Genomic DNA, 44868 nt, shown 5'->3' with positions numbered 1-44868 from the left:
GGTTACACTCTGTCACGAACGGCCTCCGTGCCTCGGCATGATTGCGTTGGAGCAAACCCTATCATACCAGGTTCGAAGGCCTTCCTTATGCGCGAATCAACGTCAACTCATGAAATATCCGGGTTAGAGCGTTTCACGTTCCACCCCCAAGCTGCGATGCGTCCTGTTCGACTTCGCTGCTTCCGCCGGATTTGCTCGACAAGAACCCCGGCGGGATCGGCGTGCCGCATTCCGGGCAGACGCCGGAGGTGTTGCCGGTGAGGTCGTAGCGGCATTTGCGGCAATGGCCGGGGGGAATCCGCCGGCGGCGGATTTCGAGGGCGACGGGGAGCAGGAGGGGGAGGAGGCCGACTGCCAGGACAAACCAGACAGGGGCGTACACCGATCGACTGGAGTACGGCACCGTATTTCCGGGGCCTAAATGAAGCAGACCATCGCCGCGTTCGAATCCCCATCGAGGTAGACCATCCACGAGCTTGCCGTCCTTTGAATAGGCAAGATACCAACGTCGTCCTGACGGCATCCGATCATATAGCGGTTCCACAGCGTCTACCGGCAAGGATCTTTGAAAACAGGCTAATAATCGGCCGCTCGCAGCCTGAACTTCGAATTCACCAACGCCTGATATGTATGCGCCGGTTATAATGAAACCAGTGTGGGCGGCAACAAACAAGCTGGCAGTGATCAATGCAAGAGACAGGCTGGCCGTCCAAGTGACTATCGATAGCGCTGTCCGCAGCTTCGATGGTTTCACGTTCCACCCCCGTGCTGCGTAGCGTCCCGTTCGACTCCCCCGCTTCCGTCGGATTCGCCTAACGAAGGCTCCGGCGGGATCGGCGTGCCGCATTCCGGGCAGATACCGGAGGTGTTGCCGGTGAGGTCGTAGCGGCATTTGCGGCAGTGCCCTGGCGGAATCCGGCAGCGGCGGATTTCGGAGGCGACGAGGAGCAGCAGGGGGGTTACTCCGGCCGCGAGCAGGAACCAGGAGGGGACGTGGAGCAACAGCCGGGTGATGGGCACGATTCTACCGCCCCGCGTCGTCACGGTGCGTCTGCCGCAATCGAGTTCCCACCGCCGAGCGTGATTCCCGAATCTGTTCAACTTGCTGAACGAGACGTAGTGGCGTCGCTGCTTGTCCCGCGGCGGCTTGGCCCAGAAGAAGCCCAGGGCATCCACGGGCTCGGCCCGGGAGAGGAGCAGGATGAACAGGCCGTCCTCGGCGCCGGCGTGAGCTTCGCCGAGGCTATCGATGAAGACGCCGGTCGCGAGCGACCCCGCGTGCGAGGTGACGAACAGGGCGGCGGTAACAACGGCCAGGAGAATGGACGCGGTCCAAGCCAGCAAACGAAGGGCAAGTCGCACATTCGGCGAAGGCATCTCGCTCGATATTGTAGGCCTGATGTGCGTCTCGCGTTAAGGGTCGGCTCTGCATCGAGGGAATCAAGCCAGGTTCCCGGTTCCGAATGGTATTCCCGAGACCGTTCCAGTGTTTGATAGAATGCTACTGCAACAGCATTTCCACCCAGCTTCGGAGGTCGTCGATCCAGGCTCCCAGCGCTGAGAGTTCGAGCGCGACGACGGTGAAACCCCCCAGCAGGAATGAGAGGATCGAGGCGCAGTAGATCATTGGACAAATCCCCCCTTGGCGGCGTGCATTGGCTTTGCAAGCGGCGCCGCTTCGTGCGCGTGGAACGAATGCTCGAACGACCAGTGCGGCCACCGGTCGTCCTGAGTTCTATTCCGTTTCCAGGTGTCCCGGCTACTTGCGCTTCTTCCCCGACTTCTTGCCCTTCTTTTTGCTCGACTTGCTCGTCTTGGTCGAAGCCTTGGCGGTCTTTCCCATCACCGTTTCGCGGGGTTTGGAGTTGCTCTTGAGGAGCGTGGGGCCTTTGAGCTTCTTGCCGCGGGCACCCCGGCCGGCGGCTTTTCGCTCGGCCTCCTGGGCGATGGTCGCCTGGGCCGCGGCCAGCCGGGCGATGGGCACGCGGAACGGGCTGCATGAAACGTAGTCCAGTTCGACTTGCTCGCAGAATCCGATGGAGGCGGGGTCTCCGCCGTGCTCGCCGCAGATGCCCAGCTTGATCTTCGTTCGCGTCTCCCGGCCTTGCTCGCAGGCCAGGAAGACGAGCACGCCCACGCCGTCGGTGTCCAGCGACTGGAAGGGGTCGGCGTGGAAGATGCCGGCTTTATTCTCGTCCACATAGTAGGGGAGGAACCGTCCCGCGTCGTCGCGGGAGAGCCCCATGGTCATCTGGGTGAGGTCGTTGGTGCCGAAGGAGAAGAACTCGGCGGTCTCGGCCAGTTCGTCCGAGACCAGCGCCGCCCGCGGCGTTTCGATCATCGTGCCCACCAGGTAATTGAGCTTCACGCCGGCTTCGTCGAGCACGCCGTCCGCGACGGTCCGCGTACGCTCGGCGAGCAGAGCCAGTTCCTTCGGATCGATCGTCAGCGGGATCATGATCTCCGGCAGGACGCTGATGCCGCGCTGCTGGCAGTTGACCGCGGCCTCCATGATCGCGCGGACCTGCATCTCGAGGATTTCGGGATAGGTGATGCACAGTCGGCACCCGCGGTGGCCGAGCATGGGGTTGGCCTCGTGGAGTTGCTCCACGCGGCGGCGGATGTCGTCCACGGTGACGAGTTGCCCGAGAAGCCTGTTGCGGAGGTTGTTGTCCCACTCCGGTACCGCGTCGAGGCGTTCCTGGATCGGGGCATTGATGTCATCGACGACGGCCTGCTGGCCTTCCGGGTTGTCGTGCTGCGGGAGGAACTCGTGCAGCGGCGGATCGAGCAGGCGGACGGTTACCGGCTTGCCGTCCATGGCCGTGAAGATGCCTTCGAAGTCGGTCCGCTGGAAGGGAAGGAGTTTGTCGAGGGCGGCGCGGCGAGCGGATTCGCTGTCGGCCAGGATCATCTCGCGCATGGCGCGGATGCGCTGCGGCTGGGACGCGTCGAAGAACATGTGCTCGGTGCGGCAGAGCCCGATGCCCTCGGCGCCGAGCTCGACGGCGCGGGAGGCGTCCTGCGGCGTGTCGGCGTTGGTCCGCACTTTCAGGCGGCGGCGGCGGTCACACCACTCCATGAGCGTGTTGTATTCCGGCGGCGCCTGGGGCTGAACGAGGTTGATCTCGCCGTGGTAGACGCGGCCGGTGCCGCCGTCGAGCGTGACGAAGTCGCCCTCGCGGATCACCCGGCCGTTGACCGACATCTGCCGCGTGTTGTAGTCGATGTTGAGGTTGTCGCAGCCGACGATGCAGCACTTGCCCCACCCGCGGGCAACGACCGCGGCGTGCGAGGTCTTCCCGCCCGTGGCCGTGAGAATGCCCGAGGATACGTGCATGCCGCCGACGTCCTCCGGTGACGTTTCCTTGCGGACGAGGACGACTCTCTCCTGGCGTTCGGCGCGGGCTTCGGCTTCTTCGGCGCTGAACGCCACGCGACCCACGGCCGCGCCGGGCACGGCGCCGATGCCCTCGGCCATGAACCGCGATTCCAGCTCGTGGATCGGCGTGTCAGGGTCGAGCACGGGGTAGAAGAGCCGCTCAATGTCGGCGGCCGTGATCCGTCGGATGGCGTCGTCCTTGGTGATGATGGGCTTGGACGCGGCGGTGGCGTAGCGCTTGGGCAGATATTTCTTGCGGACGAGCTTGCGCGCCGCGGCGGCAGTGAGCAGCGGCTTGGTGGCCTGGTCGACGGCGATCTTGAAGGCCGCCTGCGGCGAACGCTTGCCGGTGCGGCACTGGAGCATGTAGAGCGTGCCGCGCTCGATGGTGAATTCGAGGTCCTGCATTTCCTTGTAGTGAACCTCGAGCATGACACGGACGGCTTCGAGCTGTTCGTAGACATCGGGCATGCGCGTTTCCAGCTCGGCCAGCTTGAGCGGCGTGCGTACGCCGGCGACCACGTCCTCGCCCTGGGCGTTGATGAGCATGTCGCCGTAGAAGTCGGGAGCGCCCGTGCTGGGATCCCGCGTGAAGCAGACACCGGTTCCGCTGTCCTCGCCCATATTGCCGAAGACCATCTGGCAGACGTTGACGGCCGTTCCGGTCAGGCCGGTGATCTTCTCCACGCGGCGATAGGTCACGGCCTTTTCCGCCATCCAACTGTCGAACACGGCGTCGATGGCTCCGCGAAGCTGCTCGAACGGGTCCTGGGGGAAGTCGTCGTCGGTGTGATTGCGGAAGATCTCTTTAAAGCGCTCGACAAGTTCTTCGAGCTCGTGCTCGTCGACGTCGGTGTCCACGACCTTCTCATGCGGGGCGCGGCCCAGTCGCGGGCGGGTGCGAAGGTTCTTGATCTCGTCGAAGGCGTTGTCGAAGTGTTCGCGCTTCACACCGCGAGCCGTGGAGCCATACATCATGATGAACCGGCGATAGGCATCGAGGGCGAAGCGTCGACTGCCGGAGACCTTGGCCAGTCCTTCGACGGAGCGATCGTTCAGACCGAGGTTGAGGATCGTCTCCATCATGCCGGGCATGGAGCGCGCGGCGCCGGATCGAACGGAGACCAGCAGGGGATTCTTCGCGTCACCCAGCTTGCGCTTGGCGGATTTCTCGAGATTCTTGAGATTGGCGCGGACTTCCTTTTCGAGTCCGGTCGGCCAGCTCTTACCGGCGGCGCTGTAGGCCGCGCAGGCCTCGGTGGTGATGGTGAATCCGCCGGGGACGGGCAGGCCGATGCGGGTCATCTCCGCCAGTCCCGCGCCCTTGCCGCCGAGCACCTCGCGCATGTCGCCGGTGCCGTCGGCCTTGCCGTTTCCGAAAAAGTAAACCCATTTACGCTTCTTGGTCGTCTTGGCCATGGGGTGTGTCCTTGTCGTAGCGAGAGTTCAATCGGGCCGACAGTGACGCAAGGCGAGGGGTGCAACACACCCCTTTGCCGGCGGAAGTCGGCCTTCTGGTCCGCCGTCCGTGGCGGATTGGGTCCGTCGGAATCCACGCGGACCGCGCCATTTCACAACGAGGTATCGAATATATCCCGCCCGGTGGGGACGTCAAATGGAGACGTTTCGCGGCCGAAACGCCGCCTGACGCTTTGTTAAGGCATTGTTGCATTCAAAAGTGATGCGCTCCGATTCAGCGTAGGATGCGCCGCTCACTGGCCGGCAGGATCTTGGCCGCCAGCATCGGCTCGCGGGCCATCAGGTGAGAGATGTGGTAGTTCAGGATGTCGAACGGGCCGCGATAACGCTCGGTCCGATTCCCGTGCGGGCCTGAAGCGGGACCATCCGGCGATTCCCGCAGGATGGCGAGCGTCGCGGAAGATAACTGGCGTTTCTCCACGTGCCCTGGTTCGCAGTGCCGGCAGATCATGCCGCCCTCGTGGGAGCTGAAGTGGGTGAGGTCGCGCTCCCGGCCGCAGAGCACGCAGGCGTCGAATCGCGGCAGCGAGCCGATCTCGTCGAGCAGCACACGCTGGAAGCCGACAATGATTCCCAGCGTTTCCAGGGCCTCGGACAGTTGAACCCAGGCGGTGATCATCGCGTCGAAGGCCCGCGGATGCGGGTCCCAGTCCTCGGTAAGGTAGGTTGTAATCTCGGCGATGTACTGGGCGCCATAGAGTCTGGGAAGACTCTCGCGAAGACCGGAGAGCGGCCGGGTCTGCTTCCATTCCGTCAGCGTGGACAGGGTGGGGCCGCGATCGGGTCGGGCGGAGCAGACGATGCGCCCGATTTCCAGCAGGTCGATGCCCGTAGCGAAACGCGTCTTGGTGCCCCGCTTGGTGCCCTTGCCGATGGCGCGGAGCTTGCCGTGCTCGCGGGTGAAGAAGACCAGCACCTGCGAGGTTTCCTGGTAGTCGAGCCGGGTGAGGACCACGGCGTCATCGCTGATGGGCGGCATGGCCGTATCGTACGCGGCGTGGTCTCTTCGTGAAAAGAGAGCGCGCCGGCGCGACGCCGCATCCTTTCCACGATTGGGTCGTGCTACTACGATCGAAAGGCAGAAAGAAGGTTGCGATGCTCGTTCACATCCTTTTCGAGAGCATCCCGCTGCTGGTGATCTGCTGGGTCGTGGTCCAGCTCGGGCTGATCGGGCTGTGGTCGTGGCGGCGCTCGCCGGGCACCAAGTACGCGGTGTGGGCGGGGTTCGCGGCTCTTCCATTACTTCTTGTAATTTCGAAGGTTGTCGAAACGCGAGCGGAGAATGCCATCGCGTTCTGTCGATCCCTGGCCGACGCCGCCGAAGTGGCTGATGTGGATTTCATCGCCGCTCGTCTGGCGCCCGATATCGAGATCGGCGGATACGACCACGACGGGATCGTCGCTCGCATTCGCCAGCGGCTCAGTCGAATCGCGGTACAGGACGCGACGCTGCGCGGGTTCGATGTCACCTTTCCGGACGACCATTGTGTCATCGAATTCACCGCGACGGCGATGGTCCGCGATCCCGATCTGACGTACCAATGGCTGAATTCGCGGTGGCGGCTGACGCTGCGGCCCGCCGGCGACTCGTGGCAGATCACCGCCATCGACTCGCTTCCGGTCGGGCCTCTGAATCTCGACGTGCTCGATTGGCTGCGCTGAACTTGAGCGGCTTCGCGGTCGTGTGCCACTGCTCTTGATCCGTGCGACATCGACTCGATCTATTCCCGCCCGTCGGGGAACTCGAAGAATCGGGCCATGACGATCGTGTCCACCAGCGTCCCGTCGGAGCGCATGCCGTCGTCACGGAGCCGGCCTTCTTCCACGAACCCGCATCGAACATACAGGCGATGCGCCCGCGCGTTGTCCGCAAAGACGCGCAGATAGAGCTTGCGAAGGCGGCGATCGCACGCCCACGCGACGATGCCGTCCATCAATGCCTGGCCGATGCCCAGCCCCCAGTAATCACGAAGCACGGTCATGCCCAGTTCGGCGTGATGGCGATAGCGGCGGCGCGGCGATCGCTCCGCTCCGGCCAGGGCGACCAGGCGCCCGCCCACCTCCGCGCCAATCAGTATGCCGTCTTGAAGTTCAGCGCGGACGCGAATGAACTCGCGCTCCTGCTCGACCGTCCAATCAAATTCCCCGGGCATGTAGGCGAGGAACTCCGTTTCGCGGTGTCCCTGGGGGAGCACTTCGAGCACGCGCCCGGCGTCGGCCTCGACGACCTGGCGGATGATGGCGCTCCGTCCGTCGCGAAAAGTGAGCGTTCGCGGCAGCGACAGGTGGTTCCCGGGGCAAGGCTGAGCGTCCGGTGCCATGGGGGAGATTGTAAGCACGGTTTTGCGGGCGGTCATGCAAACTGCGTCAAGATCACCGGGCGCGGGTATAATCGGGTTATGAATCGCGACAACCAAACTGCTGGAAACGGGCTTCCGGAATCACGTCATTCGACGGTCGATCAGCTCGGGCCCGGAACGCCCTCCTCGGCGCTGGCCATTCTCCATGCCGCCGTGGATCGTCAGGCGTCGGACGTGCATTTCGTCCCCGGATTTCCGCCGACGTATCGCGTACACGGCCGGCTCGAACCGGCGGGACCGCAGGCGCTGGCCGCGGAGGAGGTCGGGGCGATGGTCGCGGCCGTGCTCCCGCCGCCGATGCGGGAACGCATGCGCCGCGGCGAGCAGAAGAACTTCGATTGCTCCGTGGCGTTCGAGCACGAGCGTCGCACGGTTCGCTTCCGGGCCAATGCCTTTCTCGCCCGGGGGGATTGGTGCATCTGCCTGCGGCATGTTCCCGAAGAGATTCCGACCTTCGAATGGATGGGTTTCCCAAAGCCGCTGGCGGAGAAGCTCGTTGCCCATCGCAACGGGCTGGTGGTCATCACCGGGGTCACCGGATCGGGAAAATCCACCACGCTGGCGGCGCTGGTTCACCTGTTGAACCAGCAGGGCGGCTCGCGGGTCATCACCGTCGAGGAACCCATCGAGTACGTCCACTGTCCGATCGGATCGACGATCATTACGCAGCGCGAAGTGGGCCGGGACGTGGACTCGTTCTATGACGGGCTCAAGTACGGCCTGCGGCAGGATCCCGACGTCGTGCTCATCGGCGAGATTCGCGATCCGGAGACGGCGCGCATGGCGCTCAGCGCGGCCGAGACGGGCCACCTGATTCTCACCACGCTGCACACCAAGGACGCCAAGGGCGCCATCACGCGCATCGTTGATCTCTTCCCGCACGACGCGCAGGAGGACGTCCGCACGCAGCTCAGCCTGAGCCTGCGGAGCGTGGTGAGTCAGCACCTGCTGCCCTCGGCGCTGCCGGGCGACAAGCGGTCCCTTGCCTTGGAGGTGCTGCACGTGAACGATCCGGTACGCATCGCGATCAAGTTCGGCAAGATCGAATCCATCGAGTCGTCGATTCAAACCGGCAAGCGCGACGGCATGATCACGCTCGACGAGGACCTTCGCCGGCTGGTTCTGGCGGGGAAAGTTGCGCTGCCGACCGCCCGCCGCTTTGCCAAGGATCCCGACACCCTGGGCGGTGCCTGAATGCTGAATTCGGAATGAGAATGTGGCGAGCCGCGAACTTCAGTTCGCGCGGACCTTCGCTTCGATGAGGCAGGCTAATCCTACGACGCAGGCTGAAACCAGCGGCTCGCTACGATCGGGATGAGACTGCGCTAGTCCGCCAGGGTCGGCACGTGGCGGTGGCGGTAGTAGCGGCGAACTTCGCTCCAGAGCTTACGGGCGGGTGTCGGCGCGTGGCCTTGGTCGCGGTTTCGGGCGCCGATCGCATAGAGCAGCGCCCATTGCCGGGCCAGGACCCCGTACGCGCGGTGGATGGGCCACGAAGGATCGTACACGTTGGTTGACTCGGAACTCGCCCCGTTGAGTTCCACGATCTGAAAGCCTTGGCCCGCGCGAAGCGCCTTCACGTTGCCATAGCGCACGTCGAATCGTCCGATGTAGAAGCCTTCCACTTGCCGGGCGATTCCGTCAATTGCATCCTCGAGTTCCGGTGTGATCAGGTGAGAACCGTCACGGAACAGCGTTCCCTGGCAGTGGTTGCCGGAGACCGCCAGAGTGAGTTGCTCTCCGTCGGCAAGCACGCGGTCGGCTTGTCCGTCCAGTCGGGCGAGAAACGTGCGTGCCTGCATGCGCAGTCGGGAATCATGCCAGATCAGATCCCGTGCCGTGGAGTGACCGTTTCCGGTCAATTGCGGGAATACCTTGTCGGTGATGGAGAAGATGCGCCCGCGCGCGTTACCGGGCATTCGGTAATAAAAGATACCGGCTTCGAACGGCCCCGGGTGGTAGCATTGGAGAAGCACGGGCCCTTCGACCTTTGCGAAGTACGCTTCCGCTTCTGCAAGCGAATGCAGCTGCTTCAATCCCGCGCCGCGCTCGCCGACGTCGGGTTTGAGAATCATGGGGAATGTCCACCCATGTTTTTCCATTTCGCCGGCAACCTCGGCCGCGCGCTCGCCAGGGGGGCCGGTGGTAATCAGGGCTGTGGGGACGATCCACTCCGGGGGAAGTCGCCGGAGAATGTCCCATTTCGATTCGCCGACGATGCCGCCGTGCGGCATGGCCGGGTTCGCCGACGTGAAGACGGTCAACCCGCGATGGCGTATCGCAAGCCACGCCAGCCAGGGGAGTAGCGGTATATAGAACAACCAGGTCGGCCAGAACTCCCACCGGTAAATGCGCGAGATTCGGACCCAGAGGCGAAGTCGCCCGCTCTCCGTTGCCAGAAGCGTCAGAAGGCGGACGCCGAGAAAAAGCATGAGCGCCGCGACGACCACCGCCACCCAACCGACCTTGAAGAAACGCTCGAGGGGAGCGACAAGCCGCTCGCCGACCAGGGCTACTCCTCCGACCAATAGCGGCGTCCAGATCAGGGCGGCCGCAGCGGCGACGAGCAGGAATCGATGCGCCTTGCGGCCCAAGGCACCGGCGGCGAGGTACACGGGCATTCGCGCCCCGGGGAAGAAGCGCGCCGCGAAAACCGTCGCCCAGTCGTAGCCCTCGAAGAGCGCCCGCGGGCGATCCGCCCAGTCATGGGGCATCCGCCGCGCCAGCCAGGACCAGCGCCCGGCGAAGTGGCGCCCGGTTCGACCCAGAAACCACAGACCGAAGTCCCCCGCGAGGATGCCGATGTAGCAGCCCAGCAGCCCCGTGAAGACGTCAAGTTTCCCCGCCTGAATAAGCAGTCCCACGTGAATGCACGTGAGATCTTCGGAGAAGAATGTGCCCAGGATGATGGCGAGCAGGTTCATGCGGTAGCAAACGACCGGGGCAGTGTCTGCGTATAGTGTTCGGATGCGCCATCCGGTGCGATTGACTCGTAGCGCATCCGGATTTCCCTCCTGCTAATTTCGACGACCGTCCGGCTTACGGTGCGCGCATCGGGACGCTCCATGTCCACGCTGAGATGCGGCCTGTCCTGCCAGCGGTGGCGGTGAAACTCGTCCTGGGCATCGGCCGGATTCCTCCCGGCGCGGAAGCATGTTACGAACAGCTCGCGTCGCGGCAGGTCCACGACGGCATCACCCAGTCCTGAGGAAGTATACATGATCGGCGAGCGTTCGACGCTCTCCAGAATTGACTCGAGGGCGAGTCCATTGGAACGAACCTGACCCACGGAATTCTCGTCGATCAGCAGCAATCGAAACGGTGGGAATTCGCCGGGCGACAATCCCTCTCCCTCCTCGAAAGCCGATACCGCAGTCGCGTGGTGCATTAACCGCGGGATGATCGTTCCCCGACTGGCCTTGGGCTGGGGATCCGACCCTGATGCCCAATCCGCCTCCGCCGCTTTCGGGTCCGCGTCGTAGGCATTCAGCAGCACCAGGCACAGACCGCGGTCGTTCACGGCAATCCAGGTACCGTCGGAAACGGGATCAATGGGCATGATGGCCGAGCGATCGCCGTAGCGGCGCATTCGCGGGGGGAGTCCGGCCGGCCGTCTTCGGCTTTCGTCGCGATTGAACGCGATGCGCAGGGTGACATCCGTTGCTTGGACGTCATCCGCCGCGCCCCGTCGACCCCCGACCTGCTGCGGGGCCAATATGGTCAGCGTGCACATGTTGCCGACCGTTGCAGGTGGTGCAGCGTCGCGGGGGCGTAGCCGAATCTTGCGGGGACCTCGATCCCCCGGTAGGCGACCAGCAGCGCGATCATGGCGTTGTGGTGGACGGTGTGGCTGAACACGAAGAGAAGCTCGCGGCCGAAGGTGCTCGACGTATCTGCGGTCTGTCCGTCAGAACGGATCGTACTCCGTACACGAACGGCGCAGTCTGGCCGAGGCGAGGCATCGGCGAGCTGTTTCCGCAAACGAGCGATTTCCTGGCGCGCGGCGTCCCGGCTGCATTCGATGTCGGTGCCGCGCTCGCGCGCGTCGTAGTCCACGGATCCGCGGACCAGGCCGTCCAGCAACGCGCGAATGTGATCGAGATTGTGGCGGATGTGTTCGCCCACGCTTCCGGACTTCACTCGGGCAGGAGGCGAGGTGTAGTCGGCGTCCGTCAGCTCCGACAGCAAGTCATCCAGTTGGGCGAGCACGCCGTCGACGGCCGTCGCAATGTCCGGCACGACGGCGGCATTGACCCCGTTCCGATTCGTCGTTGCCATCACGGATGGATTTCCCCTTTGATCAATTCCGTCGAATTCACCCATGCGCCCCCGAAAGCCGTCGTCTTCCGCCGCGATGGGCGGCGGATGGTATCAGGAGCAACCCTCGACGGTAAGATGCCTTCCATTCGGTCGTCGTTGCGGGATATTCCTGACAGGGGTTTCGCCCCGGAGGGCAGCCGGCCAGGCGTGGATCGCCGCAAAAATTGGTTTGTTCAGGGAATCCATCGCCCCGGTGCTCGGGCTAGGACGGGCGCCGCGTGGCCGACAGTATGGCCTGTATCAGGTCCTCCGGTACGTCGCTTGATGCCGACTGCTCCGGGCATTCATCGCAGGATTTCCGCACGAGTTCCACGGTGTCCGCATAAGTCTTCAGGTAGGCCACGCAGTCGGGGCAGAAGGCCAGATGACGATCGAAAATCTCCCTTTGTTCACGGGCCAGTGCGCCCGCGAAGTAGTCGTCGAGGAAATCGATCAGCTCTCGGCACGTCAATTCGCTCACGCGGAGAGTTCCTCCTCAAATAGCTTGCGCAGCGCCTGCCGCGCCCGATGCAGCCGTGTCTTCACCGCCTCCTCCGAGTCGTCCAGGTGCAGTGCCGTCTCGGCCGTGCTCAATCCTTGGATGTCCCTCAGAATCAGCACGTTACGGTAACTTTCGGGAAGCTCGGCGATTTTTTCATGGACTTTGGTGCGGAATTCGCTCGCACGCAGGAGCTGCTCCGGCGTGCCGCGCCACGCAGGTTGCGTGTTGGACCGATGGCCGTCTTCGACGAACCGGGGAAGCAGGTCTTCCAGGCTCCGCTCCCGGAGGCGCTTTTTCTTGCGGAGCTTCATCAATGCGGCGTTGACCACGATGCGGTGAAGCCAGGTGGAAAGCCGCGATGATCCCTGAAAATCGGGAACGGCCTTGAGAGCCGATACGAAAGCGTCCTGCACGGCGTCAAAGGCGTCGGTCTCATCAGGGAGAAACCGTCCGGCGACGGCCAAGGCACGTTGGATGTTCGCGCGGACGAACTCATCGGCCGCGACGGGATCACCCTCGCGCAGGCGCTCGAGCAGCCGATTTTCAGCCTGCTCGTCAGCCTGCCCGGATGCGCGACTGTTTTTTCCCGACGTCATCCCGAATCCAAACGGACAGAGGACCGCCCGGCCCCTTTCGGCCGGCGCACATCCGTTCAATTCTGGTCGGCGGGAGGAAACAGTGCAAGCGGCGCCGGCCCCACCCGGAACATGCCGAGTCGAGAGGATGCCCGATGTTCCGGCAGGCGTCGTCGCGGATCGCTCAGAGCCCCGCCACGAGCTCCAGGTACTGAAGGACGTGCCGGGTCATGAGGAATCGCTCGGTCACGCGCTCGCGGGCGTTTCGCGCCAGCCGCGCGGCGAGGTCGCTGTCGTCGAGAACCCGGGCAATGGCTGTTGCGAAGGCCTCCAGGTCGCTCGGGTCGGGCAGAAGCAGCCCGTGGACCCCATCCTCGATCTGATCCTGGATCCCGCCGACGGCGCTGGCAATGACGGGCTTTTCCTTCCACATCGCCTCGGTGACCGTCAGTCCGAATCCTTCGCAAAGGCTCTTTTGAATGAGCACCGTCGCATGCCGTTGAAGGGCGTTTACGATGGCGGCGTTCTCCTCGCGGTCGGCCATGGGCAGGCAGGCAATGTGCACGTGGCGCCGCGCTTCGTGCGGCAGATTGCGCCAGGCAACGAAGACTTCGTCGAGCACGCGACCGCCTTCGGGGTCGTCCGCGACGCCCGACACGTTCGGGCCTGCCAAAACCAGCGAGCTGTGATCGCGGGCAAGGTAGTCGGCAAACCCGCGAAGTACGCCGGTGGGGTCTTTCAGACGGTCCCACCGCGATACCTGCACCACGAGACGGCGATCAGCGCGCGGTGCCCGGCCGAGATGAATGACGTCCGCGGCCCGCTCGATGGATGACCAGCTCCCGTCGGTCCGGCGGAAGCGCGGCGGCGCGTCCTCCAGCGGTCCCTCGAGGATACCGGCCGCGACGAGAATGGCCCGGCAGTGGTCGGAGCCCATCGGGCGATTCTTCATGCTGGTCGGATCGATGGACGGGGGAACGATGGTCACGCGGGACCGGTCGATCTGCGGCGGCACGTAGCTGTCGCGCGTGAAAATGAACCGCTTGGCCCCTTGCAGGTAGGGCGCCAGAAACGTCCACGCCTGCTCGGTGTGCTCGTTGCGGCCGTCGAATCCGATGTGCGACCGCCACACGACGGAGGCATCGAGGCGGTGGGCGTGCGGAACCAGACCGGTCGTCTGCGGATCGTGGCAGATGACGACATCGCCGGGCTTGACGAACCGGGCCAGGCCGTCGGCCGCGCGGGCTTGCGTCGCTTCGTAAGCGCGACGTTCGTCGTCTCCGAGCGGACCACCGTCCCCCGCAACACCATGCAGGTTGTTGTGAATGCGCTTGGTTACTTCGAAGAAGTGCGTGTCGCCCTCGAGGACAAGCCAGCGGAACTTCAGGCCCAGAGACTGCGCGTACCCCATCATGGGCAGGAGCATTTCCGCCACACCGCCGCCCTGGGGCGTGGAGTTGATGTGCCAGACGGTCCGATCGCCGATGGCTCGGCGCAGGGAATCGACTTTGGACAAGAATGCGTCGAAGTACGCAGTGCCGATGGCATCCTTGAGAAGTTTCAATTCGACGGGTTGCGTCGCGACCTCTTGCATGTCCTGCTCCTCTTCAGGCTCTTCACGTCGGCGGCGCGATGGTGAACCTTTGAACAACGAAAACGCGGTGCTGAAACTGAACCTGTCCAGCCGGCGGTGCGACCAGGCGGGCTCCCGGGCCCGAATGCGGCATCAACCACTCTTGTAGCTTACGAACCCCACGAGGCGGACGAGCCGGTGATTTTCACGTTGTCCGCTCTCACCGGAATTGCTGAAGCGGATCGGGTGTAGCCCCCATCACGCTGCAGATTCGACTGTGCTGCTCCGGCCCGGTGGAGCCACGGATTATAGGAGCACGCTCGGTGGTCTGGATGAGCTTTCGACAAAAAAACGAGGGAGCCGTTTGGCTCCCTCGCGAAGACCGGCCGATCTGAATCTGCCGCCGGCATTCAAGTTATCGGCAAGCGCGCTTACTCCTTGCGCTGCTTCAGCGGGAAGGCCTCATGAACGCCCTTGGCCTTGGACTCTTCATAGTTGAATCCCTTGAATGTCGGGCTCTTGTCATTGTGGCATTCGGTGCAGGTGTTGGCGTCCGGCTTGACCAAGCCCTTGGCCATCATCTCGGCGTCGGTGTACTCGGCCTTGCTCTTCTTCAATTCCTCGTGGAAACCGATGTACGCGCCGCCGGCGCCGTGGCAGGATTCGCAGCCCACGCCCATCAGATTCTCCATCTCCTTGGCCTTGTCGGCGTTGTCCGCCGCGAACATCTCGAATCCGCCGGGCTTGCCGAAGCCCACGGTATGACAGGCGACACACTTGGCATCCTGTGTGTAATCCTTCGACGGGTCGAGGTTGGCCGCCGATTTGGCCTCGGCATGCTGATTGGGCTTGAGCGTCTCGAACGCCTTCGCGTGGGCGGTGTCCTCCCAGCTCTTGAACTCCTTGATGTGGCACTTCTTGCAGTCCTTGGAGCCCAGGAACTTGGCGTCCTCACCCAGGGTCGGGAGAACCAGCGCCACCTCGCTCGCCGCTACCCCGACTTGCGGGTCCGCAACCGCCGGAGCCACCATGGCCCACTGGGTCGCCACGCCAACCAGACCTACGAACGCAACCATCAACAGGATGACATGAAACTTCTTCATCGATGTAGCCCCTGACTCGCTTGCGCGATCACGATCCATACAACCAGCCGCACAAGGCACGCCCCTGGCGGCATTTCGTCTGAATCAGGTATCCATGCTATGCGCGCGAAACCAAGCTGCAACGTCGGCCCGCGCACTTGCCCGCTCTCATGTTTATCTAGGCAAAGCGCGTTCCGGATTCTGCCCGAGCAGGTGCATCGCGGGAAATTCTGGTAAAATAGGTGTTCCTGGTTGGCAAGAGATGCGACGATTCGATAACAGGGAATATCCGGGGAATATCGGTGGATTGCCAAGTGGCGGCACTTGAGCGGAAAGGCGCACTGAGGACGGACAGGAGTTTCTCAGAAATGAGAAACAAATCCGTCCGTCCCCGTGCGCCTTAATAACGAGTCAATTCGAATTTATGGAGCGGTTTCTCCCGTAGCCGTCACTTGTCGCTTTCCCTGATGCCCATTCCGCTGCGATCCGGGAACGGCGGGCGCTTGACCTTCAACGGCGGATTGCGCTTCAACTCCCCGAGCAGATATTCGATCGCCGCATCGAGCTGGGGATCGCCTCCGCCCACCATCTTGGCCGGATCGTCGATCACTTCAATGTCGGGATCGACGCCGTGCCCCTCAATACCCCACGTGCCGTCCAGCTCGTAGAAGGCGAAGCGTGGAGCCGTGACGCGCCCGCCGTCGATCAGCACGGGATTTCCGGAGATGCCCACCAGGCCTCCCCACGTTCGCGTGCCGATCAGCTTGCCCACGCCGCGATGCCGGAAATAGAATGGGAAATAGTCTCCCCCCGAGCCCGCCAATCCGTTGATGAGCATGCACTTGGGCCCATGGTGCGCGTCCGGAGGCCACGGCGTGTCCTTGCCGTCGCGACGCGCCCAGAAGTTCACCAGCGGGCGATCGAGCAGTTCGACGAAACGCGTGGGAATCTGACCGCCGCCGTTCCAGCGCTCGTCGATAATCAATGCATCACGATCACGCTGTCCATAGAACTGGCGGAATAAATTGTTCTGCCCGTCAACGCCCGTATTCGGAACATAGATATAGCCGATACGGCCGTCGCTCTTTTGCGCAACGTAGGCTCGGTTCGCCTCGATCCAGGCGCGGTAGCGAAGGTCGCCTTCGGATCGGAGGAGGTCGACCACGACCTTGCGGGCGTCGTCGTCCAGCGTGGGCTTGCTGCTGACCGTGAGCGTGACGGTCTTGCCTGCCAGGCCCTGAAACGCCGCCCACGGATCACGTGTCGGATCGACGGGGACGCCATTTACCTCGAGGAGGTAATCACCGACTTTGACGTCAACCCCGGGCTCAGAAAGCGGTCCGCGGGCATCATAGTCCCAGGGCCCGCCCTCGATGATGCGGCTGATGCGGTACGCACCGTCAGCGAACTCGAAGTCGCAGCCGAGCATGCCCACGTTCACGTTGGGCGTTTCTTCATAGTCTCCGCCGCCGCGCACGTAGGCGTGCCCCACGTTGAGCTCCGCGATCATCTCCCCCAGCGCGTAGTCAACGTCCTCGCGCGAGACGCAATCGTCCAGCATGGGCAGGTATTGGTCGTACACGGCCTGCCAGTCCACACCGTGCATATTCGGCGCGTAGAAGAAGTCACGCTCGATCCGCCAGGCCTCGCGGAACATCTGCTTCCATTCCTCGCGGGGATTAACCCGGGCGTTCATGTCGCCCAGTGGGAGGCGGTCGGTGAGCTTCTGGCCCTTGGCGGCGTCGATGATGGCCATCGTGCCGCGTTTGCGCACCAGCAGCTTCTTGCCATCGGCGGATATATCGAACCCGAATACGTCCTCGATGACCGTGTTTTCCTTCTTGTCCTCGTCCTTGAGATCGAAGATGTGCAGAACGTTCTTCTCATCCTGAAGACGGTTGCCGCGCCGCATGTAGAGCAGATCGCCCTTGTGATTGAAGGCGAGGTTGTAGAACGCGCCGCGGTCGACGGGGAGCGGCAGGGCGCGCTGCTCGAATCCATCCAGCTCGATCTCGACAGCGCCGTCCTTATCCGATGTGCCCTTGGCATCGCTGCCCTCATCTTCGCCGGCCTTCTCGCCCCTCATTTTTGTGGCATGGGGGCCTTTCTCCTCGCCCTCGTCTTCCACCAGCATGCGATCCTTCGGCTCGTCGCTTTCCTTGTCGCCGGCCTCCTTGCCGTTTTCCTTCGATTCGTCCTCGCCCTCGTCTTTCTTCTCGGCGTCCTTCTTGCCGTCGCCCTTGATCACTTCTTCGTCGCTCTTGGGCGCCCAGGGCGAACCCACCTTGGCGCGAAGCGGAACCACGAACAGCCGATCGGTCTCCGTATAGACGAACGTCGTTCCCACGTCTTCATATTGGGGACTGCTGAAATCGCGATTGCTGGCGAACGCCAGATAGTCACCCTTCCGGTCGAAGGTGGGCCAGGTATCGTTGAACATGCCGGAGGTAACCTGATGCTTCTCGTCGGCGCCGACGTCGTAGATCCAGATGGCCGACTGGAGATTGTCCCCGCCCTTGGGATAGGCAATCCAGCGCGCGTCGGACGACCAGCTCAGGCGCGGCGCCGCGGCGAATGGCTCGTCGTCGAAATGCCGCGTTTCGTTCTTTTCCAGATCGTGCAGGTACATCGCTCCCGTCTTGTCCTGGAATGCCAGGAACTTGGAGTCGGGCGACCACGTCGGGTTGTAGTAGTAGGGGCCCTGACCGTTGGAAATCTTGCGCGGCTCACCCTTCCCGTCCGCCGCATTCAGGTAGACCTCGTACTCCCCGGTTTCATCCGAGAACCAGGCCATCCACTTCCCGTCCGGACTCCATGCAGGATCGCGCTCGGCCACGCCGGACGTCCTCGTGAGCTGGCGCGGCGAGCCGTGCTTGGCGGGCAGCGACCAGATATCGCCCCGGGCTTCAATCAACGCGCGCTTGCCGGTGGGCGAGATGCTGGCGCTCTGCACGAAGTCATCCGCATCGACGAGCTGCTCGCGCACGGTAGGACGATCGCCGGGAATGGTCACCTCCACCTTCCGCGTCTGCCGCGTGCCCAGATCGAGCAGCATCAGGTCGGGACCGTGCTGAAAAACGATCTCGCCCTTGCCGTCGCCGCCGGGGCCGACCGCAGGCCATTTCACGTCGTAGTCGGCGAAGTCCGTAATCTGTTCGCGCTGACCGGAGACCGTGTCATAGGCCCAGATGTTCAGCCGCGGATGCGGGCCGTCGTCGGATATGTAGTAGAGCGTCTTGCCGTGCCACATGGGCTGCGAGTCCGTTCCCTCCCAGTCCGTGATCTTCTTCGACGTGTGGTTCATCAGGTGAAACAGCCAGATATCCGTGGCCATGCCGCCGCGATAGCGCTTCCACGTTCGGTTGTCGCGCGTGTGCGGCGTGTAGGCCAGCCACTTGCCGTCCGGGCTGATGGTCCCGTTCGCGCCGTACGGAACGGGGAGCCTGGCCGGAAGTCCGCCCTCGGGAGGGACGGTAAACAACTGCATCATCCGCGGCAGGCCCGCCTGCCCGTTGGAGTAAAAGATGATCTCGCCGGTGGGGGACCAGTCGTAGACGATTTCGGTGGCCGCGTGGTGGGTCACCCGCCGCGCGATGCCGCCATCCACCGGAATCGTGTAGATATCCTGATCACCCTCGTAATTGCCCGTGAAGGCAATGGTCTTTCCGTCGGGGCTGAAGCGCGGAAAGACTTCCAATCCTGGCGGACTCGCGAGCGGTTCGGCGGTTCCCCCCTCGCGCGGGACGAGCCACAGGTCGTTTCCATACACGAACACGATCTGTGACGCGCTGACATCCGGGAAGCGCATCATGCCGCCGTGCGGCTGGAATCCGTCGGAATCGGACTGGGCCCGCGCCGGGGCGGTTGCCGCGACGCACAAGGCGGCCACGACCATGGAAAGTAGTCCACGGCAAGCGCGATGAAATCCACTCGGCGCGCCCGTTGGGGCCGTGTTAACGACATCAGTTCGAATTTTCATTCTCGTTTCCCTTCGTTGCATGGGCTGCCGGTGCCGCGCCCGCAGCGATACACCTGGGCGGCTTGAATGCCCTCGGTTCCCCCGTTCGCAAAATCGGCGTCCTCCAATCTAACGGGAAGACCGGTTGAATCCCTTGTTGCTTCTTGTCGAAGCGTGTCGATTGCTGAAGCCCGGCGCCGACGACTCAAGCGGATGCGGGCGTCGCAAGCATACGCTCCGCGCCACGAGGAGCCGGCACGACGCCGGATGGACACGTTTTCGCCGGCACTTCGAGCACTTCGTCGTAGAGAGCCGAAAGCTGTGCCGCGAGGCGGGCAAGACCGAATCGATGTCGGGCCAGTTTGCGTCCGGCCTGACCGAGGGCATTTCGAAATTCGACGTCTTCAAGGAGGCGGCGCATGGCAGCGGCCAGTTGCCGGGGTCGATGCGGCTCGATCAGCAATCCGTTGCGTCCGTCTTCGAACACTTCCGGCAGCGCGCCCACGCGCGTCGCGATCACCGGCCGTCCCGCCGCCAGCGCTTCGAGAACTGCAACGGGCAGCCCCTCGTGATGACTGGGTTGCACGTACACATCGGCCCACTCGAGCAGATCGGCTTTACGATCGCCGGCAACCGTCCCGACGTAGCGAACGCAGCCACTCAGGCCGAGATGGGCAATCTTGCGTTGGAGTACGGCCACATCGCCGGCGGTGCCTTCCGGACCCGCAAGCACGAGTTCGAATTCGCGACCCGCGCCGCGAAGCTCGTAAGCCGCACTGAGCAGGTCGTCCACGCCCTTCCAGAGATCCATGCGCGCAAGCAGCAGGAATCGACAAGACGCTGACTCATTCTGCGGCCGAGGCAACGCCGGTCGGTGCTCGGCAACGGCGTTCTCTATGGCGACGACGCGCGCTTGCGGGGCGAGCCGTTGCAACTCCGCCATCCAGGATTTCGAGAGTGCGATAACCCGCGTCGCGGCGGTAAGCGCCCGGCGGATCATCATGCGGCCGACCGGCCCGGCGGAACGAGCATAGGAATCGAAGGCCGCGCCGTGCACGTGCAAAGCAGTCGGGATCCCCATTCGGTGCGCGGCGCGAAGATCGAAGGCCGTGCGGTGAAAGGAGAAGCCGCTGCACGTGTGCAGGTGGACGATCGCGGGACGCAAGGTCCGCAGCGTGTTTCGAAAGTCCGAAAGGGCCCCCAGGTGTCGCCTCAGCCGTCCGACAATGGTCTCGCGGCGAGTCGAGGCAGTCGTGGGATAAAGGACGCAGCGGTAGGCGTCGCCGAAGTCGAGCTCCAGCATCTGCCGAACGACCGTGGCCATCCCGCCGGTGGAGCACTCAGGATCGGGGCCGACGACGAGAATCGTTCGCGATCGGCCTGGTGAAGATGTTGACATGCCCGTTTCCAGCATTGAGAGAGCGGTTTCAGCCGGCGCTTCTCAGCACGCGCGAAGGGCGCCTGTGCCCGCTTCTCGCTGGGTAGGTCGGATAATATCGGGGATGACTTGAACGTAAGGCGGTCTGGCGGCCGAGGACACCGCCTGCGGCGGCGCGCCGCGCACATGCATCGGGATGTCCTGACCCTCTCTCTTACGCCCTCTTGCGTTTCAGCGCCGCCGTATTCTTGCCGGCGGTTTCCTTGGCCGCAGATGCGGATGCCGTGACCTTGGCCACGGGCGCTTCTTTCGTCGCCGATTTGTCGTCGGACGCGGCACCCTTGGCTCCGGCAGGCGGCACTTGGCGCTTGGCGACCACGGCCGCGTGGATCTCCTCAAACAGGTCGCGGTTGTCCAAGAGGAACTGCTTGGCGTTCTCGCGTCCTTGTCCGAGGCGGATGTCCTTGTATCCGAACCAGGCGCCGCTCTTGCTCACGATGCCGTCGACGATGGCCAGATCGATCAGGTCACCCTCGCGACTGATGCCGCCGTCGAACATGATGTCGAACTCCGCCTCGCGGAACGGTGCCGCCACCTTGTTCTTGACCACCTTCGCCCGGACGCGGTTGCCCATGGCCACGTCACCCTCCTTGATGGAGGCGATGCGGCGGATGTCCAGCCGGACGGAGGAGTAGAACTTCAGCGCCCGGCCTCCGGGCGTCGTCTCCGGGTTGCCGAACATCACGCCGATGTTGGTCCGCAACTGGTTGATGAAGATGACAATGGTCTTCGACTTGCCGATCGCCGCGGTGAGCTTGCGCAACGCCTGACTCATAAGCCGCGCCTGGAGCGCAACGTGCGCGTCGCCCATGTCGCCCTCGATCTCGGCCTTGGGGATCAGCGCCGCCACGGAGTCCACCACGATCACGTCCACCGAGCCGCTGCGTACGAGCATCTCGGTGATCTCCAGCGCCTCCTCGCCAGACTCCGGCTGGCTGACGAGCAGCTTCTCCAGGTTGACGCCGCACTTCTTCGCCCAACCGGGGTTGAGGGCATGCTCGGCGTCGACCACCGCGGCGATGCCGCCCAGACGCTGAGCGCTGGCCGCAACGTGCAGGGCAAGCGTCGTCTTGCCCGACGACTCGGGTCCGAACATCTCGATGATGCGCCCGCGAGGCAGCCCGCGCCCGCCCAACGCCAGATCGAGCGACAACGCTCCCGTGGGCACGCCTTCCACCTCGGCGTCCATCTTGTCGAGCTGCATGATGGCGCCCTTGCCGAAGGCCTGCTCGATTTGCTTGAGCGCCCGGCCGAGGGCTTCTTCTCGGCGTGCCTGAACTTCCTCACTGATCGCGGTCTTCATATTCGTTCTCACGTTGGATCTTGGCGCCCGCCTCCGAGAGCGGCGCGGCTGACAATGGCGTAAGTTGGTCCCTTGGGCGAAAGCACGGAAGACATCAATGTGAGCGTATCAATCGACTGCGCCACCGGCTCGAGCGTCGCAGCGTCGACGGCGCTTCGAAGCCGCCCGCCGGATGAATCGTCCTTCACCCGGCCGATGGTCACGTGCGGCGTGAATGGGCGATCCTCGCGCGGGAATCCCAAGACTTCCATTTCCGATTCCACGCACCCGGCGCAGGCCTGGAATTCGCCCGTTTCGTCGTTCGCGCCCGCCCAGACAATGCGAACCGGTCCGCGCGGCGGGAAGCATCCGGTCGTTTCAAAGGTCGCTGAAAAGGACTCCATGCCCTGGGCGGTTCGCTCCAATGCCGTACAGACCTTCGGCACGTCGGCGTCGGGGACGTCTCCCAGGAATTTCACGGTCACGTGAAGTTGCTCCGCCGGCGTCCAGCGAACCATGCTCCAGTCCCGCTTCATTCGACCTTGCAGCGCGGCCAGTCGCTGCCGCACGGCCGATGTCAATTCAATGGCTACAAAAAGGCGCATGCACCAACGACCCGGCTCGAAACGACTCAGTCGATACGCAACATCCGCACGTATTCATCCACGCGGGCGTCAATCTCCTCGCGCTTCAGGCGCTCGGTCCGCCGCGTGGAGAAATCCTCGATCTGGAACGACGATGCCACCGTGCCGCGAACGATGGCCCGCTTGAGACTCCCCAGGTTCTCCATTCCGGCATGCGCCAGATACCCCATGAATCCGCCGGCGAAGCTGTCGCCTGCGCCGGTGGGATCACGCACCACGCGCGCCGGGTACGCGGGCAGGCCCACCGCCTGTTCCCGCGTGACCAGCAGGGCCCCGTGCTCGCCCTTCTTGATAATGACGAAGCGCGGCCCGAGCTCCAGAATGGTGTCCGCCGCCAGAAGCAGATTCATCTTCTCCGTCAGCATGCGCGCCTCGCCGTCGTTGAGAATGACGCCGTGGACCCGGCGAAGCGTCTCGATCAGCGAATCCCGCTCGGTCTTGATCCACAGGTTCATGGTGTCGCAGACGACAAGGCGGGGACCGGTGAGCTGGCCGAGCAACTCGCGCTGCGAAGTCGGATGGGTCGCCGCAAGGAACGCGTAGTCGCTGTCCACGAAAGGCGCGGGTACCTTGGGCGCGGCTTCGGCGAGGACGTTGAGATGTACGTCCACCGTCTCGGCCTCGTTCATGTCCCCGGTATACTTCCCCGTCCACCGGAACGTGCGGCTCTGCTCGCGGACCTCCAGGCCGGAAAGGTCGATGCGCCGCTCTTCCAGAACGCGGCGAAACGCGGGTGGAAAATCTCCCCCCACGACGCCCACCAGGCGCACCGGGCCGTAAAACGCCGCCGCGAGGGCGAAGTTCACGGCGGTGCCGCCGAGGACGTTTTCCGCCTCTCCGTGCGGGGAAATGATGTTATCAATGCCCAAACTGCCGGTGACCAGTAACGACACGCCGTACCTCCCTTTTTCTGGATCCTCTGGCATGATAATCCGTGTTCCTCTGGACCGCAAGCAAAATGTTCGTAAAATGTTCGGATCGTCCCGGAAGGCGGTTCAGGGACGTCGGATTGCGGATCGGCGGCTCCGGCCGGATTACCATGTCCACGCCCGAACTGATCAGCGAGGCCATCATGCCCTTTGCGGGCACGTTCGACGCATCGGCCATGGGGCGCGGCGAACCGGGCCTGCCCGCCGGCTTTTCCTGGCGCGATCGTGACTACGCCATCACGCGCGTCCTCCAGGCGTGGAAGCACTCCTCGCGCGAGGGCAGCACGGCCCAGGGCCAGCTTTACCTCCGCCAGCACCGTTATAAGCTCCTCATGGACGACGGCTCGACGTGGGAAGTCTACTTCGTTCGCCAGACGCCCAAGACCGGCAGCCCGAAGAAGCGCTGGTTCTTGTACACGCGTGACGCCGAGCCGGCGTGAACGAAGCCAGCCTCGTTATTCAAGGATCCTCATCATGCTCAACAAGAATTATCCCTACTACCTCGCCAACAAGCCCGTCCAGGCCAATACCGACCTCGAAGTCCGCAACAAGTACACCAACGAAGTCGCCACGCGGGTGGCCAAGGCTGACGCCAAAACCATCGACACGGCCATCGCCGCGGCGGTCGAGGCCTTCCCGCGTATGCGCAAGTTGCCCGCGTACCATCGCCAGGCCGTGCTCAATCATGTGGTCAAGCGCGTCGAGGAGCGCAAGGACGAACTCGCACGAGCGCTCTGCATCGAAGCGGGCAAGCCCATCCGCGACGCCCGAGGCGAGGTGGCCCGTCTGGCCGATACGTTCCGGGTCGCGGCCGAGGAGTCCGTGCGCATGGGCGGCGAGGTGATGACGCTGGACATCAGCGCCCGCGTCGAGGGCTACGAGGGATTGTGGAAGCGCTTCCCCATCGGTCCGTGCAGCTTCATCTCGCCGTTCAACTTCCCCCTCAACCTCGTGGCCCACAAGGTTGCCCCGGCCATCGCCGTGGGCTGCCCATTCATTCTCAAGCCCGCGAGCTGGACACCGATCGGCGCCATCATCCTCGGTGAGATCCTGGCCGAGACGGACCTGCCGCCCGGTGCGTTCTCGATCCTTCCGTGCTCGCGCGAAGGGGCCGACCTATTCACCACTGACGAACGCCTCAAGCTGCTCAGCTTCACCGGCTCGCCCGACGTCGGCTGGGAACTCAAGGCCAAGGCCGGCAAGAAGAAGGTCGTCCTTGAACTCGGCGGCAACGCGGCCTGCATCGTTGACCAAGACGCCGACATCGACTTCGCGGCCGAGCGCATCATCCTCGGCGCCTTCTACCAGAGTGGCCAGAGCTGCATCAGCGTGCAGCGCATCCTCGCCCACGAAAGCGTTTACCCGCGTCTCGCCGGCCTGCTGAAAGATCGCTGCGCCAAGCTGAAAATGGGCGACCCGCAGGAGGAGGACACGTTCATCGGCCCGATGATCTCCGAAGGCGACGCCAAGCGCATGGAAGAGTGGGTGGATGAGGCGAAGAAGCGCGGGGCCAAGGTCATTTGCGGCGGCAAGCGTCACGGCCTGTTCTACGAGGCGACGCTCTTGGAAAGCGTCCCCCGCGACGCGAAGATCAGTTGCGTGGAGGTCTTCGGCCCGGCCGCCACGCTCGAGCCCTTCACCAGCTTCGCCGAGGCCTGCCGCGTGGTCGATGACAGCGTCTACGGACTCCAGGCGGGTGTCTTCACCAAGAACATCGACCGCGCCTGGTACGCCTACAACGAGCTCGACGTGGGCGGCGTGGTGATCAACGACGTGCCCAGCTTCCGCGTGGACAACATGCCCTACGGCGGGATCAAGGACTCCGGCCTGGGCCGGGAGGGCGTCCGCTTCGCCATGGAGGACATGACGGAAATCAAGATGCTGGTGATGAATAAGGTGGGGCGGTTATAGTAGCCGGAATTGGGAACGGCAAAAACCGGGCGACCCCGGCGTTTCTGGCGAGAACATGGCTATTAACTTGGACAAGCCCCATCGTTGGAAGGCAGACATTGCCGCTTCCGTTGACATGTTCAACGATTGGTTCTTGAAGTTCGCGCCGCAGGCGTATCGCGACAGCAGACGAGGAGCCGTGCGGGACGTGCGAAAGGCGTTTCGCCGGACGGGCGATCTGACAACGATTCGTTCAACGACTATCCTGGAGGCACCTTCAATCTTGCAGGTATTGCGCATGGCGACCTGTCCACCGCTTGCTCGAGATCGCCTCGTGGGCCTCGCTTACACATCCAAGTCTTTCGTCCAGGCACTGGAGTCCGGCCGCATACCGCTCCGAATGAAAGAGGATGAGCGGCGTGACCACGCGGCACGGATTTGCCAGACCATAACCCGAATGATTGACCAGGATGTGGCGGTCTGGCTGGAGAGACGCACGACGGCGAATCCGACTCAACGGTCGCGCGCTGCTACGATTATCGCTGACCGCCTCTGCGGAGCGGTCTCAGACCCCATTATCCGCAACGCCCAGGAAAAACGTCAGCTTGACCGACTTGCCAGCTATTTGACGGCGAAGCAATATAGTCACGTCCAACCCGCTCCCGCCGCGCCGATCACCGCAATGAAATCGGGGACGTTCGGATTTCGCGTAACCGTTCGCGCTGGCACTGCTCGTACTGTCAACATTCCTGTGGATTTCGTGTTCCAACCGCATGAAGCCTCAAATGGACGATTACCCGTCCTGATCGAAGCGAAGTCTGCGGGGGACTTTACCAACGTCAACAAACGTCGCAAGGAAGAGGCAACCAAGATTCGCCAATTGCGCGAAACCTACGGCGATAACGTTCAATACCTTCTGTTTCTTTGCGGGTATTTTGACAGCGGCTATCTTGGGTATGAAGCTGCTGAGGGAATTGATTGGATATGGGAGCATCGCATAGAAGACCTGGATCAACTGGGGCTGTAGCGTGAGTACGGTCGCTCAACAAGAGGATCTCCGCCTTCAGGAGCAGACGGCGTTCGATTCAGGGAGAGAACTTCGCCTCCGGAATCAGCGCGGCCAATACGCTACGCCGACACGACTTGCCCAGGAGATCATGTCCTTTATATGTCCGCGAGTATCAGGCCCGATCCGAAGGTTCCTGGAGCCCGCGCTCGGCACGGGAGCGTTCTATTCGGCTTTCCTGCATTGTTGCGAGAACACATGCTTGGAATACGCCGCCGGATTCGAGGTCGATCAGCAGTTGGCTGCCGTCTCGCATTCCCTGTGGCGAGAACACGATTTGGATGTTCACACTGGAGACTTCTTGCGAGCGGACCCGGCGAGCACGCCGCCCTTCGATCTCGTAGTGACGAATCCGCCTTATGTCAGGCACCACCATCTTTCGACCGATGACAAACGGCGACTCCAAACGGCCGTGCAAGATCGCGTCGGGCTACGCGTAAGCGGCTTGGCTGGGCTCTACGTCTACTTCATCCTGATGGCAGATGCTTGGATGACTGAGGGAGGACTCGGCTGCTGGCTGATACCCGCCGAGTTTCTTGACGTCAATTATGGGCGAGCACTCCGGGAATACCTGGCCAGGCGAGTGCAGCTCCTTCGCGTGCACCGGTTTCACGCTGATGATGTCCAGTTTGATGACGCGCTGGTTTCTTCTTGTGTCGTCTTGTTTCGGCGCAAGCAGCCGTCGCTATGCCACGTTGTCGAGTTCACCCACGGAGGGAGTCTCGCGCTTCCGGGGGAATCTTTGCGAGTGACAGTTGGGCAGCTTGACCCTGGATCAAAATGGGCAAGTTACTTTCGTCCCCGTCAGGACCACAATCCTGATGACCTACGCCTGGGTGACTTGTTTGACATCAAGCGAGGATTGGCAACTGGATCGAATCGGTTCTTCATCATGCCGCGCGAAGTGGCGCGATCCAAAGGCATTCCTGACGAGGCCGTCCGCCCGATACTTCCCAGTCCCCGTGAACTTACGAGTCGAGTCATTGCCAGATCTTGCGACGGCTTTCCTGATCTCCCTCGGCAGCTTGTACTGATAGACTCGAAACTCACCCCGCAAGAGGTCCGTGGTACCTATCCAGAATTCTGGGAATACCTCGAGCAAGGCGCGCGCGAGGGAGTCAGCGTCGGATACCTCGCTAGTCGCAGAACCCCGTGGTACTCCCAGGAAAACAGGCCGGCCGCGAAGATCCTCTGCACGTACATGGGGCGATCGCGATCAGGACGGCCGCCCGTTCGGTTCATTTGGAACGACTCGGATGCGACGGCAGCGAATGTCTACTTGCTTCTATATCCTAAAGTGGCCCTCAGTGCTTGTATTGAAAAGGAGCCGGGAGTACTGAGACAGGTATTTGAATGCCTACAAAAAGTCTCCGGCGATTTGCTGATTGGTCAAGGCCGGGTATACGGCGGGTCATTACACAAACTTGAGCCTCGCGAGCTCGCCTCGGTTCCCGTCCCTGCGCTACGGCAAGTCGTACCGGAATTGTGTGAACATCGGCAACTTGCGTTATTCGACTAGGGGTATCCCTTGCCCCACATTCGCCATCTTCTGACCATCGACGCTCCGCCCGAGGTCGTCTTTCGCGCCGTGACCACGCACGAGGGCCTCGCCGGGTGGTGGACGCGGGAGAATGTGGCCGAGGCCCGTGTCGGGGCGATTCTCGAATTCAAATTCGGCGATCACTACCACAACAAGATGAGGCTCACCCGGCTGGAGGCCGATCGCCGCGTCGAGTGGGAATGCCTGCAAGGGGACAAGGAATGGGTCGGCACGCGTTTCTTCTTCGACCTGCAGGACCAGAACGACAAGACGCTGCTCCGCTTCGGCCACGACGACTGGCGCGAGGTCACCGACTTCTACGCCAACTGCAACACGCATTGGGCCCACTACATGAACAGCCTCAAGGCCTACTGCGAGACCGGCCGGGGCACGCCCTTCGACGGGTGACGACGTAGAGCTTGCCGCCCCCGTTTCGTCATTCCGGCGAAAGCCGGAATCCAGGACGTAGTTGGTGTACTCGGCAGGGCGTGCGGTTCGCACTCCCCAACGAGGCCTTCTTCCCCTCCGTCGCTTCGTACCTCCGTCGCTCCGTGGCTTCCGCCTGATTCCGCATCCCTCACACGGCCACCATCACCCGATAGGCAAGGTCTTCGTCGCGATTCTTCTCCGAAAATCGTACGACACGCACGTCGCGACCCAGCGGACGCCACACGTTCGGGTCGGTCGGACCGAAAAGGGCGACCGTCTTCACCCCCGTCATCGCGGCCACATGCGTCATGCCCGCGTCAAGGCCGATGTACAGGTCGCATCCCGCGACAAGTTCCGCCGCGGCGGGAAGCTCTTCCTCGTAGAGCACCGGTGCGGCCGACGCCAGCTCCCGGTGCCACGATGTTGGCATCCGCTCGCGCTCGTCTGGGCCGATCATCCACGCCACATCGAAGTCGCACTCGCGCAATGCGGCGATCAGGACCTTCCATTGCTCGATGCGGATGCACTTTTTCAGCGACCCACTTCCTGGATGACACAGGGCGACGGGCCGTGACTCGCCCAGCCGCAGTCGACGCCGCAGGTTCACGAACCACCCTTGCCGAGTTTCGGTATCAATGTCGCACAGTGCGGAGGTCGGCGCGGTACCCGCCGATTCAATTCCGACTTGGTGCAGCCACTGCTCCGTGATGTGCTTCCCGGCCAGGGGACCATCGGTTCTTGGGCGAGGGTCAATCCCGTAGATGTTTCCGCGGCAGGCTCGGGCCAGCGGCCTGACCACGGGCTCGGCAGCGCCGCCGAACAGGCTGACGATGGCTTCGAAGCGCGAGATCGCCCGGCGCCGCTCCGACACGCTGCGCTCGTCATCGCGATACAAAAAAGGGGTCAAAACGCCGAGGCGGGCCACCTCGTCGATCGGGTGCACACCCTCCATCCAGACCAGCAGCCCGGACCGCGCCCACATCGCGACATGCTGCACGTTCCAATGCTCTCTCAGCGCGGCCGCGAAGTGAACGGCGAGCACAAAGTCGCCGAGTGCCCCGCCGTGAAGAATGAGTATTGAGGAAGGGTTCATCGCCTCGACGCTGTGTGCCATGCCCACGCCTCGTGGGCATGCGCCTCGGCAGGCTGAAAGGCCTGAAGGGGCACATCCGTTGGCATGTGCCGCGTGTGCGCGCCGATCAACTCGCAAACTGCTTCGCTGACAGATTCAGAAACTCCAGCGCCGTGCCCCACAGCAGCCGGTCCTTCACCGGCGACGAGAGGTCGTCCATCGATTCGATCAGCTTGCCCGGCTCCGCTTCACCGAGCGGGAAGGGGTAATCCGAGCCGAGGGCGACGCGCTCCGCACTGACCAGATTGATCAGGTGCCGCAGCATGTCGGCGTCGTGGGTGAGCGAGTCGACATAGAACCGGCCGAGGTATTCGCGCGGCCCGCGAGGGTTGTCCACGGCGCACAGGTCCGGCCGGCAGTCGAACCCGTGCTGAATGCGCCCGAGAATCCCGGGAAACGACCCCCCGCCGTGGGCGAAGCCGATCCGCAACCTGGGCAGCTTCTCCAGCACCCCGCCGAAGATCAGCGACGACAGGGCGATGGCCGTCTCCGCGGGCATGCCCACCAGCCAGCTCAGCCAGTAGCGGTTCATGCGGTCGTTGGCCAGCACGTCCCACGGGTGCACGAATATGCTCGCCCCAAGTGCCTCCGCCGCTTCGAGCACTTCCACGATTTCGGGTTCATTGAGATTCGAACCGTTGACGTGCGTGCCGATCTGCACGCCGGGGAAGTGCAGTTCCTTCACGCAGCGCTCGAGCTCGCGGATGGAAAGCCGGGAGTCTTGCAGCGGAAGCGTGCCCAGCCCGATGAAACGCTTCGGGAATTCGCGGACGACACCCGCGATGTGGTCGTTGAGCAACTTGGCGAGGTCGGCCGTGTCCTGCGGCTTGGCCCAGTAGCTGAACATCACCGGCACGGTGGAAAGCACCTGTACGGAGACACCCGTGGCGTCGCAGTCGCTGATCCGCGCCGCGGGCGACCAGCAGTTCTCGTGGATGTCACGAAACCGGCGGTCGTCGATCCACATCTGCGCCCGGCAGGAATCGACGTGTTCGAGGCGTACCCAGCCGCCGTAGCCGTAGCGCTCCCGAAGATTGGGCCAGTCCGGCGGGAGGATGTGCGTGTGCAGGTCGATCTTCATCAGGTGGCGATCATGGTCATCTCGGAGCGAAAATCATGCCCCGACCGGCGCCGGCGGCTGCATTACCGTGCCGCACTTCTTGCAGGTCCGCAGCGACTCGTCCGCCCAGAAGCCCTCCATCAGCGGCTTGAGCTGCTTGACGATGTTGGTCAGGTAGAATTCCGGGTCGTACAGGATCGTGTCGCACTTCTCGCAGTAATACCGCAGGTGGTCGTTGTGTCCCTCGGGGCGGCGCCGCTCGACCACCATTCCCACCGTGCCCGCGGGGCGCTGCGGCGAGTGGGGGATGTTCGGAGGGAGCAGGAAGATTTCGCCTTCCCGGATGGGCACGTCGCGGCGCTTGCCGCCCTCGATGATCCGGACGGTGATGTCGCCTTCGATCTGGTAGAAGAACTCCTCCGTGGGATTGACGTGGTAGTCCTTCCGCACGTTGGGACCACCCACGATCATGATGATGAAGTCGCGATCCTCGTACACCTGCTGGTTGCCGACGGGGGGTTTGAGCAGGTGGCGGTGCTCCTCAATCCAGCTCTTCAGGTTGATGGGGGCTTGGGTGGACATGGCGTTCTCCTCGGTTTTCTCGTTCGTAACCGGCCTGCAAGCGGAGTGTAGCGGTCGCGGCGCAGACGCGTCAAACCTATTGACATTGCCGGCGCCCGGCGCCTAATGCGCGGTTGAGACAGGCGCGGTCCCCCAATGAAAGCCCGGGCACGGACCGAACCGCGGGAATCTTCTGGGAATCCAATCCTCGACGGGAGTCCGAACATGCGCGGCGCATCGGTAGGGGCGGGGATCGTCCTGCTGGTCGGGGTTGCCCTGGCCGGTTGCGTGGACGTCAACGTTCCCGACAGCTTCTCGCTCCTGCCCGTGGGCACGTCCTTTATCATGAGGGGCACGTCGGCCGTGGTCGATGACCCCACCGGACAACCCTGCCTCGTTTGGATCGGTGAGAACGGCGTGACCTACTACCTCTTTCAGGACGCCCGCCTGGAGAATGAAACGTTCGACCGAATCACCACGCCGGGTACGACTTCCCGTCTCCAACTCGCCACACGCTCCGATTTGGAGGCCAGTTGTCAGATCGGGACCATCGTCGAAGTTGAAGACGTGCTCGAAATTGCCGACTGAGGCCGACAAAACGCACCCCGGACCTCCGCGCTCCCGGCTTTTCGGACGCTGCACGCGAATCCCGCTTTCCACCGGGGGACGGCCCCATCGATTTTTTGCCCACGAGACCCGCTTTACTTGCGAGGCGCGCCGGTCATAAGATGAACGTGTGATAACGGCCGGTTGGGGAACCGGCGTCTATCCGCGCGGGCGGTCGCCAGCCGCAGCCAACTCCTTTTTGCGTCGGCGTCGGTGGGCGATCGAACCGCTGGGGACGATTCGGCGGAATCCGCATCGAGAGCGGACTTGCCGGGCAGTTTGTTCTATTTGGGGAACTGAGTAAAGGGGGGCGATCTTTCTCATGCCTTGGACCTCCTGGTCCGGGGCGGCGAGTCTACCAAGATTGCCCAAAAGGGCTTGTTTGTCGATCCTCGGATCGATACGATGATGTGTTGCCGGCCTTGCCTGCCGGGTACGCGAGGTCCCCCGCTTCGGACCGTCGCGGATGTACGCGCCGCGGCGTTAGGGGCGATGTCGCGGCATTTTGCAGGTGAGCGTCACGGCGGGTCGTGTCGGGGTGTCGACGTGGCCTGAAAGTTGCTGGGGAACTCGGGGCTGCCGCAAGATCAAGCAGTACCGTCTTCTTTGGGGGTCCAATGCGGAATCTCGCGGGTTAAGGAATTGCAATCCTTCGTGGTGTTTCCGCGTGGGCATTCATGGGTGTATCTGAAACGACTTTCTGCAAGAGGAAGAACGATGGACACGAGTCGCAAAGGTCGGCTGGGATTCTTGACCGCTGCGGTCCTGCTGGCGGTTGGAACGGTCGTCGCGCAGGCTTCCGGGCCTGAGTGCACGGCCAGCACCGAGGAAGCATCGGCATTGGTTCCGCTGGGGGACGGGGCCGGGGCGATGCAGGTCACGCCTCTACCCCATAACCAGAAGTACATCCTCCACACCGATAGCGGGCAAACCCAGGTGCTCCGCTCGCCGCTGGCGGCTGACCCTGACAAGATCGTCTACAAGAACACGCGAGGTACCTTCCTCTATTCAAATGGCTCGCCCGGTATCTCCATTGCCGACGACGCCTCGACCTACCTGCTCGATAATTGCGGGATCTCCCGCCTCCGCGTCTTCGTCAACGGCGGTGTGGTGGGCGGCGGAAGTGAATTCCGCGCGGTCGTGGATCTGTACACGGCCTGCCCCCAGGCCGGCGGTACGCAGATCCCCCTGTCGTCGCGCACGTTCCTCAACCTCGACAACGACATTGCGGTGACGCACGTCCTCGAGGCCACGTACGATCCGGCCCAGGTCCAGATCCCTTCGACCGTCTGGGTCCGCGTGCGCTTCAGTGCTGCGCCCGGCAATCCGCTTCCCACCAAGGCCGGTTGGGTCGGTGGATCTCCGCCCGACCGCGGTTTCTCCGTCGACGCCTTCTACAACGGCGTCAGTCTCCAGTGTAACTCGTTCTTCGGGGGCTCGCCTGCGTTCCCGCACGGCAGCTTCAATATGGAGATCTATGCGGACGAGGCCTGCCCGTCGGCCTACGTTGCCTATTACGCGGTGAACCCCAACGCGGGCGCCTTCCTCGATATCAACGGGGGACAGACTTTCGCCGACGATATCCAACTCGCACTTCCTCCCGGCGGATCGTGTGAAGTGGCTTCCTACCGCGTGGGCTTCAAGGCCACGTCGTTCTCGATTACCGACTTCAACATCACTACCGGCTTGCGCACGCTCGGCAGCGGGGCGCCGATTGGGGGGTCCGAATTCTCGCGGCATTACGAACTCAATCCGCCCGCGGACGAGCCCGAACGCCGCTTCGTGGTCAACCAGTTGATCGAACACCGATACATCGTTCCCGACAACGTTTTCATCAACCTGAGCGCCGGGACCAGATACTACGTCACGTGGACGATCGACAGGAACGGCATCGGCGTCGTCAATCCGTCCAAGGCCCAGGTGGGAACCACCCAGAACACGTTCTGGTCCATCAATCCCGACTGGCAGTTGGTGCAGTTCCAGGGGAACGTCCCGGCCATCATGTACATCGTGGTCACCTGCCGCGGCGAGGCTCCCACCGGAGCGTGCTGCCCGCTGCAGGAGGGCGGCCTCGATCGCCCGGCATGTACGATCGATCAGGATTGTCCCGAAAACCGCTACTGCGAAACGGTCAGTTGCACGACCGATGCCGACTGTCCGCAGGGAACGTGCAATGTAAACACGTGCACCTCGAAGGCCTGTTCCGAGGCGGTTTGCTTCGACACCGTCGATGCGATCACCTGTGCCGAGGTGGACGGCCGATGGGTCGCGAGCGGACTGTGCAAGAACAATCCGTTCAACCCGCCGTGCGGTACGCAAGCCTGCTGCCGCCCGGGTGACGCCTGCGACGACCTGACCTTCAGCCAGTGCCAGGCCATCGTCGATCCGGATTCGCCGACGGTCAGTTGCACGACCGACGCCGACTGCTTCCCGAACCGGACGTGTCAGCCGAACAACCTCTGTTCGCCGCGCACCGCGATCTGGAATCCGGGCGCCTTCTGCGACGACTTCGATTTCAACTGCGGCTTCTTCGCGTGCCTCTACTCGACCAACGATTGCTACACGGGAATTCCCGAAGTCACCTGCAACCAGGAGGAGATCACCGCCTGCACCGCAAGAAAGTGCACCGCGGACTTCGAATGCTCGAGCGTTCCCTACACGGGTCACTGCAAGACCGTATCGGGTATCGCCGGAAAATGGTGTACGTCTTCCGTGTGCGGCGATTGGGCCTGCACGGGAAATAATGCCAATCCTCAGATATTCCAGCCCGGCCAGTGCGAAATCGGCTTCCCCGATGACGCGCTCTGTGCCGATCTTGGTCCCAGCTTCTTCTGTGACTCCGTGTCGCGCGTCTGCACCACCGGTCAGGACACCGGGTGCGAAAACGTCGAGTGCTGCAATGACGTGTGCAGCTTCAGCGGACAGGACGGATTGTTCTGCTGCACCAGCGCGTGGGACGAGGTGTGCGCCGGGTTCGCCAGCGATCTTTGCGGAACCCAGTCCGCGTTCGACTTCTGCTATTGCCGGCGGTGCAGCATCTCCGGCCAGGTTTGCGAGGTGGACGGCAACTGTCCGCTTCCCAACGAAACGTGCGATATTTCCTCCGCCTGCGGTCCCACCGAGATTCTGGTGAGCCCCACGACGGGTATCGGATCGGCCGTCGCGGACAACAGCAACGCGACCACCGAGACCGACGATCCCATCTTGTGCTGCTCGAAACTCGGTGCCGGCGCTCAGGGCGCGGGCTCGATCTGGTTCAAGTTCACCATGCCCCTCGGCCTGGGGACTTCCGCCCGTATCCACACCTGCAACACGCCGGGTGCCATCCAGGACTCTGTTCTCCAGCTCTTCAGCGTGGGAGACATGAGCGACGCGGAGAAAGCCTGTCAGTCGCTTGAGGCCATCGCGTGCAGCGACGACTTCCCCGGCTGCGGCGGCGGACTCGGTGCGGACATCTGCGCCAAGAATCTCACGCCGGGTGCCACCTACTACGTCATGATGGCTTCCAAGGTTCCTACCCAGCAGACCGACTTCGAGCTTCGTATCGAGGTGCCCTGCACGCGGAACCTGCCCACCGCCGACGCCTGTGAGACGACCACGTCCTCCGTCCCCTCCGGGGCGGATACGACGGCGGCGTTCAGCCTGGCCAGTTCCACCATGGAGTGCCCGAACGAGCCTTGCGTGCCCGCCATGGTCAACGACGTCTGGCTCGATCACACGCCGTCCTGCACGGGTAACCTCACCGTGGATACGTGCGGCACGCCGGCCGGCCAGAATAACCCCGCCACGACCCTGGCGGTCTATCAGGTCCTCGACCCGTTCAACCCGTGTCCGCCGGACCTGCTCTTGGGCTGCAACGACGACGCGGAAGTGTCGGCCGCCGCCGCCCTGCTTCGTCCGCAGTCGTGCAGCCTGACGCAAACGTCCTGCAACACCGCGGCCGACTGCGCGAGCGTCTGCACGAATACCCTCACGCCGTGCACTTCGACGGCCAACTGCAACGCGTGCTCCGGCGACCCGAACCGTCCGTGCTTGTCGAACACGGATTGCAAGACCTGTCTGGTCGGCGGTGCGCCTTGCACGGTGAATGCCGATTGCGGCGTTGGCGGCGTCTGCGTGCAGGTTAACACGTGTACAGTCAGCGGAAATACGTGCCAGACGCAGTCCTGCTTGAGCTCCTGTGGCGACGCTTCTTCGGTAACCGTCCCCGTGTTTGCGGGCTCGTTCCTGAAGCTGCGCGTCGGTGGCGAGCTGGGCGGAACGCCTTCGGGCAATGTCCGCGTCCGCTGCATGCCGGACGACTGCAACGCCAACGGCGTTCCGGACGCCATCGACATTCAGATCAATGGCGACTGCAACAACAACGGCGAACCGGACGATTGCGACATCGCCAACGGCTGGGCGGACTGCCAGCCCGACGGCATTCCGGATCGTTGCCAGATCGCCGTCGGCAGCCCGGCACCGGGCGGACCGTTCTTCTGCACCGAAAACTGCAAGACGGACGCCAATGACGACGGCGTGCCCGACGAGTGCGTCGTGACCCCTTGCAGCATCGTGTCGGCCTTGCCCGCGGGATGTGCCATCGACGCCGGTCAGCCGCACGCCCTGGACAGCGCCGCGCCGCCGCAGGGTTGGAGCAGCGTCGAGATCACCTTCGACGGCTCCTGCGATGCTTCGACCCTGACGACGGGATCGTTCACCATCGCGACGCAGCCCGGTCCGGCCTCAGCGCCGACGATCACCAACGTCTCCGGTGTGGGCAATGTGGCCACGCTCACGTTCAGTGCGCCGATTCCGACGAACCAGTGGACGTGCGTGACCCATAGCGGCACCGACGTCTGCTTCGGCTACCTGCCGGGTGACGTGGACGGAAACCGCACGGCCAGTGAAACGGACGTGACGGCGCTGATCGCCTCGCTGGACGGTACGACGCCGCGGCCTGATTACGCCACGGACATCAACCGCTCCGGCGCTCCGACGGTCGCGGACATCACGCGGCTGATCGACGTGCTCAATGGCGGGAATACCTACAATGCGTGGAAGGGACAGGGGATTTCGATCGCCTGCCCGGCGCCGTGACGCGTTGATTCCGGTGGGCAGAGTGCATCGTGATGCACTTCGTGCCCGTCCGTGATACAATCAAACCAGAGCGGCGTGGCGATGATTCAGTCGTCACGCCGCTTTTCCATGCGCGGACGTTCTACCGCTTCGCGTCCATCTCGACGCACCTCTTGCCCGGCGTATGGATCGGTCGGGTGCGCGCGTGCCACTGCTCTCGAGCAGTGTCCTCAAATGCCCACGGGCGACTGCGCCGCGTGCATCTCGATGCACCCCTGGGCTTCTCAATTCGAATAGACGCGCACGACGAGCGTGTCGTTCTGCCCGCCGAAGCCGAAGCTGTTGGAAAGCGCCGCGCGGACCGGACGGCGTCGCGGCTCGTTGGGAATGTAGTCCAGATCGCAGTTGGGATCCGGCGTCTGGTAGTGGGCCGTGGGGGGAAGGATGCCGTCCCGGATGGCCAATACGCAGGTGATGAGTTCCACCGCGCCGGCCGCGGCGATGAGGTGCCCGAGCATGCTCTTCACGCTGCTGACCGGGACCTTCGGTGCGTGCTCGCCGAAGACTTTTCGAATGGCCAGCGACTCGATCTTGTCGTTCTCCTCCGTGCCCGTGCCGTGTGCCGAGATGTAATCGACGTCCTGAATGGTAACGTCGGCGTCTTCCATGGCCGCCGTCATCGCCGCCACGGCGCCACGCCCGTCCTCGTGAATGTCGGTGATGCGAAACGCGTCGGCGGTCGAGCCGTAGCCGGCGACTTCCGCCAGAATCTTCGCCCCCCGGCCGCGAGCGTGTTCCAGCTCTTCCAGGATCAGCATGCCCGCGCCCTCGCCGAGGACGAACCCGTCGCGCGTGCGATCGAACGGACGCGACGCCGTCTCCGGGCTGTCGTTGCGGGTCGAAAGGGCCGTGAGCCGGTTGAAGCCCGTCACCCCCAGCGGATGGATCATGCTGTGCGTTCCGCCGGAAATCATGATGTCCGCGTCGCCGCGGCGGATGATCTCCATCGCTTCGCCGATGGCCTGCGTGCTGGCGGCACAGGCCGTCAGCGTGTTCAGATTCGGACCGGCCGCGCGGAACTGCACAGCGATGTGACCCGCGGCCATGTGCGGTTCCTGCTCGATCTCGTGCACCGCCTCGAGCCGCTCAAGGGCCAGCTTGGCCCAGCGAACTGTGTCGAGTGGAATCGACTCCCCCGCGTCGTCGCGACACCCCGCCACGGCCGCCGCCGCGAACGGTGGGAAATTCAGCGGCCCCTCCCCGCCGCCCAGGTACACGCCGATGCGCTGTGCTTCCACGGGCAGTTCGAGATTCAGCCCGGCGCTGCGCCAGGCCTGCGCCGCCGCCGCGAGGGCGAACCGGGAGTTGCGGCTGGCGTCGGCATGTCGGCCGGCGTCCGCCCCAAGATGATCCTCGAGTCGGAAGTTCTTTACTTGCGCCGAAAACGTCGTCGGGAAGGTCGATGCGTCGAACAGCTCCGTCCGGCTGACGCCGCTCTCGCCGCGCAGCAGCCGTTGCCACACCGGCTCGATGTCGTGCCCCAGCGGTGTGACCCAGCCAATGCCCGTAATGACAACGCGACGTCTCATTCGAATTCCTCAGATGCGCCCGGGCCTCCTCCTGGCCCGTGCCGCCCCGCCTAGCCCTCGACCTGCTTGATGACCAGCGCGGCGCTTTGCCCGCCGGCCAGGGCATACCCGCCGACAACCGCGTGGCGGATTCGCCTGTCCGCCGGATCGCCTTCGCGAAATGTGAACGGGCAGTCCGCGTCGGGTGGCGCCGTGTTGCGCGAGGCGACCACGGTTCCATGATGCACACACAGCGCGGCCGCCGCGAAATCCATCGCCCCCACGCCCGCCCCGCAGTTGCCCACCGCCCCGCGAATGGTTGTTGCGGGAATCGGCGTTGCGCGCGCCGGCAGCGCCGCGCGCCATGCGCTCATCTCGCCCGCATCGTAGGTTTTGATGCCCGTGCCCATGGGGACAACGAGGTCGATCTCCTCCGGCTTCACGCTGGCATCCCGCATCGCCATGCGAACCGCGGAGGCCAGCGCATGTCCGCTGGGATCGGCCTCGCGCCAGTGGTGCGTGCTGCTCGCCGCGCCGAAACCCGCCACTTCCGCGTAGATGCGGGCGCTGCGAGCGCGGGCGTGCTCCAGCGATTCCAGGATGACCAGCCCGCCGCCTTCCGCCGCGACGGCACCCCGCCGGTCGGCCGCGAAGGGCCGGCATGCACGCTCGGGATCGTCGTTGTCTTCCGTATTCAGCCAGCCCATGAGCGTCGGGCGGGTGACACCCATGGGGTTCATCTTGCTCTCCGCGCCGCCGCAGATGCACACGTCGGCGTCGCCGCGGGCGATCGTTCGAAACGCCTCGCCGATGGCCAGGTAGCTCGATGCCTCGCCGCACGTCACCGTGTTCGACGGCGCCTGCGCGTCGTGAACAATCGTCACGTGGCAGGCGAGCATGTTGGGCAGGAACTTCAGGAGCCACAGCGGCGTAAGCTGCTCCATGCCCTCGCGGCCCCACCGCGCATAGCTGAAACTGTCCGGATCGGCGTCGGCCGCGCTGGCCAGCGCACCGGCCAGCTCCGTCAGGTCGGCGCAGATCAACCCCGCGCCGATGTTGGCGCCGAACCGCGTGCTGTCCACGTTCGCCGGTCCTTCCGCCTCGCCGCGATCCAGAATGCACTTCGTTTTCAAGCCCGCGTCGCGCACGGCGTGGTAGGCCGCGACCACCGCGACGGTAATGTCCCGTGACATCACCTTGGCGCTCTTCCGGTACGTCTTAGGAATGTAGTCACCGAGAGTGAACGAGGGCAGTTCCCCGCCGACGCGCGACGGCAGCGCCGACGCGTCAAATCCCGCGATGGGGCGGATGCCCCCGCTTGCACCCAGCAGGGCGTCCCAGAACGCGTCCACGCCGATCCCCACCGGCGTGGCCACGCCCAGACCCGTCACGACAACCCTTCGCTGATCACTCATGCCCTGGCCTCGGCCTCATCCGCAATCGCCGGTTCCATCGGTTCCGTCGCCGTCCCCCGGACGTTGGCCAGCAACCGCAGGAAATCGCCGGTGAATACGAAATTCTCCTCCGGCACGCTCGCGTTCCGGTCCCCGGGCCGAACGTGCGAGAACATCAGGTCGATCTCCGCGAGCACGTCCGATCCCCGCTTCACCAGACCGGCCGTCACTCCCCCGCGGTCGTCCAGCGACTCGAGCACGGTCTCGTACGAAAGCCGATCTCCCGGACGCGCATGGCCATGGAACACCGCCCGGCGGACCTTCGCAAGTATGACGTTTTCCTTGAATCCCCCCGCTTCGCCCACCAGGATCCCCGCCGTCTGGGCCATCCCCTCGATCACTAGCGCCGCGGGCATCACCGGAAATCCCGGGAAGTGGTCGTGCATGTACTCCTCGGCCAGCGAGACGTTCTTCACCGCCACCGCCCGCCGCCCGGAGTCGAATTCAACGAAACTGTCAATCCAGAACCACCGCATCGTCCGATGCCGCTCCCGGCCCGATAGGTACCCGCTCCAAGACCCCGGCCCCAGGCTCCCCCTCACCGGCAAACAGCGCGTGCCGCCCGGCGATTCCCGGCCTCTACGAAGCGCCCGCCACGGATGACCCGGTCTTGCTTTGGATGTAGTTGCAGATCGTGCGGACGGTAAACAGGTCCGGCATCTTCGACACCTTCGGGTCCTTCTCGAACGCCGTGAAGTCGGCGTGCGGCATCACCGATTTGAGTTGCGCCAGACCCTTGTCCGTCAGGCGGTCGCCGGCCACGTACTCCGGGTTGTTCACAAAATCGTCCGGAAAGAGCTCCCCGCGCGGAATCTTGATGCCGAAGGCCTTCTCCAGCCGGAACACGATATCCAGAAAATCGATGCTCTCCGCACCGAGGTCGCCCTGCAGGGTTGCCTCGGGTACGACCTCATCGTCGTCCACGCCCAACGCGTCGGTCAGAACCTCGCGGACTTTTTCAAGCACCTGCTCATTGGTCAACGGCATCCTGCTCAGCCTCCCACGCTTTGCGCGAAAACCTCGTTTTGTTCGGGCTGTTCAGCGGCGCAGCAGCGCCCAGCGATCGGCAAGGGTCGTCGCGCGCTTCGCATCCGTCTCGACAGGTAGCGCCGGATGGACCAGGCTGAACCGCGCCTTGACGACCTCCTGGTCGCCGCAGAATCCGATTCCGGCAAACTCGCTGCCCTCGGGCGCCAGCCGACGGCATTCCACTTCGACCCGCAGAAGACTCCCGGGCCGGACAAACTCTTTGTATGTTACGTTCCTCGCCTCTTGGAGCAAGGCGACCCGCCCGGGAAAGTCCAGCGCCTCGAGGGCGAGCCAGCTCGCCGCCTCGATCAACGCTTGCAGCATCAGAACTCCCGGCAGGACGGGAAAGGTCGGAAAATGATCGGCCAGGTACTCCTCCGCCAGCGAGACCGCCTTGACCGCCACGATGCGCTCGCCGCGGGTATGCTCCAGAACCCGGTCAATCAGTTGGAATTGCATGGGCCTTGCCGGATCCGCCTTCCCCTGCCGAGCCTACCAGTCGAAGTGGCTCGAGAGACCGCCGCGAAGCGGCTTCTTCCGCTTCTTGGGCTTCTCCGGCTCCGCCGGAACATGAGCCTCCTGGGTCTCTTCCATGGGGGCCGCCACCGCCTTGATCGATAGCGACATCCGCCGGTTGTCGAGATCGACCCCCAGCACCCGGACTTCGACCTCCTCCCCGACTTTGACCACGTCGCCGGCGGACCGCACCCGCTGCGTCGACATCTCCGAAATGTGGATCAGCCCTTCAACGCCGGGGACGATTTCCACAAAGGCGCCGAAATCCGCCAGACGCGTGACCCGACCCTTGACCAGGGAATTCGCCGGGAACGACTCCATCACCCCGGCCCACGGATCAGCCTGGGCATTCTTCATGCTCAGCGCCAGCCGTCGCTTCTTCGGTTCGACGCGAAGAATCACCGCGTCAACCAGCTCGCCTTCGCGAACCGCATCCGACGAACGTCCCACGCGATTCCATCCCATTTCACTCAGGGGAATCAGCCCTTCGATCCCCGACTCCAACTCCGCGAAGGCCCCGAAGTTCGCCAGTCGCGTCACCCGGGCCTTGACCTTCGACCCTTCCGGAAAACGCTCCTCGACGTGGGCCCACGGGTCCGGCTGGAGCTGTTTCATCCCCAGCGAGATTCGATCGCGCTCCCGATCGATCTTCAGGACCTTGACCTCGACCTCCTGCCCCACGCTGAGCACGTCCTCGACCTTGCCCACGTTGCCCCAGCTCATGTCGCTGACATGCACCAGGCCGTCGAGTCCGCCGAGATCCACGAACGCGCCGAAATCCGTGATCGATCGCACCGTGCCCTTGCGCGTCTGACCCGTCTCCAGCTCTTCCTTGAGATGCTGCCGCTTCTCCTTGACTTCCTTCTCCAGCACCTTGCGGCGACTCACCAGAACGTTCTTGGAGCGGCGATCGACTTCCAGCACTTCGCAGCGGACGTTCTGATTGAGCAGAACGGAAATGTCCTTGAGCGGCGTCAGCTCGACCTGGGACGCGGGCATGAACGTGCGAATTCCCTGCACGCTCACCTCCAGCCCGCCCTTGACCAGGCCAGTGACCCTGCCCTCGACCATCATGCCCTTCTCGAGATTGGTCCACGTCGCCCGCTGCACCGCGCCCTTGCGGTTGACGATGACGAGCCCCGTCTCCGGATCGAGATGATCCACCACGACGTCGACCTTCCGGCCGACGGGGAGCGGCTCCTTCTTCCCGAACTGGTTGCGTGGCAGCAAGCCCTGACTCTTCGGGCCGAAGTCCAGGAAAATATCGTCGTCGTTCACCGCGGCGATCGTGCCCACCAATTCGGTTCCGCGCTCCAGCGACTCCGCTCCGCCCGAGCCTGCCGACCCCGATCGGGTCGCCGGCTCGCTCGCCGCGTTCATGGCGTCGAGAAGTTCCTGGTCGATCTCCGCCAGCGAATGGTGATCGTCGCCCATCCCCGCCGGGGGAAATGTGTGGTCCTGCGACTCCGGGTCGCGCCTGGTCGGATCAGGTGCGGAGTCCCCCGGCTGGCCGGTGGAGAAGGAATCATTCATCGTCTCGCCCTCACGGGAATTCAGCGGTATTGGTGGTCGGTTCTTGGTTTCGAGGTTTCCGCCAACCCGGCGAACAACCACCGTCGCAGCGGTTGGCTGGTGCTCTTAAAGAAAGAGGTGTCTCACAACTGGGGAGCCGGTTCTAATGGCACCCGAATTCGAACCTGCGCTGGCGCAGACCCGATACCCATGACCTCCATGGGAAGCTTCCCACAGCCTGCCGAAAAACGCCTTGCCGCAGCAGGCCCGGCCACGAATTCTGCGCAGGCGTTTCTACAGGTTGGCGGCCTGCAAGTCAAGCAGAGTCAGTGAGCGCCGACATGACCATTACGCCCTGTGGCACATTGAAGATCGATCAGTTCATCGCGGGTCGGCCGCTGCCGGAACATCCTCGCAACAGACCGGCAGGCGCACGTCGTTGATCTCCCCAGCGCGTCCGCCACGCGCGCTGACCGCGGCCCGTCCATGAGCCGCGCCGTCACCGACCCGCATCCGTCCTGCCGTCGAAATCTCGGCCGCAGACGTGGGTCAGCCGCACGAAACGCGGCCGCCCGATGGTTCAATAGTACTTCATATTTGGAATTCTCCGTGGCTTCGATCCGATAAGAACGCCCTCCAATATGCCGGACGGCAGCGGGCTGAATTATTTGCATCAATACTTTTTTCTTGTACAAGTCTCGACAAGCCGCTAAACTCGCGAACTTCGGGGGGATGGTCTAGGCAAGGCTTTACTCGCCACGCCTGGGCAAAGTCCCTTGCTTTGACAATTTCGTCCGCTGCGAAACGTCGGGGTCGGCCTTATCTTCCGATCTCGTCGGTGGAACAGCATGGGAGGGTAAGCGCACTCATTTCGTGCCATTCTTTTGGCACTCGTCCGCGAGAAGGAGCGAATACCGATGAAGCGAGGGGTAAGGGGTCTTGTCGTTGCCGCGGCCGCGTCATTTATTTGCGCGGGTTCGGCCGTCGCCGGGTTCACGTCGCTTGGGACTCCGGCAGGTGCGGAGCTCAATCACGAGCAGATCCTCGAAGGCATCTATGGCGGCGATTTCGTCGGCATGGGCGTTGCCTTGGGGACCGGCTGGTCGATTTATGACAACGGTACCACCACCGCAACACGCGTGGATGATGACGGATATGTAACCTACCTGCACATGCTGTACGGTGGGCCCGGCACCGGTGATGACGACGAATGGACCGACGGCAGCGCCTCGGCCCAGGCCGAAGCCCGCTACGCCGGCGACAACCAGGAGTTCGGCTACGACAAGGGCGCCGGTTACGTCAAGCTGTTCGACCTGGTCGGCAGCGGTTTCGCCGTAACCGGTTCGGCGATGATCACCTTTAACCCCGGTGATGTCTGGGTGTGGGCTCGCGCCACGGATTCCGACGCCGGCCTGACCAACCCTCACTATTCTCTTCCCTCGATGAATCCCGATGCGGTGGACCACATGGTGACCTACGAGATCACCGGCTCGCCGTTTGCCCTGCCGACCGACAAGGTCTGGCTGCTTTGCTTCGAAGACCGCAACCTTCCCGGTTCCGACCGCGACCACAACGACCTGTGCGTCGAGCTCGTCGTCAAGGATTGTTTCAGTGACTCCGAGTGCGATGACGGCAACGAATGCACCATCGATACGTGCAACGTCGCCGGTCAGTGCGACTATACGTTCGCTTCCGCCGGCTCGGCCTGCGGAAATCAGACGCCCGAAGGCGTTTGCGATAATCCCGACGTTTGCGACGGGGCGGGCATGTGCGTTCCGAACTACGAGCCCGACACGACGGTCTGCAACGCGTCGCTTGGCGACTGCGATCCGGCGGAGTATTGCACGGGATCGTCGGCCGATTGTCCGGCGGACGAGATCGCTCCCTTCGGAACGGTCTGCCGCGTGGTGGCCGGTCCCTGCGACATCGAGGAGCTCTGCGACG

Annotated in this window: 36 protein-coding genes; 10 read left to right on the top strand and 26 right to left on the bottom strand. The window is 63.6% G+C overall.

Translation table 11 applies throughout. From position 1 onward, the window contains the following. Positions 1-133: 133 nt before the first annotated feature. The 4 genes from J5J06_15400 to recO form a co-directional block, all read right to left on the bottom strand. Positions 134-472, bottom strand: a complete 339-nt coding sequence (locus J5J06_15400; protein MCO6438475.1) for a hypothetical protein — start codon at positions 470-472, stop codon at positions 134-136. Between the two features lie 278 nt (positions 473-750). Beyond that, positions 751-1377: a hypothetical protein gene (locus J5J06_15395; GenBank protein MCO6438474.1), complete on the bottom strand. Its 627-nt coding sequence runs from the start codon at positions 1375-1377 to the stop codon at positions 751-753. Positions 1378-1759: 382 nt separating this feature from the next. Next, on the bottom strand, positions 1760-4801 hold the full coding sequence (locus tag J5J06_15390) for a pyruvate, phosphate dikinase (GenBank protein ID MCO6438473.1): 3042 nt from the start codon (positions 4799-4801) through the stop codon (positions 1760-1762). 274 nt (positions 4802-5075) lie between these two features. Then, positions 5076-5840, bottom strand: a complete 765-nt coding sequence (gene recO / locus J5J06_15385) for a DNA repair protein RecO (protein ID MCO6438472.1) — start codon at positions 5838-5840, stop codon at positions 5076-5078. Between the two features lie 116 nt (positions 5841-5956). Between recO and J5J06_15380 the strand changes: the two genes are divergently transcribed. Continuing rightward, positions 5957-6523, top strand: a complete 567-nt coding sequence (locus tag J5J06_15380) for a hypothetical protein (GenBank protein ID MCO6438471.1) — start codon at positions 5957-5959, stop codon at positions 6521-6523. Between the two features lie 59 nt (positions 6524-6582). On the opposite strand, the gene J5J06_15375 is transcribed toward J5J06_15380, so the two are convergent. Beyond that, entirely contained in the window at positions 6583-7218 is a 636-nt protein-coding gene (locus J5J06_15375) for a GNAT family N-acetyltransferase (GenBank protein MCO6438470.1), read from the bottom strand. A gap of 42 nt (positions 7219-7260) precedes the next feature. Here J5J06_15375 and J5J06_15370 point away from each other — a divergent pair, with 42 nt between their 5' ends. Continuing rightward, positions 7261-8415, top strand: a complete 1155-nt coding sequence (locus J5J06_15370; protein MCO6438469.1) for a PilT/PilU family type 4a pilus ATPase — start codon at positions 7261-7263, stop codon at positions 8413-8415. A gap of 131 nt (positions 8416-8546) precedes the next feature. Here the strand turns inward: J5J06_15370 and J5J06_15365 are convergent, their stop codons facing one another. The 12 genes from J5J06_15365 to J5J06_15310 form a co-directional block, all read right to left on the bottom strand. Further along, positions 8547-10145: a VTT domain-containing protein gene (locus tag J5J06_15365; protein MCO6438468.1), complete on the bottom strand. Its 1599-nt coding sequence runs from the start codon at positions 10143-10145 to the stop codon at positions 8547-8549. Beyond that, entirely contained in the window at positions 10142-10954 is an 813-nt protein-coding gene (locus J5J06_15360; protein ID MCO6438467.1) for an NRDE family protein, read from the bottom strand. The genes J5J06_15365 and J5J06_15360 overlap by 4 nt, the downstream gene beginning before the upstream one ends. Then, positions 10942-11502, bottom strand: a complete 561-nt coding sequence (locus J5J06_15355; protein ID MCO6438466.1) for a DinB family protein — start codon at positions 11500-11502, stop codon at positions 10942-10944. The genes J5J06_15360 and J5J06_15355 overlap by 13 nt, the downstream gene beginning before the upstream one ends. A 241-nt stretch (positions 11503-11743) precedes the next feature. Further along, positions 11744-12001 (bottom strand): zf-HC2 domain-containing protein, encoded by a 258-nt coding sequence (locus J5J06_15350; protein MCO6438465.1) that lies wholly within the window; start codon positions 11999-12001, stop codon positions 11744-11746. Continuing rightward, positions 11998-12618 (bottom strand): sigma-70 family RNA polymerase sigma factor, encoded by a 621-nt coding sequence (locus tag J5J06_15345; GenBank protein MCO6438464.1) that lies wholly within the window; start codon positions 12616-12618, stop codon positions 11998-12000. Before J5J06_15345 ends, J5J06_15350 begins: the two co-directional genes overlap by 4 nt. Positions 12619-12781: 163 nt before the next feature. Then, entirely contained in the window at positions 12782-14191 is a 1410-nt protein-coding gene (locus tag J5J06_15340) for a glycosyltransferase (protein MCO6438463.1), read from the bottom strand. Positions 14192-14601: 410 nt separating this feature from the next. Next, positions 14602-15201, bottom strand: a complete 600-nt coding sequence (locus J5J06_15335) for a cytochrome c family protein (GenBank protein ID MCO6438462.1) — start codon at positions 15199-15201, stop codon at positions 14602-14604. 499 nt (positions 15202-15700) lie between these two features. After that, positions 15701-19231 (bottom strand): PD40 domain-containing protein, encoded by a 3531-nt coding sequence (locus J5J06_15330; GenBank protein ID MCO6438461.1) that lies wholly within the window; start codon positions 19229-19231, stop codon positions 15701-15703. Positions 19232-19415: 184 nt separating this feature from the next. After that, complete coding sequence (locus J5J06_15325; protein MCO6438460.1) at positions 19416-20609, bottom strand: glycosyltransferase family 4 protein; 1194 nt, start codon at positions 20607-20609, stop codon at positions 19416-19418. Between the two features lie 193 nt (positions 20610-20802). After that, a complete protein-coding gene (recA, locus tag J5J06_15320; GenBank protein MCO6438459.1) occupies positions 20803-21951 on the bottom strand; it encodes a recombinase RecA in 1149 nt (382 codons plus the stop codon). 8 nt (positions 21952-21959) lie between these two features. Further along, complete coding sequence (gene thpR, locus J5J06_15315; GenBank protein ID MCO6438458.1) at positions 21960-22535, bottom strand: RNA 2',3'-cyclic phosphodiesterase; 576 nt, start codon at positions 22533-22535, stop codon at positions 21960-21962. A 26-nt stretch (positions 22536-22561) separates the two neighbouring features. After that, positions 22562-23467 (bottom strand): sugar kinase, encoded by a 906-nt coding sequence (locus tag J5J06_15310; protein MCO6438457.1) that lies wholly within the window; start codon positions 23465-23467, stop codon positions 22562-22564. Between the two features lie 146 nt (positions 23468-23613). Here J5J06_15310 and J5J06_15305 point away from each other — a divergent pair, with 146 nt between their 5' ends. The 5 genes from J5J06_15305 to J5J06_15285 all read left to right on the top strand — a co-directional run bounded on the left by J5J06_15305 (position 23614) and on the right by J5J06_15285 (position 28407). Beyond that, positions 23614-23943: a hypothetical protein gene (locus J5J06_15305; GenBank protein MCO6438456.1), complete on the top strand. Its 330-nt coding sequence runs from the start codon at positions 23614-23616 to the stop codon at positions 23941-23943. 34 nt (positions 23944-23977) lie between these two features. Then, entirely contained in the window at positions 23978-25414 is a 1437-nt protein-coding gene (locus tag J5J06_15300; GenBank protein MCO6438455.1) for an aldehyde dehydrogenase family protein, read from the top strand. 55 nt (positions 25415-25469) lie between these two features. After that, on the top strand, positions 25470-26420 hold the full coding sequence (locus tag J5J06_15295) for a XamI family restriction endonuclease (GenBank protein MCO6438454.1): 951 nt from the start codon (positions 25470-25472) through the stop codon (positions 26418-26420). Positions 26421-26661: 241 nt separating this feature from the next. Continuing rightward, positions 26662-27978, top strand: coding sequence for an Eco57I restriction-modification methylase domain-containing protein (locus J5J06_15290; GenBank protein ID MCO6438453.1), 1317 nt, complete (start codon positions 26662-26664; stop codon positions 27976-27978). Between the two features lie 9 nt (positions 27979-27987). Further along, on the top strand, positions 27988-28407 hold the full coding sequence (locus J5J06_15285; protein MCO6438452.1) for an SRPBCC domain-containing protein: 420 nt from the start codon (positions 27988-27990) through the stop codon (positions 28405-28407). A 169-nt stretch (positions 28408-28576) separates the two neighbouring features. Here the strand turns inward: J5J06_15285 and J5J06_15280 are convergent, their stop codons facing one another. From J5J06_15280 to J5J06_15270, 3 genes are all read right to left on the bottom strand, one after another. Next, positions 28577-29542, bottom strand: coding sequence for a glycosyltransferase family 9 protein (locus tag J5J06_15280; protein ID MCO6438451.1), 966 nt, complete (start codon positions 29540-29542; stop codon positions 28577-28579). Positions 29543-29627: 85 nt separating this feature from the next. Further along, a complete protein-coding gene (locus J5J06_15275) occupies positions 29628-30641 on the bottom strand; it encodes an amidohydrolase (GenBank protein ID MCO6438450.1) in 1014 nt (337 codons plus the stop codon). A gap of 33 nt (positions 30642-30674) precedes the next feature. After that, positions 30675-31202, bottom strand: coding sequence for a 3-hydroxyanthranilate 3,4-dioxygenase (locus J5J06_15270; GenBank protein MCO6438449.1), 528 nt, complete (start codon positions 31200-31202; stop codon positions 30675-30677). A 204-nt stretch (positions 31203-31406) separates the two neighbouring features. Between J5J06_15270 and J5J06_15265 the strand changes: the two genes are divergently transcribed. Together J5J06_15265 and J5J06_15260 are read left to right on the top strand one after the other, a co-directional pair. Then, the gene (locus tag J5J06_15265; GenBank protein MCO6438448.1) at positions 31407-31769 is read left to right on the top strand and encodes a hypothetical protein; all 363 of its coding nucleotides are present in this window, start codon (positions 31407-31409) and stop codon (positions 31767-31769) included. Positions 31770-32504: 735 nt separating this feature from the next. Continuing rightward, positions 32505-36866 carry a hypothetical protein gene (locus tag J5J06_15260; GenBank protein MCO6438447.1) on the top strand — a complete coding sequence of 1454 codons (4362 nt, stop codon included), beginning with the start codon at positions 32505-32507 and terminating at the stop codon, positions 36864-36866. 263 nt (positions 36867-37129) lie between these two features. Here J5J06_15260 and J5J06_15255 read toward each other — a convergent pair whose 3' ends face one another. The 6 genes from J5J06_15255 to J5J06_15230 all read right to left on the bottom strand — a co-directional run bounded on the left by J5J06_15255 (position 37130) and on the right by J5J06_15230 (position 42945). Next, positions 37130-38434, bottom strand: coding sequence for a beta-ketoacyl-[acyl-carrier-protein] synthase family protein (locus J5J06_15255; GenBank protein MCO6438446.1), 1305 nt, complete (start codon positions 38432-38434; stop codon positions 37130-37132). 50 nt (positions 38435-38484) lie between these two features. Continuing rightward, complete coding sequence (locus J5J06_15250) at positions 38485-39828, bottom strand: beta-ketoacyl-[acyl-carrier-protein] synthase family protein (protein ID MCO6438445.1); 1344 nt, start codon at positions 39826-39828, stop codon at positions 38485-38487. Then, the gene (locus tag J5J06_15245) at positions 39825-40343 is read right to left on the bottom strand and encodes a beta-hydroxyacyl-ACP dehydratase (protein MCO6438444.1); all 519 of its coding nucleotides are present in this window, start codon (positions 40341-40343) and stop codon (positions 39825-39827) included. Before J5J06_15245 ends, J5J06_15250 begins: the two co-directional genes overlap by 4 nt. 103 nt (positions 40344-40446) lie before the next feature. After that, positions 40447-40854 carry an acyl carrier protein gene (locus J5J06_15240; GenBank protein ID MCO6438443.1) on the bottom strand — a complete coding sequence of 136 codons (408 nt, stop codon included), beginning with the start codon at positions 40852-40854 and terminating at the stop codon, positions 40447-40449. 51 nt (positions 40855-40905) lie between these two features. Further along, complete coding sequence (locus J5J06_15235) at positions 40906-41355, bottom strand: beta-hydroxyacyl-ACP dehydratase (protein MCO6438442.1); 450 nt, start codon at positions 41353-41355, stop codon at positions 40906-40908. Between the two features lie 33 nt (positions 41356-41388). Further along, the gene (locus tag J5J06_15230) at positions 41389-42945 is read right to left on the bottom strand and encodes a S1 RNA-binding domain-containing protein (protein ID MCO6438441.1); all 1557 of its coding nucleotides are present in this window, start codon (positions 42943-42945) and stop codon (positions 41389-41391) included. Positions 42946-43841: 896 nt separating this feature from the next. Between J5J06_15230 and J5J06_15225 the strand changes: the two genes are divergently transcribed. Next, the coding region (locus J5J06_15225) for a DUF4114 domain-containing protein (protein ID MCO6438440.1) at positions 43842-44868 on the top strand (1027 nt) is incomplete at its 3' end.

The organism is Phycisphaerae bacterium (assembly GCA_024102815.1).
Lineage (GTDB): Bacteria > Planctomycetota > Phycisphaerae > UBA1845 > UBA1845 > JAGFJJ01.
The sequence above is the reverse complement of the archived record's forward strand: the minus strand, read 5'-3'. Positions and strand labels throughout refer to the sequence as shown.

Excerpts from the sequence above, each read along its gene's own strand:
- J5J06_15395 (MCO6438474.1), bottom strand. The coding sequence starts at position 1,377 with ATGCCTTCGCCGAATGTGCGACTTGCCCTTCGTTTGCTGGCTTGGACC.
- J5J06_15390 (MCO6438473.1), bottom strand. The coding sequence starts at position 4,801 with ATGGCCAAGACGACCAAGAAGCGTAAATGGGTTTACTTTTTCGGAAAC.
- recO (MCO6438472.1), bottom strand. The coding sequence starts at position 5,840 with ATGCCGCCCATCAGCGATGACGCCGTGGTCCTCACCCGGCTCGACTAC.
- J5J06_15380 (MCO6438471.1), top strand. The coding sequence starts at position 5,957 with ATGCTCGTTCACATCCTTTTCGAGAGCATCCCGCTGCTGGTGATCTGC.
- J5J06_15375 (MCO6438470.1), bottom strand. The coding sequence starts at position 7,218 with ATGACCGCCCGCAAAACCGTGCTTACAATCTCCCCCATGGCACCGGAC.
- J5J06_15370 (MCO6438469.1), top strand. The coding sequence starts at position 7,261 with ATGAATCGCGACAACCAAACTGCTGGAAACGGGCTTCCGGAATCACGT.
- J5J06_15365 (MCO6438468.1), bottom strand. The coding sequence starts at position 10,145 with ATGAACCTGCTCGCCATCATCCTGGGCACATTCTTCTCCGAAGATCTC.
- J5J06_15360 (MCO6438467.1), bottom strand. The coding sequence starts at position 10,954 with ATGTGCACGCTGACCATATTGGCCCCGCAGCAGGTCGGGGGTCGACGG.
- J5J06_15345 (MCO6438464.1), bottom strand. The coding sequence starts at position 12,618 with ATGACGTCGGGAAAAAACAGTCGCGCATCCGGGCAGGCTGACGAGCAG.
- J5J06_15340 (MCO6438463.1), bottom strand. The coding sequence starts at position 14,191 with ATGCAAGAGGTCGCGACGCAACCCGTCGAATTGAAACTTCTCAAGGAT.
- J5J06_15335 (MCO6438462.1), bottom strand. The coding sequence starts at position 15,201 with ATGGTGGCTCCGGCGGTTGCGGACCCGCAAGTCGGGGTAGCGGCGAGC.
- J5J06_15330 (MCO6438461.1), bottom strand. The coding sequence starts at position 19,231 with ATGAAAATTCGAACTGATGTCGTTAACACGGCCCCAACGGGCGCGCCG.
- J5J06_15325 (MCO6438460.1), bottom strand. The coding sequence starts at position 20,609 with ATGTCAACATCTTCACCAGGCCGATCGCGAACGATTCTCGTCGTCGGC.
- recA (MCO6438459.1), bottom strand. The coding sequence starts at position 21,951 with ATGAAGACCGCGATCAGTGAGGAAGTTCAGGCACGCCGAGAAGAAGCC.
- thpR (MCO6438458.1), bottom strand. The coding sequence starts at position 22,535 with ATGCGCCTTTTTGTAGCCATTGAATTGACATCGGCCGTGCGGCAGCGA.
- J5J06_15305 (MCO6438456.1), top strand. The coding sequence starts at position 23,614 with ATGTCCACGCCCGAACTGATCAGCGAGGCCATCATGCCCTTTGCGGGC.
- J5J06_15300 (MCO6438455.1), top strand. The coding sequence starts at position 23,978 with ATGCTCAACAAGAATTATCCCTACTACCTCGCCAACAAGCCCGTCCAG.
- J5J06_15295 (MCO6438454.1), top strand. The coding sequence starts at position 25,470 with ATGGCTATTAACTTGGACAAGCCCCATCGTTGGAAGGCAGACATTGCC.
- J5J06_15280 (MCO6438451.1), bottom strand. The coding sequence starts at position 29,542 with ATGGCACACAGCGTCGAGGCGATGAACCCTTCCTCAATACTCATTCTT.
- J5J06_15275 (MCO6438450.1), bottom strand. The coding sequence starts at position 30,641 with ATGAAGATCGACCTGCACACGCACATCCTCCCGCCGGACTGGCCCAAT.
- J5J06_15270 (MCO6438449.1), bottom strand. The coding sequence starts at position 31,202 with ATGTCCACCCAAGCCCCCATCAACCTGAAGAGCTGGATTGAGGAGCAC.
- J5J06_15265 (MCO6438448.1), top strand. The coding sequence starts at position 31,407 with ATGCGCGGCGCATCGGTAGGGGCGGGGATCGTCCTGCTGGTCGGGGTT.
- J5J06_15260 (MCO6438447.1), top strand. The coding sequence starts at position 32,505 with ATGGACACGAGTCGCAAAGGTCGGCTGGGATTCTTGACCGCTGCGGTC.
- J5J06_15255 (MCO6438446.1), bottom strand. The coding sequence starts at position 38,434 with ATGAGACGTCGCGTTGTCATTACGGGCATTGGCTGGGTCACACCGCTG.
- J5J06_15250 (MCO6438445.1), bottom strand. The coding sequence starts at position 39,828 with ATGAGTGATCAGCGAAGGGTTGTCGTGACGGGTCTGGGCGTGGCCACG.
- J5J06_15245 (MCO6438444.1), bottom strand. The coding sequence starts at position 40,343 with ATGCGGTGGTTCTGGATTGACAGTTTCGTTGAATTCGACTCCGGGCGG.
- J5J06_15240 (MCO6438443.1), bottom strand. The coding sequence starts at position 40,854 with ATGCCGTTGACCAATGAGCAGGTGCTTGAAAAAGTCCGCGAGGTTCTG.
- J5J06_15235 (MCO6438442.1), bottom strand. The coding sequence starts at position 41,355 with ATGCAATTCCAACTGATTGACCGGGTTCTGGAGCATACCCGCGGCGAG.
- J5J06_15230 (MCO6438441.1), bottom strand. The coding sequence starts at position 42,945 with ATGAATGATTCCTTCTCCACCGGCCAGCCGGGGGACTCCGCACCTGAT.